The sequence below is a fragment of the Streptomyces sp. NPDC021562 genome (assembly GCF_040640875.1).
Classification (GTDB): Bacteria; Actinomycetota; Actinomycetes; order Streptomycetales; family Streptomycetaceae; genus Streptomyces.
On sequence record NZ_JBFACN010000021.1, the window covers coordinates 114333 to 165318 of the forward strand.

Genomic DNA, 50986 nt, shown 5'->3' on the forward strand with positions numbered 1-50986 from the left:
CCGAGGGCGGTGAAGCCGTCCCCGGACAGCTGCAGGACCACGTGGTGGAGCAGTCCGTCGGCGACCCGGGCGCGGACGGTGACGTCGTCGACCGGCCCGGGGGCGAGGAAGCGCAGGGTGTCGACGACGTGGATGAAGTCGTCGAGGATCATCGTGCGGGGTTCCTCGGGCAGCCCGACCCGGTTCTTCTGCATCAGGATCAGCTCGCGGGGGTGGTCGGCGCACTGCACGTAGCCGGGGGCGTGGCGCCGGTTGAAGCCGACGAACAGCGACACGTCCCGCTCCTCGGCGAGCGTCACCAGCCGCTCGGAGTCGGCGAACCGGTACGCCAGCGGCTTGTCGACGTACGTCGGTACGCCCGCCTCCAGGAGCCGGGTGACGATCTCGGGGTGGGCGCCCGTCGGCGCGTGCACGAAGGCGGCGTCCAGGTCCTGGGCGAGGAGGTCGTCCAGGGTCGCGTGCCGCCGGGCGGCCGGCAGGTGGAGGGTGTCGGCGACCCGGTCGAGGGTGGCGGGGGAGCGGGTCTGGAGGTGCAGTTCGAGCCCCGGGCGCGTGCCCAGCACCGGCAGGTACGCCTTCTGCGCGATGTCACCGAGTCCGATGCAGCCGACCTTCACTGACGCTCCTCCGGCGTGTGCCCGCGCGGATGCCCACGCATGTCTGTGCGGAAGCATACGGGCCGATAATCCGTGGTGGGACCGGGCGGACTCGGAGAGGATGCCGGGATGACGACCGAACGCCGTTTGCCCGAGACCGACGCCGACGAACGCACCATGCTGGAGGGCTGGCTGGAGTTCCACCGGAAGACCCTCGCGGTGAAGTGCGAGGGCCTGACCGACGCCCAGCTCAGGACCGCCTCGGTGGAGCCGTCCCCGCTGTCCCTGATGGGGCTGGTACGGCACATGGCGGACGTGGAGCGGTCCTGGTACCGCAGGGTGCTCGCGGGGGCGGAGGCTCCGCCGTTGTACTGGAGCGACGAGGATCCCGACGGGGAGTTCCACCTCACCGAAGGGGACACCTGGCAGGAGGCGTACGCGGCCTGGCAGGCCGAGATCGAGGCCGCCCGGGCCGTCGCGGCCGACTTCGGCCTCGACGATCTCTCCAAGGGCCGCCACCGCCGTACCGGCAAGTACATCAGCCTGCGCTGGATCCACACCCACATGATCGAGGAGTACGCCCGGCACAACGGTCACGCCGACCTGATCCGGGAGCGGATCGACGGCGCGACCGGCGACTGACGTCAGCCTCGCGGCCACCCGTCCCCCGTACGGGGCACGAGATCACCCGTGCGGGGCACCGGACGCCCGTCGGCGGTGTCAACTCCCGCTCCGAGCCAGCAGAGTTGCCCGCGTGCATCGAACGACGACGACCGCAGCGCTCCTGGTCACCGTGACCGTCTCGGCCCTGTCCGGCTGTGTGACGGTGCAGCGTCCGGCCGCGCCCGGTCCGCCACCGGGTACGGCGCCCTCGCTGCCGTCGGTGCCCCGCCCGGACGGCAGCACCGAGCCGAAGGTGGTGCAGGCCCCGGCCAAGGAGGCGTTGGAGCTGGTCGGCCCGCGCCGGACCCGCGACCGTCCCCCGTCCGCGGCCCCGCACGACGCCCCGTCCCCTCCCGCCGAGCCCCACCACCGGACGCCGCTCCCGCACGCGGCCGCCGAGCATCCTCGCTCCCCCTCGGCGCCGCGTCCGCACCGGACGCGGAGTCCACATGTCGACATCCCGGACGTCACCCGGTCCGCGCCGAAGGCCCCGGACGTGTGCGCCCTCGGCAAGCAGTACGGCGGCTGGCGCGCGGACAGCCCGCAGGCCAGGATCTGCGAACAGACGTACGGGCACTGAGACCCGCCCCGACCGGCCCCCGCGGCGGCCTGCGTCCCTAGCTCGGGCGTTGCCGCGGGGGTGCCCAGGAGGAGTCGGCGTCCGGGCCGTCGTCGCCGAGGCGCAGTTCCAGGCGGCTGATGGCGGCCCGGACGCCGTCGCCGTAACCGTCGTCGGCGAGAGCGGCGGCCGCGCCGCGGGCCCGGCGCAGGTGGGTGCGGGCGGCCTCGGTGCGGCCGAGCTTGACGTAGTCGGCGGCGAGGTTGAGATGCAGGGACGGGTAGAAACCGCGCACCTCGGCTGCTTCGGCCCGCTCCTTCCCGGCGTCCCCCTCGCTCGCTCCCCTCACCTCCCGCGCCTCCCTCGCCTCGTCCGCCGCGGACAGCGCCCGCAGGTCCCAGGCGAGTTCGTCGGCGGGGTCGTCCTGGGTGTCGGCCAGGTAGTGGGCGAGGGTGCAGCGGTGCAGCGGGTCGCCGTGTTCGCCGATCTCCGCCCACAGGTCGAGCAGGCGTCCGCGGGCCTCCTCACGGTCACCGGCGTGGTGCAGCATCACGACCTGCCCGATCCGCGTGAGTACGGCATCCGGTGCCGTCTGCTCCTGTCGGTCCGTCACGGCGCCCTCCGCACTCCTCGACCGTCTCTCCCGACGCTAACCGCCCCCGGCGGCTTCCCCGGGCTCATCGGCACCCGGCCCGCCGTGTCCCCACCGAGTGCCGGACGGTCGCCTCCGGCCCGCCCCGTCAGCCCAGGTTCGGGATCCGCCAGTCGATCGGCTCGTGCCCCTGTGCCGCGACCGCCTCGTTGATCTGGGTGAACGGACGGGAGCCGAAGAACTTCTTCGCGGACAGCGGGGACGGGTGGGCGCCCTGGATCACGACGTGCCGGCTCTCGTCGATCAGCCGGAGCTTCTTCTGGGCGTAGCCTCCCCAGAGGACGAAGACCGCCGGGTCGGGCCGGTCGGCGACCGCGCGGATCACCGCGTCCGTGAACTTCTCCCAGCCCTTGTTCTTGTGCGAGTTGGCCTCACCGGCGCGGACCGTGAGCACCGCGTTGAGCAGCAGCACGCCCTGCCGGGCCCACGGCATCAGGTAGCCGTTGTCCGGGACCTCCAGGCCCAGCTCCTCCTTCATCTCCTTGTAGATGTTCCGCAGCGACGGCGGAGTCCGCACGCCGGGGCGGACGGAGAAGCACAGGCCGTGGCCCTGGCCCTCGCCGTGATACGGGTCCTGGCCGAGGATCAGTACCTTGACCTGGTCGTACGGCGTCGCGTCCAGCGCGGCGAAGACCTCCTCACGGGGCGGGTAGACGGGACCGTTCGCCCGCTCCTCCTCGACGAACTCGGTCAGCTCCTTGAAATAGGGCTGCTGCAGCTCGTCACCCAGAACCCCGCGCCAGGACTCGGGCAGCATGGCGATGTCGGTCACGTCAACGTCCTCACGAATTGCGGTCACTTGCGGTTCCTGCCGATGCCAAAGAACCTACAGCCGACCACTGACAACCCGTGCCGCCGGCCGGTTCACCAGCTGGTCTTGCGGTGCAGCTCCCACATCATCATGATCGTCGACGGGTCGAGCGCCTGTTCACCGCCGGAGATGTCGTCGCTCGCCGCGACGTACTGGCGGCCCTGCCACAGCGGGATCAGCCGGGCGTCGTTGACCAGGATCTGCTGGGCCTGCTGGAAGTCCTTGACGACCGCCGCCCGGTCGCTCTCGCCCCGCGAGTCGGGCAGCAGCCTGCCGGTGATCACCGGTGACGGGTACGGCGTGCCGAGGGCGTTCTGCTCGCCGACGAAGGGCGCGATGAAGTTGTCGGCGTCGGGGAAGTCCGGGAACCAGCCGCGTCCGAACACCGGGTACTCGCCCTTCTCGTAACCGACGACATAGGTCTTCCAGGGCCGGCTCCTGAGGGTGATGGTGAACAGGCCGGAGTCGTCCAGCTGCTGCTTGAGCTCCTGGAACATCCGGGCGGTCTCGGAGCCGTAGCGGTCGGTGGTGTACCAGAGGGTGAGCGGGACCTTCCGGGTGATGCCGGCGTCGGCGAGGATCTTGTGGGCCTTGGAGGTGCTGGGGTCGCCGTAGTCGTCGAAGAAGCCGGTGGTGTGGCCGGTCAGACCGGCCGGGACCATGGAGTACAGCGGGTCGACGGTGTCCTTGTAGACGGTGTGGGCGATCGCGGCGCGGTCCACGAGCTGGGCGACGGCCTTGCGCACGGCCGGGATCTTGGCCCACGGGTCCTTGGGGTTGAAGACCAGGTAGCTGATGTCGGTGCCGGCGCCGTCGACCAGTTGCAGGTCGGTGGAGGTGTGCGCCTCCAGGGCGACGATGTCCGAGGCGGCGAGACCGCGGTAGGTGACGTCGATGTCCCCGGAGCGCAGGGCCTTGACCATGCTGGCGGAGTCCTGGAAGTAGCGGATGGTCACCGCGTCGTTCTGCCGGTCCGCGAAGCCCTGGTAGTTGTCGTTGCGGACCAGCTCGGCCCGCTTCTGGTCCTCGTACGACTTGAGGGTGTACGGCCCGGAACCGTGTACCGAGTCGTCCTTGCGCAGGGAGTGCGCGGGGTAGTCGTCGGGGTCGACGATGGACATGGCGGGGGTGGCGAGCACGAACGGGAAGGTGGCGTCGGGCTTGCCGAGGTGGAAGACCACCTCCCGGTCGCCGACCGTCTGCACCCGGTCGAGGCTGCCGAGCAGTCCGGCCGGACCGCTGGGCGCGTTGATGGACCGGATCCTGTCGATCGAGTACTTGACCGCGGCCGCGTCGAGGCGGTCGCCGTCGGCGAACTTCATGCCCGGGCGCAGTTCACAGCGGTAGGTGCGGTTGCCGGAGTCCGTGAAACCGCAGCTGCGGGCGGCGTCGGGCTGCGGGGTGGTGGCACCGTCGGGGTAGGCGAGCAGCGTCTGGTAGATGTTCCGGAACAGCTCCCAGGAGCCGTCCCACGATCCGGCCGGGTCGAGCGTGCTGGGAGCGCTGGTCGTACCGACGACGATCGGCCCGCTGCCGGCCGCGCTGCTGCCGGCGAAGACGCCGCACCCGGCCACCAGGGACATGGACGCGACCGCGGCGGCTCTTCGCAGGCCTCTGTTCCGGTTGAACACGCGCACGCTCCTCGATCCGCCGTACCAGGGGTCGGCGGCAGACCATACCGCAGCGTTGCGCGCCGTGAACCACCCCGGAAACAAGGGCGTTGATCGAATGTGCTATGACGACGTTGTCAGTTCGCCGTGCGGATGTCGCACAGCCGCCCGGGCGTCGCTTCCGTCGCTCCTGTGGCGAAATGTCTGTGACGAAGACGACGCCCGGGCGGACCGGACGGGCTGAGGCGCGGTCAGGCGACGCCGGCGTTGAGGAAGATGCCGCCGTCGACGACGAGCGTCTGGCCGGTGATCCAGTCGGACTGCTCCGAGGTGAGGAACGCGGCGGCGCCGCCGATGTCGGCGGGCACGCCGAGCCGCCCCAGCGGGTAGCCCGCGGCGGCCTCCGCCTCCCGCCCCTCGTACAGGGCCTGCGCGAACTTGGTCTTGACGACGGCGGGGGCGATCGCGTTGACCCGCACGCCCGGCGCGAACTCGTGCGCCAGCTGCTGGGTCAGGTTGATCATCGCGGCCTTGCTGATGCCGTAGGCCCCGATGAACGGCGAGGCCGAGAGCCCGGCGACGGAGGCGATGTTGACGATGGCGCCGCCGTTGTCCTTCTGCCAGGCGTGCCAGGTCTTCTGGGCGAAGCCGAGGGCCGAGACCACGTTGGTCTCGAACACCTTGCGGGCGACGTCCAGGTCGACGTCGGCGATCGGGCCGAACACCGGGTTGGTGCCGGCGTTGTTGACCAGGTAGTCGACGCGGCCGAAGGCCTCCATGGCGCGCTCGACGACCTCGCTCTGGTGGGCGACGTCGTGGGCCTTGCCCGCGATGCCGATGACCCGCTCGGCACCGAGGCTCTCGACGGCCTCCTTGAGGGCGTCCTCGTTGCGTCCGGTGATGGCGACGCGGTCGCCGCGGGCGAGCAGCGCCTCGGCGATGCCGTAACCGATGCCACGGCTGGCGCCGGTGACGACGGCGACCTTGCCGGACAGCTCGGGCAGTTCAGTCATGTCCGTGATCCTCAGATCCTCAGTAGTCCCGGGTGGCCTCGGTGCGCCGGCCCTAGTCGAGCGGTCCGCCGGCCACGTACAGGACCTGGCCGGAGACGAAGCCGGCCGCCTCGTTCGTGAAGAACGCGATGGCGTTGGCGATGTCCTCGGGCTCGCCGACGCGCTGCACCGGGATCTGGGTGGCGGCGGCGGCCTTGAACTCCTCGAAGCCCATCTTCACGCGGTCGGCGGTGGCCTTGGTCATCTCGGTGGCGATGAAGCCGGGGGCGACGGCGTTGGCGGTGATGCCGAACTTGCCGAGCTCGATGGCGAGGGTCTTGGTGAAGCCCTGCAGACCGGCCTTGGCCGCGGAGTAGTTGGCCTGGCCGCGGTTGCCGAGCGCCGAGGAGGAGGACAGGTTGACGATCCGGCCCCAGCCCGCCTCGACCATGTGCTGCTGGACGGCCTTGGCCATCAGGAAGGAGCCGCGCAGGTGCACGTTCAGGACGGTGTCCCAGTCGGACGCGGACATCTTGAACAGCAGGTTGTCGCGGAGTACGCCGGCGTTGTTGACCAGGATGGTCGGGGCGCCCAGCTCCTCGACGACCCGCGCGATCGCCGCGGCGACCTGGGCCTCGTCGGAGACGTCGGCGCCGACCGCGACCGCCCTGCCGCCGGCCGCGGTGATCTTCTCTACGGTGTCCTTGCAGGCGGCCTCGTCGAGGTCGATCACGGCGACCGCCCGACCCTCGGCGGCCAGTCGTACGGCGGTGGCGGCGCCGATCCCGCGTGCGGCACCGGTGACGACGGCCACCCGCTGCTCAGTGCTGGACATTGCTGTTTCTCCTCGCCCTTGAGAGAACCTGGTCGGTGAGCGACCGCTTAGTACCTTCGACAGACGTGACGCTAGAAGCCCTGGCACGCGGTGTCAACGTCACACCGCGCGGTGTGATCCATTACCTCACCAGGAGGTCCAGCAACCGTTGCGTCTCGGCGGCGGCGTCGAGGGTGAGACCGGTGTGCACCGGTCCGGGCTGCACGACCGTCGACCGGGGGGCGACGAGCCAGCGGAAGCGGCGCCCGGGGTCGTCACCGGCCGCGTGTCCCGCCGCGTCGCCGCCCGCGCAGACCCCTTCCACGGCCCCGAGCGCGGCCCGTACCCCGGCGACGTCCGCCTCGGGGTCCAGGGCCAGCAGCCGGGCCTCGTCGAGGTGGGTGCGGGCACCGACGTAGGCCTTGGCCCGGCAGTACACGATCACGCCCGCGTTGATGCACTCGCCGCGCTCCACCCGGGGCACGACCCGCAGCAGGGCGTACTCGAAGACGTCCCGGTCGCCGCCCTGGCCGGCCCGGGTGATGTGGCGCTCGGCCACATGTCCGGCCATGTGGATGTGGGTCTCGCTCACGTGGTCCCCTCGATGCCGGTGATGCGCTCATGGATGACGGCGGCGCGGGCGAGCAGCGGCCGGGCGTAGGTGCGCCGCAGGTCGTCGGGCGTGTCGAAGCCGGGCTCGCCGGCCAGCCAGACGTCCGGGAGCTCGGCGGTGACCTCGGCGAGCAGGTCCTCGGTGACCAGCCGCGCCAGGTCGGCGGCGGCCGCCCGGACGTCGGGCGCGAAGCCGCTCAGCGCGTGGTCGGCGGCGTCGTACGGGCGGGCTGCGGAGGCCTCCGCGGATTGCCAGTTGTGCTGCCAGATCATGGTGGCGCCGTGGTCGATGAGCCACAGGTCGCCGCGGTGCACCAGCAGGTTGGGGTTGCGCCAGGAGCGGTCGACGTTGTTGACCAGCGCGTCGAACCAGACGATCCGCCCGGCCTCCTCGGCGCTCACGGAGAAGGCGAGCGGGTCGAAGCCGAGGGCGCCGGAGAGGAAGTCCATGCCGAGGTTGCTGCCGCCGCTGGCCCGCAGCAGGTCCTGCACCTGCTGCTCGGGTTCGCCGAGCCCCAGCACCGGGTCGAGTTCGACGGTGACCAGCCGGGGCATCCGGAACCCGAGCCGGCGGGCGAGTTCCCCGCAGACGACCTCGGCGACCAGCGTCTTGCGTCCCTGACCGGCGCCGGTGAACTTCGTGACGTAGGTCCCGAAGTCGTCGCCCTCGACGAGCCCCGGCAGCGAGCCGCCCTCGCGCAGGGGGGTGATGTAGCGGGTCGCGGTGACCGCTTTCAGCATTTTCCCAGGCCACCCGTCTCGTTCACCGTGCGATCCACGACCGGTTCCCGGAAGTGGGTGAGCAGCATAGTAACCAAGGGTGATCGCGCGCGGAAAAGCCGTCAGAGGGTGAGCAGTTCCTCGTGGAACCCGCCGAAGCCCCGCTCCCGGTCGACCAGGTGGATCTCCAGGATCCAGTGGCAGGCACGGCCCGCCCGGTCGGTGCGGCGCAGGGGGGTGTCGTTGCCGGGGGTGATGTACGACTCGACGTCCGCGCCGTCGATCTTCTCGTGCGGGAACTCCCCGACCAGGTGTCCGGCGTGCCAGCCGCCCAGTTCCCAGCCGGCCTCGCGGGCGAGCCGCGCGACCTCGGCGTGCAGCGCGGCACCGGTGATGCGGGGGTCGGCCTCGAAGGAGCGTCGGCCGGCCGCGAACACCTCGGGCAGGGCGGCCCGCAGCCGCCGCTTGACCGGGTCGTCGCCGAGGACGAAGGTACGGCCGAAGTCCGCCTCGTACTCCTCGAAGATCGGCCCGAAGTCGGCGAAGACGATGTCGTCGGCGCCGATCACCCGGTCCGGCGGGTTCTCCTTGTACGGCAGCAGGGTGTTCGGGCCGGAGCGCACGATCCGCTTGTGCCAGTGCCGGGTGGTGCCGAACATCTCGTTCGCCAGATCACGGACCCGGTCGCTCACCGCCCGCTCCCGCTCCCCGGCGGCGACGAGGCCGCGCTCCTCGATCTCCGCGAACAGCAGGGCGGCCTTGGCCTGGGCGTCGAGCAGGCGCGCGGCACGGGTGGGTTCGTCATCAGCCATGGCCCGAACCTAACCAGCCACGACACCTGCGGCAACGGGATTCGGGAGCCGCCGTGGAACCGCTAACTTGTGGAGCCACAGCCGTCACACGTCATGACACATCATCTTTTTCCCCATCTGCGAGGTGGCCCTCCATGAGCCTGAGCATCCGCAACCAGATCCCCGGCACCGTGGTCGCGGTCACCGCCGGTGAGGTGATGGCGACCGTGAAGGTGCGTCTCGACGGCGGTCAGGACCTCACCGCCGCGGTCACCCTGGAGGCGGTCGAGGACCTGCGGCTCACCGCGGGCTCGGCGGTGCGCGCCCTGGTCAAGTCCACCGAGGTCGCGCTGGCCACCGGCCCGGTCGCGGGGGTGTCCATCCGCAACCAGCTGCCCGGCACGGTCCGGGACGTCGCCACCGGCGGGGCGATGGCCACGGTCAAGGTCGCCGTCGACGGCGGCCCCGACCTCACCGCCGCGATCACCAAGGACGCGGTCACCGACCTCGGCCTGACCTCCGGCGCCCGGGTGGTGGCGCTGGTCAAGTCGACCGAGGTGGCCCTGGCGACCGCCTGACAGGGAACCGACAGCGCCCTTTCACCGCAGGCTCATGTCGAGGTGGTCACTATCGGGATGCCGTCTGAACAGGTGGTGCCGGAAGACCGTACCCCTGGACGGATCAACGAGAAGCTCCGCGGAAGGGAACCCCTCACATGACCAGCGCACCGCTCAACCCCTCAGCCGCACCGGGCCGCCGCACCGTCATGGCGGCGGCCGGAGCGGCGGGGCTCGCCGCCGCGCTGACCGCCTGCGGTTCGTCGGACGACAACTCGGGGTCGACCACCACGAACAACACGGGCGCCGGCGCCACCAACCAGAACAGCAACGGCACGGGCGGTTCGACCGGCACGCCCACCGCGGCGGCCGGCGGCACCGCGCTCGCCAAGACCTCGGACATCCCCGAGGGCGGCGGCACGATCTACAAGGACCAGGCCGTGGTCGTCACCCAGCCGACGTCCGGCGCCTACAAGGCGTTCTCCACGAAGTGCCCGCACGCGGGCTGCGCGGTGAGCAGCGTGGCCGACGGCGAGATCATCTGCCCCTGTCACGGCAGCAAGTTCGCCATCGCGGACGGCAGCGTGAAGCACGGTCCGGCGACGACCGGCCTCACCCCGGCGAAGATCACGGTCGCCGGCGACCAGATCTCGCTGGCCTGACGCTCAGGCCCGCCGGCGCGGGCACCTGAGGCAGCCGAGCACCTCGTCCGTGGTCGCGATGGTGGCGACCAGCGCGAGGGTGTTGCGGATCATCGCGCGGGTGTAGTCGGAGGGCACCCCCGCGATGGCGTCGGCCGGTACGACGGCCGTGTAGCCCAGGTTCACCGCGTCGAACACGGCATTGGGCACGGCCACGTTGGCCGAGACACCGGTGACGACCAGGGTGCGGCAGCCGAGGTTGCGCAGCAGCGGGTCGACGCCGGTGCCCTGGATCGGCGACAGGCCGTGCAGCCGTCGTACGACGAGGTCCTCCTCCGAGACCTCGACGGGGGGCGCGACGCGTACCGCCGCCGTGCCGGACAGTTGCTGGACGGGCAGCCGCCCGGCGGCCCGGAACAGCCGCGCGTTGCGGTTCGCTCCCCGGCCGTCGGGGCGGCGTTCGGCGATCGCGTGGATCACCTGGACGCCGGCGTCGCGCGCCGCGGCGACCAGCCGGGCGACGTTGGCCAGTGCCCCCGACGCGCGGGCCTCCTGGGCGAGTTCGGGCAGGGCGCCGTCCGGGCCGACCACGCCCTGCTGGCACTCGACGGTGAGCACCACGGTGCTCGTGGGCTCGAGGAGTTCCGCGAGACGTTCGTACGACGACGGCATGACGCCCCCTTCCGCCTTGGTGCGGGGCGGGTGACACTAACCGCCATCGCGCGGGAACGGAAGAAGAGAAGAGGGGCCGCATGACCGTCACTCAGCGCCGGGGCCGCAAGATCATGATGACGCCCGGAGAGCTGGACGAATTCCTCACCACGCAGCGCACCTGCCGGGTCGCGACCGTCTCGGCGTCCGGCGCGCCGCACGTGAGCGCGCTGTGGTTCGCGTGGGACGGCACGTCGCTGTGGCTGTACTCGGTGGTGCGCAGCCAGCGCTGGAAGGACCTGACGCGCGACCCGCGGGTGGCCGTCGTGGTCGACTCTGGTGAGGAGTACGACAGTCTGCGCGGTGTCGAGCTGAGAGGGTCCGTCGAGTTCGTGGGCGAGGTCCCGCGCACCGGCGAGCTGGTCGCCGAACTCGACTACGTGGAGACCCTGTTCGCCCGCAAGAACTTCGGTCTTGACGAGATGCCGCACGACGGCAGGCACGCCTGGGCCCGGCTGACCCCGACGAAGACCGCCTCCTGGGACTTCCGCAAGCTCGGCTCCGCGTAGGCTCCGCGCAGGGCGGCCGGGAGAGCGCGGCCGGTTCAGGAGATCGTCTCGGCCGCGCCCCTCAGGGCCTGTACCGCCGCCCGGATCGACGGGCGGCGGTCGGCGTCCGCCCGCCAGACGACGTACACATGGCGGCGCACCCGCTGCTTGAGCGGCACCGTCACGATGCCCTCGGGCACCGGGTGCCGGCCGAGCAGCGGGGCGATGCAGACTCCCAGCCCGGCGGCCACCAGGTTGAGTTGGGTGTGCGTCTCGGCGGCGCGGTGTCCGACGATCGGTTCGACTCCGCGCGAGCGCAGCGTGAACATCAGCCACTCGTGGCAGAACTCGCCCTCGCCCCAGGTGATCCACTCGTCCTCGGCGAACTCCCCCAGGTCCACCTCGTCCCGGCCGGCGAGCCGGTGGCCGACCGGGAGGGCCACGTCGGCGGGGTCGTCGAGCAGGGGCGCCTTGACCAGGCCGTCGGGCAGCGGCATCGGCTTGTTGTACCAGTCCAGCACGACGGCCAGGTCGAGGTCGCCGCGGACCACCCCGGCGATACCGCTCTCCGGTTCCAGTTCGCTGGAGCGGACGCGCAGCGCCGGGTGCCGGGTGCGCAGGGCCGCCAGCGCGGCCGGGAAGAGCCCCCGGGCGGCCGTCGGGAACGCCGACAGCCTGAGTTCGCCGACGACCTGGCCGCGGTGCGCCTCCAGGTCGGACTGGGCGAGCTCCACCTGGGAGAGGATGCGGCCCGCGTGCTCGGCGAGCAGCCGGCCGGCGTCGGTGAGCCGGACGCCCCGGCCGTTCCTGGCGAGGAGCTGCTGGTCCACCTCGCGCTCCAGCTTGCCCAGCTGCTGCGAGACCGCCGACGTCGTGACGTGCAGGGCCTCGGCGGCGCCGCTGACCGAGCCGTGCCGGGCGAGGGCGTCGAGGGTGCGCAGGCGCTCCAGGTTCAACATGTAAGCGATTCTAAGAGATACCGAGCTCGAAATCTCGATTGTGCTACGACGTCGACTCCAGCATGGTGGACGTATGACCACCGTGACGACCACCACCGCTGCCGCCGGGCCGACGCTCTCCGGCGACCGTTCCCGCCCCCGTCCGGACTGGCGCCTGCGGTTTGGCGCCCTCTCGCTGATCTGGGGTTTCAGCTTCCTGCTGATCAAGGTGGGGACGCAGGGCTACGCCCCGTTCCAGGTCACCCTGGGCAGGCTGGTGTTCGGTACGGCGGTGCTGGCGGCGGCGATGGCGTGGAAGCGGGAGCGGCTGCCGCGCGGGGCCCGCACCTGGGGCCATCTGACGGTCGCCGCGTTCCTGCTGAACGCGCTGCCCTTCTCGCTCTTCGCCTACTCCGAGCTGACCATCCCGTCCACCCTGGCCGGCATCTGCAACGCCACCTCACCGCTGTGGGGCATGGCCCTGTCGCTGGTGGCCCTGTCGGAGGACCGGCCGACCCGGATCCGCTTCGCCGGGCTCGGCCTGGGCTTCCTCGGGGTGCTGACGGTGCTGGGTGCCTGGCAGGGGTTCCACGGCCTGGACGTCACGGGCACGGCGATGGCGCTGCTGGCCTCGCTGAGCTATCCGATCGGCTGGATCTACGTCCGGCGGACGCTGGCGGGCACCGGGAACTCGCATCTGTCCATGACCGGAGCGCAGTTGCTGCTCGCGTCAGTGCAACTGGCCGTGGTGACACCGGTGTTCACCTCCTTCCCCCGGCACGTCTCATGGCTGCCCCTGCTGGCGATCGCCGCGCTGGGCGCCTTGGGCACCGGTCTCGCGGTGCTGGTCCAGTACGGCCTGGTCGCCGAGGTGGGCCCGACCACGGCCCAGATGGTCACGTACTTCATCCCGGTTATCGCCACGGCGGCGGGCGTCGCGGTACTGGGCGAGTCGCTGCGGTGGAGCACACCGGTGGGAGCGGTGGTGGTACTGGCCGGGGCCGCGCTCACCCAGATGCGGCCCAAGGAGAGGGTTCCTGAGAAGGGCGGCCGCTAGCCCAGCACCCGTCCCCTCCCCGGTCCCGTCGCCGCCGCCACCGCCGCCGCCAGGCGTCCGGTCTCCTCGGGGGTCAGCGTGGAGACGGTGATGCGGATGCCCGGCGGGGTCGCCATCCGGTAGCGCGCCCCCGGGGACACCCCCCACCCCTCGTGCAGCAGCCGGGCCACCGCCCCCGTCTCGTCCGGGACCGGGACCCAGACGTTCATGCCGCTGCGGCCGTGGGCCTCGATGCCGTGGTCCGCGAGAGCGTCGACGAGCAGTTCCCGGCGGGCCCGGTAGGCCGCCGCCACCGCCGGCCCGTCCATCGCACCGTCGGCCCACATCCGGACCACCGTGCGCTGCAGCAGGTGGCTCACCCAGCCCGGCCCCAGGCGCTGGCGGCCCCGCACCCGGTCGACCGTGACCTCGTCGCCGGTCATGACGGCCAGGCGCAGGTCGGGGCCGTAGGCCTTGGCGACCGAGCGGAGGAAGGCCCAGTGGTGGGTGCCGCCCACCAGGGGGTGCGGGGGGAGGTCGACGATGCCGTGCCCGTGGTCGTCCTCGATCAGCACGGTGCCCGGGTGTTCGCGCAGGAGGGCACGGAGGGCACGCGCGCGGGGCGCGCTCACCGCGGCGCCGGTCGGATTGTGCGCCCGCGCCGTGACGATCAGGGCACGGGCCCCCGAATCCAGCGCCTGGCGCAGTCCGTCGGGACGCGGTCCCTCGTCGTCCACCGCCACCGGGACGGCCCGCAGGCCCAGCGCGGGAACGAGATCGAGGATGCGGGCCCAGCCGGGGTCCTCGACGGCGACCGCGTCACCCGGCTTGAGGTGGGCCAGCAGCACGCGCTCGACGGCGTCGAGGGAGCCCGAGGTGACGGTGACCGGGCCGCCGGGCACGCCGTCGGCGGCGAACGCGGCGCGCGAGATCCGCTCCAGCTCCGGCTCGACCGGGTCGGCGCCGTAGAGGACCGGCGCGCGGTCGGCCTCCGCCGCCACGGCCGCCAGGGCGGGCGCGAGCGCGGGCAGCAGCGCGGGGTCGGGGTTGCCGGAGGACAGGTCACGCACCCCGGCCGGCAGGTCCACGCCGATCTGGTCGCGGCCGGTGGTGGCCGGCTTGGGCCGGACCCGGCTGCCGCGCCGGCCGGAGGTCTCGATGACCCCGCGCTCGCGCAGGGTGCGGTACGCGGCCGCCACCGTATTGGGATTCACCCCGAGGCGGGATGCCAACTCCCGCATCGGCGGGAGCAGTTGCCCGGGTTCCAGCGCCCCGGAACCCACCGCGCGCTCGACGCTGGCCGCAATCTCCGCTGCGCCACGCCCTTCGATCGTATATTCTCCTAGCACAAAGCAGATTATGCACTAGTGCAATGGAGGAGCGCAATGGAGACCGCCGCCCAGGCGACCGTGCCGCACCAGCCCGCCGCCTACCCCAGGACCGACCGCACGGTTCCCACCCGCTCCGCGGACCGGGCGTCGTACGACAAGGAGCTCGTGCACTCGATCCTCGACGAGGGCTACCTCTGCCACCTCGGCTTCGTGCGCGACGGCGCGCCGGTGGTGCTGCCGACGCTCTACGGCCGGGTCGGCGAGGTGCTGTACCTGCACGGCTCCACGGGCTCGCGCCCGCTGCGCATGGCCGGGGAGACCGACCCCGGGCTCCCGGTGTGCGTGACGGTCACCCACGTCGACGGTCTGGTGCTGGCCCGTTCGGCCTTCCACCACTCGATCAACTACCGCTCGGTGGTGGTGCACGGCATCGCCCACCAGGTGACCGACCCCGAGGAGCGGCGCCTCGCCCTGGACGCCCTGGTCGACCACGTCGTCACGGGGCGCTCCGCCGACTCCCGCCCGGCGAACAAGAAGGAACTGGCCGCGACCGCGGTGATCCGCCTGGACCTGACCGAGGTGTCCGCGAAGACCCGGACGGGCGGCGCCAACGACGACCCCGAGGACCTGGGCCTGCCGTACTGGGCGGGCGTGGTGCCGCTGCGCAAGGGCTACGACGCGCCGATCGCCAACGACGACCTGCCGGCGGACGTCGCGGTCCCGTCGTACCTGAAGAACGCCTGATCCGGGCAGCAGTGGGTCGACGCGCCCCTTCAGGGGCGCGGGACCGTGTCGGACCTGCGGTCACCGCCGCGTGGGCGCGACAAGCCCCCACGCGCCCGCACCTCCCCACCGGCCGCGGCCCGGCCCACCACCGGTTCGGGTACGGGAGTCGAGGACTGCGCGATGAAGGCCCCGGCCAGCACGACCAGCCCTCCCAGCACCTGCGGCACCGCCAGCCGCTCCCCCAGCAGCACCCAGGCCAGCACGGTCGCCACCACCGCCTCCAGACAGGCGACCACCCCCGCCACCTGCGGGGACAGCCGCCGTACCGACAGCACACCGGTGGCATACGCGACGACCGTCGCGACCAGCACGATCCATGCCAGCAGGGCCACCGCGGGCACGGAGACCCCGTTCATGCGCGCGACGCCGCCCAGCACCGACCAGTCCATCTCCCAGGGCCGGGCCACCACGGTGAGCAGCCCGGCGCCGACCAGCAGGCCGTACGCGATCACGCCCAGCGGGTCCACCCCGTCGCCCCCGCCGTGGTCGGCGAGCACGAAGTACCCCACCTGGCAGCAGGCCGCGCCCAGCGCCAGCGCCAGTCCCAGCGCGTCGAAGCGCAGTCCGGACCACGCTTCCACGACGCACGCCAGGCCGCCCGCCGCGAGGACCACGCCGAGCGCGGCGGCGCGGGTGACCGGCCGCCGCTGCACGAACCGGACCCAGCCGAGCACCAGCGCGGGAGCGAGGTACTCCACGAGCAGCGCCACCCCCACGGGTATCCGGGAGATCGCGGCGAAGTAGCAGGCCTGGACGCCCGCGACGGCGAGCAGGCCGAACCCGGCGAGCAGCGCGGGCCGGCGGCGCGGCAGGTCTCGGTGACGGACGGCGAGCGGCAGCATCACCACAGCGGCACCGGCCACCCGGAGCCACACCACGTGCAGCGGGGCCAGCCCGGCCTCGATCAGCGGCTTGGCCGCGACGCCCGAGCCGCCGAAGGCGAGCGCCGAACCGAGGGCGAGGAAGAGCCCGAGGCTCTTTCCGTGGTGGCTGCTGTCAGTGGTGCGCACCGGCACATGATGCCAGGGGGCGACATGAGCGTCACCCCTTGTGGCACCTGTCTCAACGGCTGGACGTGCGGTTCTCCAGCCCGGGCTCCCGCAGCCCGTCGTCCCCGTCGATCCGGACGGCCAGCTCCCGGGCGGCCACACCGGCCCGCTCCAGGACCTCGACGGCCCGCGACTGCGGGTCGCCCACCAGGCCCGCGAGGAGGTCGACGCCGTGGGCGCGGGCGGCGCCCCGGCGCCGGGCGCGGCTGCGGGCGTACTCCACAGCGGCCGCCGCCACCGGGGACCAGCCGCCGTCCCCCTTGCCTTCGGGGGACGTGAGAGCCGGCAGCGCGCCGGAGTCCTCGATGCCGCTCTGCCAGCGCAGGCCGTAGCCGATGCTGCGCTGGACCAGGTAGCCGAGCAGCCGGGCGAGTTGCGCGTCGCCGATGACGCCGCGGACCTCGGGGTCGTTCTCGATCAGGGAGTGCAGCAGGTGGGCGGTGTCGACCTGGCGGTCCCCGTCCCGTACGGCCCGGCGTCGCGCACCGGCGACCACCGCTGCCAGCTCGGCACCGAGTCCGGCGTCGTCGTCCGCGTGGATGCCGCCCTGGTCCTGTCCGGGCTGGCGGGGAATACGGGGTTGCACTCCTCCACCTCATCAATCCCGGGCGTCCGAGTCATCCACGGGGGGAAGCATTTTCGCGTCCCACGCAGAGTGGACGGCGGGGGTCGGAATCTCCTCCTCAGGGAGGAGATCAGGCCGGTTCGGACCCGACCGCGCCCACGCCCGCGCCATTTTCTGACGGTTCATCAGTATTGAATGTTCGACGTCCTGCGGCTACGTTCCGCGCACCGTAGCCCGACACGAAGGGGTGGCCCCATGGCCGAAGTCAGCGCGGAGGCACGCATCCAGGCACCGGCCGAGAAGGTGTGGGCCCAGCTCACCGACTGGTCGGCGTACGGAGAGTGGAACGCGACCCACACGAATTTCCCCAAGGGCGGCCCCGAGACCCTGGCGGTGGGCGGCACCTTCCAGGAGAACATGAAGCTGATGGGCTTCCCGGCGGAGGTCGAGTGGACCATCGAGGAACTGGAGCCGGCCCGGGTGCTGGCGATCCGCGGCAAGGGCCCGATGGCGGTGACCGTCGCGACGCGCTACACGCTGACCCCGGACGGGGCGGCCACGGGGGTGCGGATCGACGGCGAGTTCACGGGCGCGGCCGTGTCGCTGATGGCGGGCAAGCTCAAGGACTCGGCGACGGCGGCGCTGAACGAGTCGCTGCGCAGGCTGGGCGCCCTGGTGGCCTGAGCCGGGCCCCGCACACGCGGGGCGCCCCCGCGGAGGGGTCCGCGGGGCGCCCGGTGCGCTGTCGGTCAGTCCTCGTCGGCGAGGATGAGGTACAGCTTCTTGCGGGTCTCGTTGATGACGGCCAGCGCCTTCTCGCGCTGCTCCTTGGTACCGGTCTTCCAGACCTGCCCGAAGGCCTCCATCAGGCCGAAGCCGGCCTGGCGGATCTCGCCGAGCGCCTCGAAGTCGACCCCGCGGGAAGCCTCTTCCCAGGGTGCGTCCGGGCCCTCGCCGGCGGCGGTACGGCCGCTGTCGGTGAGGGAGAACAGCTTCTTGCCGCCCTCACTCTCACTGGCGATCAGACCCTCGTCCTCCAGCAGCTGGAGGGTGGGGTAGACCGAGCCGGGGCTGGGCTTCCAGGCACCGCCACTGCGCTCGGCGATCTCCTGGATCATCTCGTAGCCGTGCATCGGGCGGTCCTTCAGCAGGGCCAGGATCGAGGCCCGTACGTCACCGCGCCGCGCCCTCCCCCTGGGTCCGCCGCGCCCTCGCGGCCCCCAGTGGCCCGGCCCGAAACCGGGACCGCCGGGACCGAAGCCGGGACCGCCGGGGCCGAAGGGCCCGAACGCCGCACGGCGGTCGTCACGTCCATGTCCACGCTCGAATCCGTGGGAACGCATGGGAATCACTCCATTCCATCGTTGATCTGTCGCGTATCGTTCGCGATGCCTCAACGATATATCGCAACCGCTCGCCTGACAACCCCCTTCCGATGGACGGCAGCGGCCCCAGCGGGTTGCATGATCATGCGGTCTCATGCATAATCTTCCTATGTCCAAGGTCCTCACCTCCCTTCCCGCCGGCGAGCGCGTCGGCATCGCCTTCTCCGGCGGGCTCGACACCTCGGTCGCGGTCGCGTGGATGCGTGACAAGGGCGCCGTCCCGTGCACCTACACCGCCGACATCGGCCAGTACGACGAGCCCGACATCGCCTCGGTGCCCGGCCGTGCGCACACCTACGGTGCCGAGATCGCGCGCCTGGTCGACTGCCGGGCCGCACTGGTCGAGGAGGGCCTGGCCGCGCTGACCTGCGGTGCGTTCCACATCCGCTCGGGCGGGCGGGCGTACTTCAACACCACCCCGCTGGGCCGGGCGGTCACCGGCACCCTGCTGGTGCGGGCGATGCTGGAGGACGACGTCCAGATCTGGGGCGACGGCTCGACCTTCAAGGGCAACGACATCGAGCGGTTCTACCGGTACGGGCTGCTCGCCAACCCGCACCTGCGGATCTACAAGCCCTGGCTGGACGCGGACTTCGTGACCGAGCTCGGCGGCCGCAAGGAGATGTCCGAGTGGCTGCTCGCGCACGGGCTGCCGTACCGGGACAGCACGGAGAAGGCGTACTCCACGGACGCCAACATCTGGGGCGCCACGCACGAGGCGAAGACCCTGGAGCACCTGGACAACGGCATCGAGACCGTCGACCCCATCATGGGCGTGCGGTTCTGGGACCCCGAGGTCGAGATCCTGCCCGAGGACGTGACCGTCGGCTTCGACCAGGGCCGGCCGGTGACGATCAACGGCAAGGAGTTCGGGACCGCCGTCGAGCTGGTCATGGAGGCGAACGCGATCGGCGGCCGGCACGGGCTCGGCATGTCGGACCAGATCGAGAACCGGATCATCGAGGCGAAGAGCCGCGGGATCTACGAGGCGCCGGGCATGGCGCTGCTGCACGCCGCCTACGAGCGGCTGGTCAACGCGATCCACAACGAGGACACGCTCGCGCAGTACCACAACGAGGGCCGGCGGCTCGGACGCCTCATGTACGAGGGCCGGTGGCTGGACCCGCAGGCGCTGATGATCCGGGAATCGCTCCAGCGGTGGGTCGGCGCGGCCGTCACCGGTGAGGTGACGCTGCGGCTGCGGCGCGGCGAGGACTACTCGATCCTCGACACGACGGGGCCGGCCTTCAGCTACCACCCCGACAAGCTCTCGATGGAGCGCACCGAGGACGCCGCGTTCGGTCCGGTGGACCGGATCGGCCAGCTCACGATGCGCAACCTCGACATCGCCGACTCCCGCGCGAAGCTGGAGCAGTACGCGGGGCTCGGTCTGATCGGCTCCGCCAACCCGGCGATCGGGGCTGCGCAGGCCGCGGCGACCGGTCTCATCGGCACCATGCCGGAGGGGGGCGCCGAGGCGATCGCGTCCCGTGGGGAGGCGGCGCCGGACGCCGACGAGCTGCTGGACCGGGCCGCCATGGAGCTGGGCACGGACTGAGCGACACATCCGAAAAGGGCCGACTCCTCAGGGGTCGGCCCTTTTCGCAGCTCCGGCGGCACAGGCGACACGGCAGGGACTGCGGGAGGAGGGCCGCCCGCGACACCGTCGTGCGCATGCGCGCAGCTCCCCGCGCCCCCATCGAGCGCCGAGGTCATCGCCGACCGGCTGGCCGGTGCGGCGCCGTGGGGGCTGGTCGCGCAGTTCCCCGCGCCCCCACGAAGCGCCGCCGTGCCCGGCGACCGGCTGGCCGGTGCGGCACCGTCGGGGCTGGGCGCGCAGTTCCCCGCGCCCCCACGAAGCGCCGTCGTGCCCGGCGGCCCGCTGGCCAGCGCGGCACCGTCGGGGCTGGGCGCGCAGTTCCCCGCGCCCCCAAAGCGCCGTCGTGGCCGGCGGCCGGGTGCTCGCTGCGGCGCCGTCGTGGGGCGCGCGGTGCCCCGGTCGAAGCCTGCCGGAGGAACCACGAAACAAGCCCCGCCCCGACAGCCCCGCACCGGCCCTGGCGGGTGAACTGGTTCGGCCTCCTGGGGGGAAACGGGCCAGGAGGCGTGAATTGGCCTTGGGCGGGCGTGGGTCGGCGGGCCTAGCGTCTGGGGCATGCGGATTCGAATCGTCGATGCCTTTGCCGAGCGGGTCTTCGCCGGGAACCCGGCCGGGGTCGTCCTGCTGGACGCCTTCCCCGACGACGGCTGGATGCAGAACGTCGCCATGGAGGTGAACCACGCCGAGACCGCCTTCGCGCACCCGTTGCCCGAGGGCGCGGAGGCCGACTGGGCGCTGCGCTGGTTCACCCCCGTCACGGAGGTCGCGATGTGCGGTCACGCCACGCTCGCCACCGCCCATGTGCTGAGCACGACGGGGGCGCACCCGGGACCCGTGCGCTTCGCCACCCGAAGCGGCGTGCTGACCGCGACCCCCGGCGCGGACGGGTCGATCACCCTGGACTTCCCCACCGCACCGCTCACCCGAGTCGACGCACCCGACGGGGTCGCCGAGGCGCTCGGCTCCGAGCCGGTCGCCGTGTTCGACACCGGCCCGAACTTGGGGGACCTGCTCGTGGAACTCGCCGACGAGAAGACGGTGCTGGGGCTCTCCCCCGATCACCGGACCCTCGGCGCCCACTCCGAGCGCGGGATCATCGCCACCGCACGGGCCGAGGACCCGGCCAGGGGCTACGACTACGTCTCCCGCTGCTTCTTCCCCAACGTCGGCATCGACGAGGACCCGGTGACCGGGAGCGCGCACACCGCCCTCGCGCCGCACTGGTCGGGCCGGCTCGGCAGCGACGACCTGACCGGGCTGCAGGCCTCCCGCCGTACCGGACTCGTCCGCACCGGCCTGCGCGGTGACCGCGTCCTGCTCACCGGGCGCGCGGTCACCGTCATCGACGGGGAACTGCTCACGCCGTAGGCAGCCAGCCCACCTTGCCGGCGAGCAGCGCGTAACCCACGAACGCGCCGATGTCGAGCAGCGAGTGCGCCACCACCAGGGGGCCGACCCGCCCCCACCGCCGGTACAGGTAGACGAAGACGACGCCCATCACCATGTTGGCGACGAAGCCGCCGATCCCCTGGTAGAGGTGGTACGACCCGCGCAGTACGGCGCTGGCCACCAGCGCCGTACCGGCGGTCCACCCCAACTGGTCCAGGCGGCGCAGCAGATAGCCGACGACGATGACCTCTTCGAGGATGGCGTTCTGCATCGCGGACAGGATCAGTACGGGGTACTTCCACCACACGCCGGGCAGCGCCTCGGGCACCACCGTGAGGTTGAACCCGAGCCCGCGTGCGGCCAGGTAGAAGGCGATCCCGGTGCTGCCGATCACCGCCGCGACGCCCGCGCCACGCCCGAGGTCGGGCCAGGGACGGGTCCGGTCGAAGCCGAGGGTGCGCAGGCTCGCGCCCTCACGGAGCAGCAGGTGCGCCACCAGCAGGACGGGGACCAGCGCGCTGGCGATGCCGAACAGCTGCCAGGCGAGGTCCAGCCAGGGGCGGCCGGGCGCGGCGGACGCGTTGAGGGTCGCCGCCTGGTCCTTGAGCCCGCCCGGTTTGGTGACCGACCCGATGAAGCTGATCAGCGCCGACACGCCGCTCGCCCCGAGCGACAGCCCCAGAACCAGCAGCGTCTCGTCCCTGAACATGCGCTGCGAGGGCCGTTCCACGGGGTAAGAACCGGCCACCGAACCCGCCTCCACCTGCACACCTGCCTCCAGTCGAGCAAACCCCACGCCGTGGGTCGTCACAGCTTGCCCGATGGAGACCGAGGAGGCACGGGCGGCCCCCTGCAGGGAGCGGGCCCATCGCGGAACGCGGGCCCGTCACCGCGCCCGCGTTCCGCTCACCCCGTCAGCGCCGGTTCGAATAACCCCACCGGCCACGTGTGCACGGGCTCCCCCGCGTTCATCAGCTCGGCATAGCGCCGCGTCACCCCGGCCAGCGCCACATCCCTCGGCAGTCCCCGCTCCAGCGCCCGGTGGAAGGTCGCCGCCTGCCAGGAGGCCCCGTTGACCCGCCGCCGGCAACGTTCCTCGATCACGCCCAGGTAGAAGTCCCGGTCGGCCGGCTCCACCCCCCACCCGTCGAGCCCGGACGCCGCCAGCGGCAGCAACTCGTCGCGGACCAGGGTGACCGCGTCCACCTCCGCCGTACCGCCGCCGTACCGCGCCCTCCTCGGCCAGACCAGCCGGGCGTCGATCCCGTCCCGGCACGCCGCGTCGAAGTTCGCCTCGGCGACGGAGAACGGCATCCGCGTCCACACCGGGCGGGACTCCTCGGCGAGCGCGCGGACCAGACCGTAGTAGAACGCCGCGTTGGCGACGACGTCGGTGATGGTGGGGCCGGCGGGCAGGACCCGGTTCTCGACCCGGAGGTGGGGTACGCCGTCGGCGATGCCGTAGACGGGCCGGTTCCAGCGGTACACCGTGCCGTTGTGCAGGACGAGTTCGGCGAGCTTGGGCACCCCGCCCGCGTCGAGCACGGCCAGCGGGTCCTCCTCGTCGCAGATCGGCAGGAGCGCCGGGAAGAAGCGCAGGTTCTCCTCGAACAGTTCGTACGCGGAGCTGATCCAGCGTTCACCGAACCAGGTGCGCGGCCGTACGCCCTGGGCCTGGAGTTCGGGCGGGCGGGTGTCGGTGGCCTGGAGGAACAGCGGGGGCCGGGACTCCCGCCACAGTTCGCGGCCGAAGAGGAAGGGGGAGTTGGCGCCCACGGCGATCTGCGGGGCGACGGCCGCCTGCGCCGCGTTCCACACGTCCGCGAAGCGGCCCGGGGTGACCTGGAGGTGCAGCTGCACCGACGTGCACGCGGCCTCCGGGACGATCGACTTGGACGTGCACACGAGATGCTCGACGCCCTCGATGTCGAGCCGGAAGTCCTCGCCGCGGGCGGCCACGATCTGGTCGTTGAGGAGGGTGTAGCGGTCGACCTCGGAGAGGTTCGCGGAGACCAGGTCGTCCCGCTCCAGCGTCGGCAGGATGCCGATCATCACGATGCCGGCGTCCACCTCGCGCGCCTTGCGGTCCGCGTACGCGAGGGAGGTGCGCAGCTCCTCCGCGAGCCGGTCGAATACCCGGCCGCCGAGCCGGTGCGGAGCGATGTTGACTTCCAGATTGAACATGGCGAGTTCTGTTTGGAAATCACGGCTCGCGATGCGTTCGAGCACCTGGCCGTTCAGCATTCTCGGCATACCGTCCGCACCGGCGAGATTCAATTCGATCTCGACACCCATGAGGTTCTTGGGGCGGTCGAACCGCTTCTCCACCAGCAGCCGCTCCAGCCCCGACAGACAGTCCTGGAGCTTTTCGCGGTAGCGCTGGCGATCGGACAGGTCGAACCGGCCCGCCACGACCTTCTCCCCCATCGAAGTGTCCCTCCTCGAATGGGCGGACCGAGTTCCGGCCGCCGGTGTCCCGGGTCCAGGTGGGATGATGCCCAGCCCGGGCGATCGATAACGTCGCGCGCAGGACGGACACCCGCTACTCTGTTGGAATGTGTCCTGCGGCACATTCACGCGGCATGGGGCATCACGCAACTGCGGGTTCCCCGTTCTCCTCGTGAAAAACGCCGACGACATTCGGCCGACCGCGAGAGCCTCGTATTCCGAGGTCAGCGGGGTCGCGGCAGCCGGTAAATCGGGAGGATTCCCCACGAATCAATGACCGAATTGCCCCTTGTTCTGTTCTGTGTAACGGCCCGGTGAAACACCACCTGAACACGTGTCGTATAAACTCCGCGAACAAGGCAGAAGGCTGGCGCCCACGGTCCTGGTTCCTGCCGTCCGAGCGCATGCGGCCGGCATCGTCCGCACCTCTTTTCACCGAACCTGGCCGCCGCCTCTCTGACCCCCTGTGAGCTGACAGCGCCGTCCGCCCCCGCCCTCGCGCCACCGCGCCTGTCGAATGAGAGGCGACCCACCATGCCGTTGCTAGTCCCTCCTGCCCCCGCGCCCGCACTGCGTTCCGTCCTCACCGCCCTCGGTTCCCCCACCGCGGTCGACGAGGCCCGTACCCCTTCCCTGCGCACCGCCCAGGGACCCGTGACCCCCGAACTGCCGCTGCCCGTGCACGTACTGGACCGGATCACCCCGGAGGGCATGTCCGCCACCCGGCTGGCCGGCTGGCGCTTCCTGATCCGCTGCGGCGACCGGGCGGTGGCCGCGGCCGAGACGATGCTCACCCCTGACGGCTGGGCCTTCTCGCACTTCTTCGAGGGGCCCTACATCACCTCCACCGAGCGGGCCCTGCACCAGGCGGAGGCCCTGCCGGGGACCTACCAGCCGCGCCTGCTGTCCCTGCCCGGCCTGTACATGCTCACCCTGTGGCTGCACGGTGACTGCGCGGCGGACGGCGCCGAAGGCCACCCGGCCGACACCGACCTGCTCGTCCCGCTGGCACCCGCCCCGCCCGGCATCGCGGCCCACCGGCCCCACCTGGTGGCCGAACTGCTGCCGGTGCTCACCGACCGCGTCACCCCGGCACCCCTGCTCATCACACCGGCCTGAGAGACCGCTTCTCTTGCGAGCGGTGAATTGCTCGTACGAGCAATTCACCGCTCGCAAGAGAAGAACTAGCCCCATCCGGCCATGGAAAACCACCCGAATTGACAAGCCGGTGGAGATGAACCGTCCGGCCGGGTGACGCGTCTGAAACCTGTGAGAAGCGGTGCCGCGAAATCCCTGCGGAACAGCGCCCGGAGGGCAACACTGGTTCACGACCGACTCGTCACCACGGGGGACCGACATGACCACGACAAAGCGAGAGACCCCACCCATGTGCCAGCACCAACCGCCGTGTCCGACCGCCGAATCCGCCGACCGGGAGTCCGCCCGCCTCACGGCGCACCACCCGGAGCAGGGCTGGAGCCTGCTGTGCAACGGCGTTCTCCTCTTCGAGGACACCGGTGAGCTCCTGCCCGACGGCCAGATCATCGCCCCGCACCGCCCGCTCGGTGCCGGCAGCGTGATGACCGCGGCCTGAACAACACCGCACCACCCCCGGGCGGCCCCGCCGCTCCGCCCGGTGACAATGAAGGGGCCGGACGCACACTTGGTGCGCACCGGCCCCGACGTGCGTCCGGGGTCCGTCACTCCCGGTGGCCGAGCGCTGCGCGCAGCGCGAAGTAGGCGGGCTTGGGGGCGAGTTGGTCGTCCCAGGGCAGGGCCGCGCCCTCTCCCGGGAAGACGGCCGGGATCCACGAGTACTTGTCCGTCCAGTCCCAGATCGTGATCCCCACACACCGCCGCACCGCCAGGCACGCCGTGGTCAGGTCCGCGTACCAGGTCGCCTGCTCGGCCAGCTTCTCGTCGGTCGCGGGCAGCTGCATCCGCACGTCCACCTCGGTGAGCGCGGTGTCCAGGCGGAGCCGGGAGAAGCGGCGGAGGTTCTCCTCCAGGGTGCCGGGATAGCCGTACTGCAGGGCGAGGTGGGCCTGGAAGCCGATGCCGTCCAACGGCACGTGCGCGGCCTTCAGTTCGCGGGCGAGCGTGTAGTAGGCGTCGCTCTTCGGGCCGACGGCCTCGATGTTGTAGTCGTTGAGGTACAGCTTGGCGCCCGGGTCGGCCTGGTGGGCCCAGCGCAGCGCGTCGGCGATGTAGCCGGGGCCGAGGGTCTTGTACCAGATGGTCTCGCGGTAGCTGCCGTCCTCGTTGAACGCCTCGTTGACGACGTCCCAGGAGTAGACCTTGCCCCGGTAGTGCCGTACCTCGGTCTGGATGTGCTTCTTCAGCACCGCCCGCAGTTCGGGGGCGGTCCAGGTGCGGGAGGTGAGCCAGTCGGGCAGCTGGCTGTGCCAGACCAGGGTGTGGGCGCGGACCCGCTGGTGGTGCTCGCGGGCGAGATGCACGATCTGGTCGCCCTCGGTCCAGTCGAAGACACCCTGCTGGGGCTCGGTGGCGTACCACTTCATGCCGTTGCCGGGTGTGATCGTGTCGAACTCGGAGCCGAGCAGCCTCGTGTAGGCGGGGTCGGTGAGTTCGGGGTTGTCGGTGGCGCTGCCGAAGTAACGGCCGTGCCGCTGGGCCAGCTCGGCGAGGGTGGGCTGCCGGTCGTGGGCCTGGGCGGCGGGTCCGGTGGCGATCCCGGCCGCCACGAGCACGGCCGCGAGGGCAGCGGCGACTCTGAGACGTGTGCGTGACATCGTGCGACTCCTCGGAATGGAAGGGATGTTCAGCCCTTGGTGGCGCCGGCGCTTAGGCCGCCGACCAGCTGGCGTTCGGCGACCGAGTAGAAGGCCAGGGCGGGAACCATGGCGAGGACCAGGTAGGCGAACACACGGGCGTAGTCCGTGGCGTACTGGCCCTGGAACTGCTGCACGCCGACGGGGACGGTCCACCACGTGGAGTCGTTGAAGACCAGCAGTGGCAGGAAGAAGTTGTTCCAGCTGGTGACGACCGCGAGCACGGAGACCGTGCCCAGGGCCGGCCGGGCCATCGGCAGCAGGATCCGCCAGAAGAAGGCGAACGGCCCACAGCCGTCGAGGGTGGCCGCCTCCTCCAGCTCCCCGGGGATCTCCCGGAAGAAGCCGCGCAGGATGATGATGGTCATCGGCAGCCCGAACGCGGCCTGCGGCAGGATCACGCCCAGCGGATTGTCCAGCAGGCCCATCGAGCGCAGCAGCAGGAAGAGCGGCAGGGCGGCCACCGCGAACGGGAACATCAGCCCCATCGTGAACACGGTGAACAGGACCTCACGCCCGCGGAAGGCGAACCGCGCGAAGGAGAACGCCGCCGGCGCCGACACGGCGACCACCAGCACCGTCGAGGCCACCGCGATCAGCGCGCTGTTGCCGATCAGCCGCCAGAAGGACCCGGATCCCAGGATGTCGGTGTAGTGGGAGACGACCCAGGAGTGGGGCAGCCCCACCGGGTTGGCGGACAGCTCCTTGGTGGACTTGAACCCGGACAGCGCCGCGTACACCACCGGTACGGCCATCAGCGCGCCGACCACGACCAGCACCAGGTGCAGCGGCAGGCCGCGCACGGATGCGCTGGAGGTGCTGGGGGTGGCAGATGCCCTACGGTCGCTCATGCGCCGTCTCCCCTCATGTTCGTGGTGGCGCCCGCCAGGTCACGGCGGAGCACGAACCGCTGGTAGGCGAGGCCGAAGACGAGACTGATGGCGAACATGACCACGCTGATGGCACTGGCGTAGCCGACCTGGTAGCGCTTGAACCCGTACTGGAACATGGTCACGGCCATGGTCTCCGAGTGGTGGTCGGGGCCGCCCGCGGTGACCACCCACACCAGGTCGAAGAGCTGGATGGAGCCGATGACCGACAGGAAGACGCTGATGCGCAGGGTGGGGGCGAGCAGCGGCAGGGTGATGTGGCGGAAGCGCTGCCAGGGGCCCGCGCCGTCGACGATGGCCGCCTCCGTCAGCTCGGCGGGGATCGACTGGAGTCCGGCCAGGTAGAGCATCATGTGGAAGCCGAAGTACTTCCACGACATGACGAGGAAGAGGGTGGCCATGACGGTGGAGGGGTCGGAGAACCACTCCCCGCCGAGTCCGTCCAGTCCGATGGCGCCCAGCACGTGGTCGGCGAGCCCCTGGTCCGGGGCGAAGATCATGCCGAACAGGACACCGGTGATGGCCTCGGAGAGCACGTAGGGCGCGAAGAACAGCATCCGGTAGACGGCGCGGCCGCGGATCTTCTGGTTGAGCAGGACCGCCATGGCGAGCGCGAACGGCAGTTGCAGCGCCAGCGAGAGCAGGACCAGCAGCAGGCAGCGCCAGAGGTCGCCGAGGAAGACGTCGTCCTGGAAGAGCCGGGTGAAGTTGTCGGTGCCCGTGTAGTCGGAGGGCATCCCGAAGCCGCCCCAGCGGAAGAACGAGGCGTACAGCGCGAAGAGGATCGGCAGCAGGACGAGGACGCCGAACAGCGCCAGGGCGGGCAGTTGGAAGCCCATCGCCGTGAGCCAGTGCAGCAGCCGCCGCCGGGAACGCGCCCGGCCCGGTGTCACCGGGAGCTGCGGCGCGGCGTCCGGCCCGGACCTCATGTCCGGCAGGTAGGTCGAGGTCATCGGGTGGCCTACTGCTCTTCCTTCGCGGCCTTGGTGATCGCCTGGGTGACGTCCTCGGGCGACTTGGAGCCGGCGATCAGGCCGGCCACGCTGTCGTTGACCTGCTGGCCCACGGCGGGTGGGTAGGCCTGGTCGAGGTAGAGCTGGAAGCCGGTGGCGGCTTTCAACTGGGCCTGTACGAGCTTGAGGTTGCGGTCGGTCAGCGCGCTCTCGGCGGCCGGTACGACGGGTATGACGCCGGTCTTCTTGACCAGTTCCACGTCCGTGGCCTCGGAGGCGAAGAACTTCAGGAAGTCGACGGCGGCCTGCGGGGCGCCGGCCCGCAGCGCGTGTGCGCCGCCGCCTCCGAAGACCTCGGTGATGCTGCCCTTGCCGCCCTCGACGGCCGGGAACGGGAAGAACCCGAGGTTCGCGCCGATGCCCTTGCCCGCGTCGGCCTCCACGACCGGCGCCCACTGGCCCATCAGCTCCATCGCGGCCTTGCCGTTGCCGACGGTGGCGGCCTGGCCGGTCGGGCTGGAGTACGCGGCGCCGAGGAACCCCTTCTGGAACGGCTGGAGTTGGACCAGGTCCTTCAGGTGCTGTCCGGCCTGCACGAGCCCGGCGCCGGTGAAGTCCTTGTCGTCGTCGGCCTTTTTGAGGGCGTCGATCCCCGCGGTCCGCATGGCGAGGTACGCCCAGTAGTACATGCCGGTCCAGCTCTCCTTGCCGGCCAGGGCGAGCGGGGTGACCCCGGCGGCCTTCAGCTTCTTCACGGCGTCCAGGAAGGCGCTCCAGGTGGTGGGAGGTGCGCTGATCCCGGCCTGCTTGAAGAGCGCCTTGTTGTACCAGAAGCCGATCATGCCGATGTCGAACGGGATGCCGTAGGTCTTGCCGTCCATGAGGTACGGCTCCTTGGCAACCGGGAGCAGGCCGCCGGCCCAGGGCTTGGTTGCGTCGGTGAGGTCCTCGACGAGTCCCGCGGCGACCTGCTGCTGGAGGACCCCGCCGCCCCAGGTGTGGAAGATGTCGGGAAGCTTGCCCGAGGCGGTCAGCGCGGTCATCTTCGACTTGTAGGCGTCGTTCTCCAGCTGGACGATCTTTACCTTGACCTTGGGGTTCTGCGCCTCGAACTTCTTGGCGAGGGCCGCCCACACGCCTTTCGTCGGGCTGGTCGTGGAGATGTTCCACCACTCGATGGTGGTGGTCCCCGACGACCCTCCGTCCGAGCCTGAGCCACAGCCGCTGAGGGCGGTCACACCCAGGCCGGCGGCCGCGGTGGCCGCCAGGAAACCGCGACGGGACAGTGCCGGGTCGCCCATGATGCGCTCCTCGGGGTACGGGACGGCCGACGCCGTCCAGCTTCGAAACATTCGACGTTTTCCTCGAACGTTCCGAACGGCGACTCTAGAAAGGGGGATCAGGAGCGTCAAGGTGTCGCGCAACAGCTGATGGGCATGCGAACCAGTGACCGCGCGTGGCCGACTGGGGCCGCCGAACTCTCGTTCCGAAAGTTTCGGCAAGATCGACGAACATTACGAAAGAGGCTTCAGTCCTCCGGTGTTCACCCCGAACACGCCGAACACACCGGACGCGCCCAACGCGGCGAACGCGGTGCCCTCCACGGGGATCTGACGGGGCGTGTGGCGGATCACGGGCCGGGGTACCCGGCCTATCGCTGGGAGAAGCCCGGGACAGCTGTGGAGGAACGGTGGAGTCCATGCCCCGTGACCACGCCCATGGGCCCGGTCGGGTGGTGGTCGGAGTGAGCGGTTCGCTGGGCAGCGTCACAGCCCTGTGCCGGGCGGCGACGGAGGCCCGGCGCCGTGGCGCGGAGCTGTGGCCTGTACTGGCCTGGGAGCCGCCGGGCGGCGAACTGGCGGCGCGCCGGTCCGCGGCCTCGACACTGCTGGTCGACGAGTGGGACCGGCTGGCCAGGCACCGGCTGCGCGCACTGCTGTCGGAGGTCTTCGGCGACGCCGGGCCCGGCGTACCGCTGAACGGCCTCGTCGTACGCGGCGCCCCGGGGCCGGCCCTGGTGGAGCTGGCCGGCCGGGACGAGGACGTACTGGTCGTCGGCACCGGCAGGCGCGGCTGGCGCCGGGCCTTCTCGGGCCGGGTGGCCGCCTACTGCCTGCGCCACGCGCGCTGCCCCGTCCTGGCCGTCCCGCCCTCCCCCCTGGAGCGGGCGTTGGCGGCCGCACACCGGCGCAACAGCTGGCACCTCCCGCTGACTTCGAAGCAGTTGTCGTAGCGGTACGGATGACGCTCGGTGTCCGGCCCCGCGCACCCGGCCGCCGCCCCCCGTACAGCCGAACGTGCCGCTCCGGTCCCCGGGCACCCTCTTCCTGCTGCCCACCCCCGCCCGCCAGGCCATTCTTAACGCAAGCTTGACGCCTCAGGCACCGCTGATCCGTGGGCCCACACGTCACTCTCTGCATACGCTGGTGCCGCCGTCCGCGTGATGGCCGGAAATCGAACCACCCCCGCACCACACCGCGCCGGACACCAGGAGCCCGCCCGATGGCCACGACCGAGCACCCCTCCCCCAGCCGCCTGCGCGCCTGGATGCTGGAGGGGCTGTCCGACATGGGCAAGGGCGGCGGCCACACGGGCCCCCACGCGCAGCCCGAACCGCCGCACCAGGGCCAGCGCTGGTGGCGGGTGATGTGCCTGACCGGCGTCGACTACTTCTCGACCCTCGGCTATCAGCCGGGCATCGCCGCCCTGGCGGCCGGCCTGCTCTCGCCGATCGCGACCATCGTGCTCGTGATCGTCACCCTGGCCGGCGCCCTGCCGGTCTACCGCCGCGTCGCCGAGGAGAGTCCGCACGGCGAGGGCTCCATCGCCATGCTGGAGCGGCTGCTCTCCTTCTGGCAGGGCAAGCTGTTCGTGCTGACCCTGCTCGGCTTCGCCGCCACCGACTTCCTGATCACGATCACGCTCTCGGCCGCCGACGCCTCCACCCACCTGGTGGAGAACCCCCATCTGGCCGACGCCCTGCACGGCAAGCAGATGATCATCACGCTGTTCCTGGTGGCCCTGCTCGGCGCGGTCTTCCTCAAGGGCTTCCTGGAAGCCATCGGCGTCGCGGTCGCCCTGGTCGGGGTCTACCTCGCCCTCAACGTCGTCGTGGTGATCGTCGGCTTCTGGCACGTCATCACCGCCGAGCACGTCGTCACCGACTGGACCAGCGCCCTCACCGCGGAACACGGCAACGTCTTCGTCATGGTCGGCGTCGCCCTGATCGTCTTCCCGAAGCTCGCCCTCGGCCTGTCCGGGTTCGAGACCGGTGTCGCCGTCATGCCGCACGTCAAGGGCGACCCGGGCGACACCGAGCAGCAGCCCACCGGCCGGATCCGGGACACCAAGAAGCTGCTCACCACGGCCGCCCTGATCATGAGCGTCTTCCTGATCGCGACCAGCTTCATCACCACGCTGCTGATCCCGGAGAACGAGTTCAAGCCGGGCGGCGCCGCCAACGGCCGTGCCCTCGCCTACCTAGCGCACCAGTACCTGGGCGGCGCCTTCGGCACGGTCTACGACATCTCCACGATCTGCATCCTGTGGTTCGCCGGCGCCTCCGCCATGGCCGGGCTGCTCAACCTCATGCCCCGCTACCTGCCCCGCTACGGCATGGCCCCGCACTGGGCCCGCGCCGTGCGTCCGATGGTCATCGTCTTCACCCTGATCGCCTTCCTGGTCACCTGGATCTTCGACGCCAGCGTGGACGCGCAGGGCGGCGCCTACGCCACCGGCGTGCTGGTCCTGATCAGCTCCGCGGCCATCGCGGTGACCATCGCCGCCCGCAAGGCCGGACAGCACAAGTGGTCCGTCGCCTTCGCGGTGATCTCGGCGGTGTTCCTGTACACGACGGTCGTGAACGTCATCGAGCGCCCGGACGGCGTGAAGATCGGCGCCTGCTTCATCGTCGGCATCATCCTGGTGTCGCTGCTGTCGCGGCTGGCCCGGGCCTTCGAGCTGCGCGTGACGAGCGTGACCCTCGACGACATGGCGGAGCGGTTCATCAGGGACATGGCCAGCCGCAGGATCCGGTTCATCGCCAACGAGCCGGACGCCCGTGACAAGGCCGAGTACCGCGACAAGATCGACCAGATCCGGGCCGACAACGACATGCCCGAACAGGAGGACTTCGTCTTCGTCGAGGTCACCGTCACCGACCCTTCCGAGTTCGAGGCAAGCCTCACCGTCCGCGGCGAGGTCCTGCACGGCCGCTACCGCGTGCTGACCCTGGAGTCGGCCTCCATCCCCAACGCCCTGGCCGCCCTGCTGCTGCACGTCCGCGACACGACCGGCGTCATCCCGCACATCTACTTCGAGTGGACCGAGGGCGGCCCGTTCGCTAACTTCCTGCGCTTCTTCCTCTTCGGCCAGGGCGAGGTCGCCCCGGTCACCCGGGAGGTGCTGCGCGAGGCCGAGCCGGACCGCGCCCGGCGCCCGCGCGTCCACACGGGCTGACCCGCTCCCCCGGCACTCCGGCTCCCCCCCGGCCCGGGTCGTAAGAATCCCGTCAAGAACCGGTCAGTCCGCATAAGAACCCCGTCAGCGGGCGCTCCGCCACGCCCACCGGCCCCTACCGTCGGCCTCATGGAGGACAAAGGACCCGGTGGCCGGGCGACCGGTGACCGCACCTGGCGCGGCAGCGCACGCCTGGCCGTCTGCTGCGCCTTGGGCTTCGGCGGCCTCACCGTCGGGGTGGACTGGGACGCCGGCAGCCTCACTCCGGCCCGCGCGCTGCTCTGGGTGACCCTCTCGGCCACCATCCTCGGCATGCTGCTGCCGGCCCGTGTCACCGCGGGGCCCGGCTGGCTCGCGGTCCGCGGCCCGCTGCGCCGCCGTACGGTCCGCACCGACTCCCTCGTCTCCGTCGGCCAGTACGGCGACGTCGCCGCGCATCTGGTCCTGCGCGACACCCTGGGCCACCGGCTGGAACTCGACCCGGCTGTCCTGCACGCCAACCCCCTGCTCTGGCACGAACTGGACACCGGAGTCCGGCGCTCCCTGGAGCGCGGCACCCTGCGCCGGGGCACCGAGGTGCTGGCCCGGCTCGGACACGAGATCGACGACACGAACGCCCGCGCAGTCCTGGAGGCGTCCGGGCTCGGCTGACCCCCGCCCCTCGTCCGCGCACCCCGCCACCCGGCCCTATGGTGAGCGCATGCCTTCCTACACGATCGGCCAGGCGGCACGGCTGCTCGGCGTCAGCCCGGACACCGCCCGCCGCTGGGCCGACGCGGGCCGGATGGTCACCCATCGCGACGAGGGCGGCCGGCGGCTCATCGACGGCGCGGACCTCGCGGCGTTCTCCGTGGAGCTGGCCAAGGCGGGCGCCGGCGAGGAGGAGGCCTCCCACACCTCGGTGCGCAACGCGTTCCCCGGCATCGTCACGGCGATCAAGCTCGGCGACGTCGCCGCCCAGGTGGAGATCCAGGCCGGCCCGCACCGGCTGGTGTCCCTGCTCACCCGGGAGGCCGTGGAGGAACTCGGCCTGGAGGTCGGCATGGCGGCCACCGCCCGGGTGAAGTCGACGAACGTGCACATCGACCGCGCCTGAGCGGTCCCCCGCACGGTCCGGGTGACCGCGCCGGGCGCCACACCCCCGTACGAACGCACATGCCAGGCGCAGGGCAGAGATGCGCAGCTCATGCGATGTGACAGGGGACTTACGCCTGGCACATGCGGCAGTATCATCATCACGCGGCCTCGGCCGGTCGCAGCAGGGCGCGACAGTTCTCTCACACGACGCAGAGGAGTTCACTCGTGATGACCCGTTCCGCGCGACTGACCCGGCGGACCCTCCGGGTGGCCGGTGTCTCGATCGCGGCCCTGCTGGCCCTGAGCGCCTGCTCGTCCTCCGACGACTCGTCCGCGACGACCACGTCCAACACCTCGTCCTCGGCGTCGCCCAAGCTGTCGGGTTCGATCACCGTGTTCGCGGCGGCCTCCCTCAAGGAGAGCTTCACGACGCTGAAGGCCGACTTCGAGAAGGCCCACCCCGGCACCAGGGTCGACTTCAGCTTCGGCGGCAGCGACACCCTCGCCGCACAGATCACCAGCGGCGCGCCCGCCGACGTCTTCGCCGCCGCGAGCGCCAGGACCATGGCGGTCGTGACGGACAAGAAGGACACCGCCACCCCGCCGGCCACCTTCGTCCGCAACCAGCTGGAGATCGCCACCCTGCCGGGCAACCCCGACAAGGTCTCCTCCCTCAAGGACCTCACGAGGTCCGGTCTCAAGGTCGTGCTCTGCGACCGGACGGTGCCCTGCGGAGCTGCCGCCCAGAAGGCCCTGGCCGCGAGCAAGCTCAAGCTCACCCCGGTCTCCTACGAGGAGGACGTCAAGTCCGCCCTCAACAAGGTGGTGCTCAAGGAGGCCGACGCGGCCGTCGTCTACAAGACCGACGTGCGGGCCGCGGGCAGCAAGGTGCAGGGCGTGGAGTTCCCCGAGTCCTCGAGCGCGATCAACGACTATCCGATCGCCCTGCTGAAGAACGCCCCGAACCCGTCGGTGGCCAAGGCGTTCATCGCCCTGGTGCGATCCGCCGAAGGCCGGCAGGTCCTCGACCAGGCCGGGTTCCTCAAGCCGTGACGAGGGCCGACGAGTCCGGCGCCGCGGCCGGCCCCCGCACCGGCCGCCCGTGGCGCCGACGCGTCCGCACCGCCGTACCGCTACCGCTCCTCCTCCCCGGAGCGGTAGCCCTGGCGTTCCTCCTGCTGCCCCTGGTCGCGCTCCTGCTCCGCGCCCCCTGGAGCAGCCTCCCCGCCCTGCTGACCAGCCCCGACGTCTGGAAGGCCCTCCAGCTCTCGCTGTTCAGCGCGACGGCGGCGACGGCGGTGAGCCTGGTCCTCGGCGTGCCGCTGGCCTGGCTGCTGGCCCGTACCCGGTTCCCCGGCCGGGGTCTCGTCCGCGCGCTGGTCACCCTCCCCCTGGTGCTCCCCCCGGTCGTCGGCGGTGTGGCCCTCCTCCTGGCACTCGGCCGCAACGGCGTCGCCGGCCAGTGGCTGGACGCCTGGTTCGGCATCACGCTCCCGTTCACGACGACCGCGGTGGTGATCGCCGAGTCCTTCGTGGCCATGCCGTTCCTGGTGATCAGCGTGGAGGGCACGCTCCGCGCCGCCGACCCGCGCTACGAGGAGGCGGCGACCACCCTGGGCGCGTCCCGCTTCACCGCGTTCCGCCGGGTCACGCTCCCGCTGATCGCACCCGGCATCGCGGCGGGCGCGGTCCTGGCCTGGGCCCGCGCGCTGGGCGAGTTCGGAGCGACGATCACCTTCGCGGGCAACTTCCCGGGCCGCACCCAGACCATGCCCCTGGCGGTCTACCTGGCCCTCCAGAACGACCCCGACGCGGCGATCGCCCTCAGCCTGGTCCTGCTGGCGGTGTCGATCGCGGTACTGGCGGGCCTGCGCGACCGTTGGATGAAAGCACCATGACCCCTCCGCCCCGGCCCGCGGCCGACACCGGTCTCGACGCCCACCTCGTCGTCGCCCGCCCCGCCTTCCACCTGGACATCACCCTCACCGCCGCCCCCGGCGAGGTCGTCGCCCTCCTCGGCCCCAACGGAGCGGGCAAGACCACCGCCCTGCGCGCCCTTGCCGGTCTCACCGACCTCACCGCCGGCCATCTCCGTCTGGACGGCGAGCGACTGGACCGCACGCCCCCCGAGTCCCGTCCGGTGGGCGTCGTCTTCCAGGACTACCTCCTCTTCCCCCACCTCACAGCCCTGGACAACGTGGCCTTCGGCCCACGCTGCCAGGGTGCGACGAAGGCCGAGTCCCGCGCGCTGGCAGCCGCCTGGCTGGACCGGATGGGGCTCGCCGGCCACGCCGGGACCAAACCCCGCCGTCTCTCCGGCGGCCAGGCCCAGCGCGTCGCCCTGGCCCGCGCGCTGGCCACCCGCCCCCGGCTGCTCCTCCTCGACGAACCCCTCGCCGCCCTCGACGCCCGCACCCGCCTGGACGTACGCTCCCAGCTCCGCCGGCACCTCGCCGATTTCGAGGCCGTGGCGGTGCTGGTGACGCACGACCCGCTGGACGCCATGGTGCTGGCCGACCGCCTGATCGTGATCGAGGACGGCAGAGTCGTCCAGCAGGGCAGCCCGGCCGACATCGCCCGCCGCCCGCGCACCGACTACATCGCCCACCTGGTCGGCCTCAACCTCTACCGGGGCCGGGCCGAGGGCTACACGGTGAAGACCGCGAGCGGCCCCGCGATCACCATCGCCGAGGAGCTGACCGGTGACGTCTTCGTCGCGTTCCCGCCGAGCGCGGTGACCCTCTTCCGGGACCGCCCCACGGGCACCAGCGCCCGCAACCTCTGGCGCTGCGAGGTCACCGGCCTGGAGACGCACGGCGACCAGATCCGCGCCGCACTGACCGGCGGACTCCCCCTCGCCGCCGACCTCACCACGGTCTCGGCGGCCGAACTCGACCTGCATCCGGGAGCCGCGGTCTGGGCCACGGTCAAGGCGAGCCAGACGCACGCGTACCCGGCGTGAACGCGGAAGGCCCCGCCGAAGCGGGGCCTTCCTCACACCCTGTGCGTCAGTCCTCGTACGCGTCCAGCGGCGGGCACGAGCACACCAGGTTCCGGTCGCCGAAGGCCTGGTCGATGCGGCGCACCGGCGGCCAGTACTTGTCGGCGGCCGACACCCCGGCCGGGAACACCGCCTCGGCACGGGAGTAGGCGTGCTCCCACTCCCCGCCGAGCGCGGCGGCCGTGTGCGGGGCGCCCCGCAGCGGGTTGTCGTCGGCGGGCCACTGTCCCGCCCCGACCTTGTCGATCTCCGCGCGGATGGCGATCATCGCGTCGCAGAACCGGTCCAGCTCGCCGAGGTCCTCGGACTCGGTCGGCTCGATCATCAGGGTGCCCGCGACGGGGAACGACATGGTGGGCGCGTGGAACCCGTAGTCGATCAGCCGCTTGGCGACGTCGTCGACGCTCACCCCGGTCGCCTTGGTCAGCGGCCGCAAGTCGATGATGCACTCGTGCGCGACCAGTCCGCCGGGGCCGGTGTAGAGCACGGGGAAGTGCGGCTCGAGGCGCTTGGCGACGTAGTTGGCGCTGAGCACGGCCACCTGGGTGGCCCGCTTCAGTCCCTCGCCGCCCATGAGCCGGACGTACGCCCACGAGATCGGCAGGATCCCCGCGGAGCCCCAGGGCGCGGCCGAGATCGGCCCGACCCCGGTCGCGGGCCCGGCGGCCGGCTGGAGCGGGTGGTTCGGCAGGTACGCCGCCAGGTGGGCCCGTACCGCCACCGGACCGACGCCCGGGCCGCCGCCGCCGTGCGGGATGCAGAAGGTCTTGTGCAGGTTCAGGTGGGACACGTCGCCGCCGAAGTGCCCCGGCTTGGCGAGCCCGACCAGGGCGTTCAGGTTGGCGCCGTCGACGTAGACCTGGCCGCCGGCCTCGTGGACCTGCCCGCAGATGTCGGCGACGTGCTCCTCGAACACACCGTGGGTGGACGGGTAGGTGATCATCAGCACCGCGAGCTCGTCCCGGTACTGCTCGATCTTCGCCCGCAGGTCCTCGACGTCGATCTCGCCGTCCCCGGCGGTCTTCACGACGACGACCTTCATCCCGGCCATCACGGCGCTGGCGGCGTTGGTGCCGTGCGCGGACGACGGGATCAGGCAGACGGTCCGCTGCGCGTCGCCGTTGGCCCGGTGGTAGGCGCGTACGGCGAGCAGCCCGGCGAGCTCGCCCTGCGACCCGGCGTTGGGCTGCAGGGACACCTTGTCGTACCCGGTGACCTCGGCGAGCCGCTCCTCCAGTTCCCGGATGAGCGTCAGGTAGCCCTGTGCCTGCTCGGCGGGGGCGAAGGGGTGCAGATGGCCGAACTCGGGCCAGGTGACCGGCTCCATCTCGGTGGTCGCGTTGAGCTTCATGGTGCAGGAGCCCAACGGGATCATGCCCCGGTCCAGCGCGTAGTCCCGGTCGGCGAGCCTGCGCAGGTAGCGGAGCATCGCGGTCTCGGAACGGTGGTCGTGGAAGACGGGATGGGTGAGGTAGCCGTCGGTGCGCAGCAGTGCCTCGGGCAGCGTGTCCTGGGCGACCGCGTCGAGCGCCTCGACGTCGCCCTCGACTCCGAAGGCGGTCCAGACGGCGGCCAGCTGGGCGCGCGTCGTGGTCTCGTCGCAGGCCATGGAGACGTGGTCGGCGTCGACGAGCCGCAGGTTGACACCGTTCTCGCGGGCAGCGGCGACGATCTCGGCCGCCTTGCCGGGCACCCGGGCGGTGAGGGTGTCGAAGTAGGCGCCGTGCACGATCTCGACACCGCCTGCCGTGAGCCCGGCGGCGAGGACGGTGGCGTACCGGTGGGTGCGCCGGGCGATGGCCCTGAGCCCCTCGGGGCCGTGGTAGACCGCGTACATGCCGGCCATCACGGCGAGCAGCACCTGGGCGGTGCAGATGTTGCTGGTGGCCTTCTCCCGGCGGATGTGCTGCTCACGGGTCTGCAGCGCGAGCCGGTAGGCCTTGTTCCCGTCGGCGTCCACGGACACGCCCACGAGGCGGCCGGGCAGGCTGCGCGCGAACTTCTCGCGGACGGCCATGTAGCCGGCGTGCGGCCCGCCGAAGCCCATCGGCACGCCGAACCGCTGGGTGGTGCCGACGGCGATGTCGGCGCCCAGCTCGCCCGGCGAGGTCAGCAGGGTCAGCGCGAGCAGGTCGGCGGCGACGGTGACGAGCGCGCCGAGCTCGTGCGCCTGCTCGATGACGGGCTTGATGTCGCGTACGGCACCGGAGGCGCCGGGGTACTGGATGAGCACGCCGTTGATCTCACGCGCGGCGAGGTCCGCCGGGATGCCGTCGGCGAGGTCGGCGACCACGACCTCCAGGCCCGTCGGCTCGGCCCGGGTCCGGATCACGGCGATGGTCTGCGGCAGCGCGTCCGCGTCGACGACGTAGACGCCCTTCTTGTTCTTGCCCATGCGCAGCGACAGGGCCACGGCCTCGGCGGCGGCCGTGCCCTCGTCGAGCAGCGAGGCGCCGGAGGTGGGCAGCCCGGTGAGGTCGGCGACCGCGGTCTGGAAGTTCAGCAGCGCTTCCAGCCGGCCCTGGGAGATCTCCGGCTGGTACGGCGTGTAGGCCGTGTACCAGGCGGGGTTCTCCATCACGTTGCGCAGGATCACGGGCGGGGTGAAGGTGCCGTAGTAGCCCAGGCCGATCATCGAGCCGAGCACCTGGTTGCGGTCGGCGAGCGAGCGCAGCTCGGCCAGCACCTCGGCCTCGGTGCGGGCGCCGGGCAGTTCCAGGCTGTCGGCGTTCTTGATCACGTCGGGCACGGCGGCTGCCGTCAGCTCGTCCAGCGAGCCGTAGCCGACCTGCGCGAGCATCTTGGCCCGCGCCTCCTGGTCGGGCCCGATGTGACGCTGCTCGAAGGGAATTCCCTGTTCGAGCTCGGAGAGCGTGGGGCGGTGGGCGGTCATTGCGGAGGCCTCCTGGTCTGACGCGACCTTCGAGGGGCACCCCGGCACGGGTACCCCGACGGCCTCCCCCTCTGTCATCTCAACCTGAGAGCTTCGCCGGACGCCCGAGGGCTCCGGCTTGCACCGTCGGTGAGAGCGGACACCGTCGACATCCGCCCTGCTTTCCAGAGTGACCTCGTCCGTGCGGTACGTGGGCCTGAGAGATTCCGGGGAGGATTTGCTCCTTCGGCGCCTCCGGTTTGCCCGAAGGACTCTCCCGCACGGGGTCAGCAGCCGCTTGCCAGCCTACCAGCGGGGGCGGCGCACGGGTCTTCGAGTGGCCGCTGCGTTGAATGTGCTCTTTTGTAGTGCTTACGGATGAGGTGCGAGCAAGTGGAGGGCCCGTGCAGACGGACATCGATCCGCGCAACCTGATCGGCCGCAAGGCGTTCGACCGCAACGGTACGAAGATCGGCACGATCGACGAGGTGTACCTCGACGACGCGACGGGCGTGCCGGAGTGGGCGGCCATACGCACCGGCCTGTTCTCCCGGGACGCTTTCGTGCCCCTGGAGCCCAGCGAACTGGTCGAGGGCACCCTGCACGTCCCCTTCGACCGCGCGTTGATCAAGGACGCCCCGGACTTCGGCGTGGGCCGCCACCTGTCGCCCGAGCAGGAGCTGCAGCTCTACCACCACTACGGCCTGGACACCCCCGTCCCGCCGCGCCCGCACCCGGATCACGACTTCGGCAAGCTGGCGGGCACGGAGGACGCGGGGGCGTGACGTCCGACCGGGGGCGCCGCCGACCCGGTGGCGCCGAACCGACCCCGTGGCGCCGCCCGGCGACCTCGCCCCGCCCTCACCCCGGTCTCCCGCCGGCCCCGTGCAGCCGCACTCCCCGTCCTCCCTCCACCAGCGGCAGCGGATCCGCCGGCTCCAGCTCGGGGTCGTCGACCCGGAAGGTCCGCACCCGTCCCGCCGCCACCGCCCCCGGCGTCTCGAACCGCACCGTCACCCGCCCGAGCCCGCTGCCCTGCACCCATCCGTGCCCGTACTCCGCATGCCGCACGTCGTGTCCCGCCGGCCACCGCCGCTCGGTGACCGCCTCCTGCGGCGCCGCCGGCGCCGCGACGTCGTCCTCGGCCGGGACCGCCTCCGCCGCCTCGCCCGCCGCCTGCGCGAACAGGTCCTCCTGGGTGTAGTCGGCCAGCCCGGTCACCCCCACACCCAGCAGCCGCACTCCCCCTGTCGTGTCCACCGAGTCCAGCAGCCGTGCGGCGGCCTCCCGCACGACCGCCGGGTCGTCGGTCGGCCCCCTGAGCGTCTCCGAGCGGGTCAGCGTCGAGAAGTCGTACCGCCGCACCTTCAGCACGATCGTCCGCCCGGACAGTCCGGCCTCCCGCAGCCGCCGCACGCACCGGTCCGCCAGCCGCCGCACCTCGGTCCCCACTCGCACCCGGTCGTGGATGTCCACGTCGTAGGTGTCCTCGACCGACACCGACTTGGTCTCGCGCTCGGCCACCACGGGCCGCTCGTCGTGGGCGAGCGCCATCGCGTACAGCGCGTGCCCATGGGCCTTGCCGAGCAGCCGCACCAGTTCGTCCTCACCGGCCTCGGCGATCTCGTCGACCGTGGTGATCCCGGCCCGCCGCAGATGGTCCCCCGTCGCCGGCCCCACTCCCGGCAGGGTGCGCACCGGCATCGGCCCGAGCAGCGCCCGCTCCGTGCCGGGCTCGATCAGCACCAGCCCGTCCGGCTTCGCCTGCTCGGAGGCGATCTTCGCGAGCATCTTGGACGCGGCGAGCCCGACGGACCCGCAGAGCCCCGTGGCGGCCCGTATGTCCGCGCGCAGCCGCTCCCCGGCCAACTGTGCCGACGCCGCGTCCCAGGCCGTCCCACCGGCCTCCAGGTCCACGAACGCCTCGTCCAGGCTGAGCGGCTCCACCAACGGCGACAGCTCGTGCAGCAGGGCCATGACCTGCTCGCTGATCGACCGGTACAGCGTGAACCGCGGCACCAGGTACGCGGCGTTGGGCGCCAGCCTGCGCGCCTGCGCCATCGGCATCGCGGAGTGCACCCCGAACACCCGCGCCTCGTAGGACGCGGTGGCCACCACACCCCGTGGTCCGAGCCCGCCCACGACCACGGCCTTGCCACGCAGACTCGGCTTGGACGCCTGCTCCACCGAGGCGTAGAAGGCATCCATGTCGAGATGCAGGATCGTGGGCGCGTTTCTCACATCTCCGATGCTGCACCACGGCACTGACAACGCGCCGGGAGGTCAGACCGCCTTGTTGCGCCGCCTGGCCAGCTCGTCGGCGGGATTGTGCCCGACGAGGGTCTCGCCGGTGTCGACGCGCTCACCGTGCAGCTGGGAGAGCGCGCTTTCCACGTCCCGCCAGACCACGCCGACCGCGATCCCGAAGATGCCCTGACCGCCCTGGAGCAGCGCGTGCACCTCGTCCGACGAGGTGCACTCGTAGACCGTGGCGCCGTCGCTCATGAGGGTCATGCGCTCCAGATCGCGGAAACCGCGTTCCCTGAGGTGCTGGACCGCGCTGCGGATGTTCTGGAGGGAGACGCCCGTGTCCAGGAACCGCTTGACGATCTTCAGGACGACGACGTCCCGGAAGCTGTACAGCCGCTGCGTGCCCGACCCGTAGGCGGGCCGGACACTCGGCTCGACCAGACCGGTGCGGGCCCAGTAGTCGAGTTGCCGGTAGGTGATGCCGGCCGCCGCGCAGGCCGTGGGCCCGCGGTAGCCGATCTCCTCGGTGGCCATGGACGCCGCCCCTCCGCCGCTCGGCACTGCCGTCGGCCGCTGCGGGGTGTGACCGGCTGCGCTGCTGTGAAGCGGGTATGGACCGCTCTCCCCGAAACCGTGTCCGGGGGCACCCCCAGCCGTACCGTCGCCGCTGCTTCTCACGCCGACCTCCGTCCTTGACCTGCCTTCTCGACGGTAGGCAGTCACCAGGGGTGCGTCAACGATCGCCACACTCGGCACGCCGAGTGATAATCACCCTAGGAGTGGTTTCCCGTGCCCCACCGCGGGGAAAGGCTAGCCGAATGCTCTGGCGCAAGGCCGTAGGACGCTCTCAGTGGCCGCTGGCAATTGCCCGTGCGTCGGCCGCGCCGGGCCGGGAACCGGCCCGCCACCGGCCTTCCGGCAGATGCCTTCCGGCAGATGACGGGCCGACCTGTTCTCACTGACTGCTGGTGCCGAAGTCCTCGGGGGAGATCTGGTCGAGGAACTCGCGGAACTTCTCCACCTCGTCCTCCTGCTCGTCCGGGATCGCGATCCCCGCGTCGTCCAGCACCGTGTCACTGCCGAAGATCGGCGTCCCGGTGCGCAGCGCCAGCGCTATGGCGTCGGACGGACGGGCGCTCACCTCGACGCCGCTGGCGAAGACCAGCTCCGCGTAGAAGACGCCCTCACGCAGGTCCGTGATGCGTACTTCGGTGAGCTCCTGGCCGACAGCCTCCAGCACGTCCTTGAAAAGGTCGTGGGTCAGCGGTCGCGCGGGGGCCATGCCCTGCTGGGCGAAGGCGATCGCCGTCGCTTCCCCCGGCCCGATCCAGATGGGGAGGTAACGGTCGCCTCCCACTTCGCGCAGGAGCACGATCGGTTGGTTGGAGGGCATTTCCACCCGGACACCTACGACATCGAGCTCGTTCACACAGCAACCCTAGGCCGTGCCCGGGATGTTTGGGTAGTCGGGCCGGTAACGCGCGCCCGATCCGGCCTCCGCCCGGGTCCTGTCACTTCGGTCACGGCAGCCGCACCCCGAGTGCGATCTGCACCAGCGCGGCGTGCAGCTTCACCGTCAGCGCCGCCAGCTCCTTCGTCCGGGCCTCGGCATGGACCCTGGTCTGCGGATTGCGGTGGCGCCTGAGCGGGGCCACCACCTGGTCCACCAGGCCCGCCTCACGCTCGGCCGCCGCCTTCATCACCCGCAGGTGGCGCGGTTCGATCCCGAACCGCCCCAGCTCGGCCACGAGCGAGGCCACCGTGACCGTCTCCGCGTCGTAGACACCGTCCTCCAGTGGAGCGATCAGCCCGTACGACTCCCACTCCGCGAGGCAGTCCTCGTCGATCCCGGTGGCCGCCAGGAGCTCCTCGCGGCCGATCCGCGCCACCGTGGGCGCCTCAGGCACCGTCGGCACCGCCTCGCCGTCACGCTGCCGCCCCAGCACGGGAAGGTGCACGGCCTCCCCGCGCTCCATGGCGTCCAGGTGCTCCCGGATGACCTTGAGCGGCAGATAGTGGTCCCGCTGCATCCGCAGGACGTGTCCGAGGCGCTCCACGTCCCCGGCACTGAACTTGCGGTACCCGGAGGGAGTCCGTCGCGGCTCGATGAGCCCCTCCGACTCCAGGAAGCGGATCTTGGAGATGGTGACTTCGGGGAACTCGTCGCGCAGCACGTTCAGCACCGTGCCGATGCTCATCAGCCCGGTTTCCGTGGCGGCGGCGCCCTGTCCGGCACCGCCGCTCGGTGTGTGCAGCATGGACCTTCTTCCCTGGGGTCCCCCAGCCGAGGTCCGGCGGGTCAGATGGCCTGCCGGCTCGCGTAGAAGACCAGCCGGTACTTGCCGATCTGGACCTCGTCGCCGTTGGCGAGGGCGACCTGGTCGATCCGCTCCCGGTTGACGTACGTGCCGTTGAGGCTGCCCACGTCGGCCACCGTGAACGAACCGTCCTGGTGACGCCGGAACTCCACATGGCGGCGCGAGACCGTCACGTCGTCCAGGAAGATGTCGCTCTGCGGGTGCCGGCCCGCCGTGGTCAGGTCGCTGTCCAGCAGGAACCGGCTGCCGGAGTTGGGGCCCCGGCGCACCACCAGCAGCGCGGAACCGAGCGGCAGCGCGTCGACGGCCGCCTGCGCCTCGGGAGAGAGCGCCGGCACCTGGGTCTGACCGGTGACCTCGGCGTCGTAGGCCTCCAGACCGGAGATCGAGATCGTGGACGTCGTCTCCGACGCACGCTCGGGAACGGCACCCGCGCGCAGCGGGGCACCACAGTTGGAACAGAACCGCGCGTTCTCCGCGTTGCGGTTACCGCACCTCGTACAAACCAGGGCCGACATGGACGGATCCTCCTGCCGCGGCTGCCCCGCCGGGGCGTTGGACGCGTACGGACCGGAGGAGAACCCTCCACCCGCACCTGAGGTTGACGGTTGCCCGAAACCTATGCCGCCGGACTGGGACGGGTCAACTGACGGCGCGCCCTGACCTCCCGAAATGTCACCCCCCGGACCAGCCACCTGGTCCCGGAACAGAGGACGCTGGCCCTCCGCGTCGGGCTGTGCGCGATGGCGGGCGGTCGCGTTCTCGCCGCCCTCTCGCGCGCTCTTGCCGAACAACTTCGCAAACAACTTCACGGGCGATTCCCCTTGACCGAAACAGACCCGCCCGTGGGGCAGGACGAACCCTGACTGAACGAACCGGCCGACCCGGACAACCTCACAACGTCCGTATCCACCAAACAGTTTCCACCACGCACCGGCTCCCCGGTGCGCCGACCCCCCGCATCCTCATGCCCTCGCCGGACGCCCCCCATGCACCACTGGTTCACTGTGAGGACGACCGAGCGTAGTCAGGCTGCTTCGCCGGTCGCAAGGCGTCCACGACGATCCCGGCCGACCGCTCGACGCCGACAGTCGCCTGTTCCTTCTCCAGGGTCTGCACCACGCCTCCGGGGATGTTGAGAGCCGGTTCGAGGTCCTGCGGTTTGCCGATCACCTTGAAAACGAAGGGCTGGGTGATCTTGTTCCCGTCGACGCTGACACTCTTGCCGGAGTCCGTGAGGTAGGTGCCCGCGATCACCCGGACCCCGTTGACCTGGATCGCCTCCGCGCCGGCCGCGCGCAGCTCCTGTATCGCGTCGAGCAGCATGTCCGCCTGTACCGTCCCCTTCGGGTCGTGGACCGTCATCGTGATGCCAGGACCCTGCGCCGCCACGGTCCCCGCCAGAATGCCGAGTTGCTTCTCCTTCTCGGCGGTCTGCCGACGGGCCTCCGCGGCCTGGTCGGAGCTGCTCTGCAACTCCTGCCGCTGCTTTTCGAGTCCTGTCTTCTCGTCCTCAAGACGCTGCGTGCGGTCATCCAGTTCATCGAGGATCCGGACAAGATCTTCCTGTCGGGCCCCACGCAGCGCGCTGTCGCTGTCGCTGTTCGACGCCACCTGCACGGCGAGCCCGAATCCGAGCCCGAACAGCAGCAGCGCGACGATCAGTTGGGCCCGGCTGACCCGCGGCGGCCACAACCCCTGGACCAGCCGCTGCCGGCCGGTCAGCCCGGTCTCCGGCTTCGGCTCGGCGGCCGGTCCGGCCACCGGCTCCGCCGGGGGCACCTCCGCGGGAAGTTCCCTGCGCAGCCGGTGCTCCGGCCGCTCCTCGTGTTCACCCATGCCGCTCACGCCCGGAAGACATGCCGCCGGATCGCCGCGGCGTTGGAGAAGATGCGGATGCCGAGCACCACCACGACACCCGTGGACAGCTGCGAGCCGACGCCCAGCTTGTCGCCCAGGAAGACGATCAGCGCGGCCACCACCACGTTGGACAGGAACGACACCACGAAGACCTTGTCGTCGAAGATCCCGTCGAGCATGGCCCGCAGACCACCGAAGACGGCGTCGAGCGCCGCGACGACGGCGATCGGCAGATACGGCTCGACGACCGCCGGAACCTCAGGACGGACCAGCAGTCCGGCCACGATGCCCACGACGAGGCCAAGTACGGCGATCACGATGTGCCCTTCTCAGTCTTCTCGGTGTACGGCTGTGCAGTACGTACGATCACGCTCGGTGCGGCCGGAAGCCGGACGTCGCTCTCCGTGGCGATGGTCGCCCGGATGTCGAAGTTGTCCTCCAGGGCATGCAGATACAGCCCGTCCGGGCTGTCCTGGAACCTGGAGCCGAGCCTTTTCCCGTCCCCCACCGCCAGCACCGTGTACGGCGGCACCAGCGGCCTGTTGTCGACCAGTATCGCGTCCCCGGCGGCCCTGATCGCGGACAGGGCGGTCAATCGCTGACCGTTGACGGCGATCGCCTCGGCACCGGAGGCCCACAGTCCGTTCACGACCCGCTGCAGGTCGTGGTCGCGCACCCGACCGGTGTCGGAGAACCCGGAGGTCTCCCGGGGGTTGCCGGCGTCGCCCCCCGACGAGGCCTCCTTGGCGTCGTTCACGACCAGCTTCACACCGGGGCCGTGCACGGCGGTGGCACCCGACAGGACGCCCACCAGGTCCGCCTGCCCGCTGCCACCGCTCGCCCTCAGCGCCGACCGCTGCCGGTCGCTGACGTCGTCCCGCAACGCGTCGACGTCGCTCTCCAGCTTGTCCGCGGCCGTCGTCTCACGGTCGATGCGGTCGATGAGCTCCTGGCGCTCCTTGGCCACGACGGGCGCCGTCACCCGCGCCTGCGCCGCTCCCACGGTCACCACGAGCGCCGCCAGCACCAGACCGCCCGCGAGCCCCAGCCGGGCCCGGAGGGTCCTGGGCATGCCGGCACCCTCCCCGCGGGCCCGCTTGCGGGCCGCCGCCTCGGCGTAACCGTCGTCGAGGCTGTGATCCATGACGTTGGTGATCAACGACATGGAGGCGTCCGGGCGCTGCGGCCGGGGGACGCTGCTCCGAACGGGGGGTTGCTGCGGCATGCCGCACATCGTCGCATGTCGCGACCAGTACCTCCGAACGGCCCCACCGACGTGCCGGACAGGCCCCCTTGGGGACACTTGTCCGGCACGCGCGCGTGCGGCCGCTCTCTACCGTCCGGCGCTGTCCACGATCGCCGCCCACTCGTCCAACAGGGCCTGCGCGGAGGCGTCGTCGGGCCCCTCCGCCCACAGGTGGGTGACCGCCTCGGCCGGGTCGGGCAGCACCATCACCCAGCGCCCGTCGGTCTCGACGACCCGCACGCCGTCCGTGGTGTCCACGAACCGGTCACCGGCCGCCTCCACGACACGCCGCATGACCAGGCCCTTGACAGCCCACGGCGTGGCCAGGTCCCGCTTGAGGACGTGCGCCCGCGGGATCCGCGCGTCGATCTGGCTGAGCGTGAGCTGTGTCCGCGCCACCAGACCGATGAGGCGTACGAAGGCCGCCGTGCCGTCATAGACACTGCTGAACTCGGGGACGATGAACCCGCCCTTGCCGTCACCACCGAAGATGGTGCCTTCCTCACCGCCCACGCGCGTGAGGTCGTCGGGAGAGGTCGTCGTCCACTCGACCTGGGTGCCGTGGTAGGCGGCCACCTGCTCGGCGATGCGGGTCGTGGTGACCGGGAGCGCCACCCGGCCGCTGCGCCGCTCGGCGGCGACCAGGTCCAGCATCACCAGCAGTGCCCGGTCGTCCTCGATGATGCGGCCCTTCTCGTCCACCAGGGACAGCCGCTCGCCGACCGGGTCGAACCGCACCCCGAACGCGGCTCCGGAGGACGCCACGATCTCACCGAGGCGCACCATGCCGGCCCGCCGCTGTTCGGCCGTCTCGGTGGGCCTGGCCTCGTTGAGACCGGGGTTGATGGTCAGCGAGTCGACCCCGAGCTTGCCGAGCAGGCTGGGCAGGACGAGCCCCGCGCTGCCGTTGGAGGCGTCCACGACGACCTTGAGGCCCGATTCCAGGATCCCGGTCGTGTCGACGTTCCGCAGCAGCGCGCCCGTGTACGAGTCGAAGACGCTGGCCGGGAAGTACAGGTCGCCGATCTCCCCGGGGAACGCGCGCCGGTACTCCTGCCGCGCGAAGATCCGGTCCAGTTTGCGCTGGCTGGCCTGCGACAGGTCCGCGCCCGCTCCGTCGAAGAACATGATGTCGACGGAGTCCGGTACCCCGGGCGAGGTCCGGATCATGATGCCGCCCGCACTGCCCCTGGCGGTCTGCTGCCGCGCCACGGGCAGTGGCACGTTCTCCAGGTCCCGGACGTCGATGGCACTGGCCTGGAGCGCCGAGATGACCGCCCGCTTGAGCGCGCGGGCGCCACGGGAGTGGTCACGGGCCGTCGTGACGGTGGAGCCCTTCTTCAGGGTCGTCGCGTACGCGCCGGCCAGCCGCACGGCCAGTTCCGGCGTGATCTCGACGTTCAGGATCCCGGAGACACCGCGGGCCCCGAACAGATGCGCCTGCCCGCGCGACTCCCAGATCACCGACGTGTTGACGAACGCGCCGGCTTCGATGGTCTTGAACGGATACACCCGGACGTTGCCCTGAACGATCGATTCTTCGCCGATCAGGCACTCGTCACCGATGACCGCCCCGTCCTCGATCCGGGCGGCCCGCATGATGTCGGTGTTCTTGCCGACGACGCAGCCCCGCAGGTTGCTGTGCTGCCCGACGTACACGTTGTCGTGGACAACGGCACGGTGCAGGAAGGCACCGCTCTTGACGACGACGTTGGATCCGACGACGGTGTGTTCCCGGATCTCCGCGCCGGCCTCCACCTTGGCGTAGTCGCCGATGTAGAGCGGCCCGCGCAGTTCGGCGTCGGCGTGCACCTCGGCACCTTCGGCGACCCAGACGCCGGGCGATATCTCGAAGCCGTCGATGTCGACGTCGACCTTGCCCTCCAGGACGTCGGCCTGCGCCTTCACATACGACTCGTGCGTGCCGACGTCCTCCCAGTAGCCCTCGGCGACGTAGCCGTAGATGGGCTTGCCTTCCTTCATCAGCTGCGGGAAGACGTCGCCGGACCAGTCGACGGGAACGTCGGCCTCGACGTAGTCGAACACCTCGGGTTCCATCACGTAGATGCCCGTGTTCACCGTGTCGGAGAAGACCTGGCCCCAGGTCGGCTTCTCCAGGAAGCGCTCGACCTTGCCTTCCTCGTCGACGATGGTGATGCCGAATTCCAGTGGATTGGGCACACGCGTCAGGCACACCGTGACGAGCGCGCCCTTCGCCTTGTGGAAGTTGATCAGTTCGGTGAGGTCGAAGTCGGTCAGTGCATCGCCGGAGATGACAAGGAAAGCATCGTCCTTCAACGCCTCTTCGGCGTTCTTGACACTTCCGGCGGTACCGAGTGGCTTCTCCTCGTTGGCATAGGTGAGCTCCATGCCGAGCTCTTCGCCGTCACCGAAGTAGTTCTTGACCAACGATGCCAGGAACTGCACGGTGACCACGGTCTCGGTGAGCCCATGCCTTTTGAGCAGCCGCAGCACGTGCTCCATGATCGGCCGGTTGACGACCGGAAGGAGCGGCTTGGGCATGCTGGAGGTCATGGGGCGAAGGCGTGTGCCTTCACCACCGGCCATCACGACGGCCTTCATGTCGGAAGCGTCCTCCTCTAAGAGATGACGGTCTAGCCGACTTCACCCGTCAAGATTGTCCCGCACTTTTGCGCTGCGGGCCATCGAGAGGAATCGAGAGCCACTACGTCCGGACAATCGCCGAGCTCAATCGGCTGTGGCGTCCGCACGAACCAGACGGCGGACCTGCACCACGTAAAGCACTCCTGCCCACCAATAGAGGGTTGTACCCCATCCGGCGAACGCCCATCCGAAAACTGCAGCGAGTGACGAGATCCAGCCGGTTCCGTCACTGAGCAGCAGGAGCGGGAACGCGTACATGAGATTGAAGGTGGCGGCCTTGCCCAGGAAGTTCACCTGAGGCGGCGGGTAGCCGTGCCGCCTAAGGATGCCCACCATCACCAGCAGCATCAGTTCGCGCAGCAGGAGCGCGGCCGTCAGCCAGAGCGGCAGGATCTCGCGCCAGGTGAGGCCCAGCAGCGTCGACAGGACGTAGAGCCGGTCCGCGGCGGGGTCGAGGAGCCGGCCGAGGCTGCTGATCTGGTTCCAGCGCCGGGCCAGCTTGCCGTCCAGGTAGTCGCTGACGCCGCTGAAGAGGAGCACCAGCAGGGCCCAGCCGTCGCTCTTGGGCCCGCCGAACTCGGGCCGCAGGATCAGCCACAGGAAGACGGGTACGCCGACGAGACGCGCCATGCTGAGGATGTTCGGGATGGTGAGTACCCGATCCGTCTGGACGCGGGTCTCCTGGACCTCCACCCGGGGGCCTCCTGTGGTGGGAAACGAGCCAACTCTGCCCCCTGACCTTACCTCAACGCAAAAAAGCTCTGGCTCTTGGGCGTGCAGCCCAAGAGCCAGAGCTCTAAAAGGAGTTCGGCGGCGTCCTACTCTCCCACAGGGTCCCCCCTGCAGTACCATCGGCGCTGTGAGGCTTAGCTTCCGGGTTCGGAATGTAACCGGGCGTTT

The 50986-nt window shown here is 71.1% G+C and carries 52 protein-coding genes, 1 rRNA gene and 1 riboswitch (1 of these 54 running past the window's edge); of the genes, 20 read left to right on the forward strand and 33 right to left on the reverse strand.

Going from position 1 to position 50986, the window contains the following annotated elements; genetic code table 11:
- Window positions 1-617, reverse strand: partial view of a Gfo/Idh/MocA family oxidoreductase gene (locus AB0G52_RS29350; RefSeq protein ID WP_361340238.1) — the 5' portion only. The gene continues 295 nt to the left of window position 1, outside the view; 617 of the gene's 912 nt are visible here — the first part of the coding sequence; the start codon lies at window positions 615-617; the stop codon falls past the left edge of the window.
- 108 nt (window positions 618-725) lie between these two features.
- Between AB0G52_RS29350 and AB0G52_RS29355 the strand changes: the two genes are divergently transcribed.
- Both AB0G52_RS29355 and AB0G52_RS29360 read left to right on the forward strand, forming a co-directional pair.
- Entirely contained in the window at window positions 726-1238 is a 513-nt protein-coding gene (locus AB0G52_RS29355; RefSeq protein WP_361340241.1) for a DinB family protein, read from the forward strand.
- Between the two features lie 112 nt (window positions 1239-1350).
- Window positions 1351-1839, forward strand: a complete 489-nt coding sequence (locus AB0G52_RS29360) for a hypothetical protein (RefSeq protein WP_132887757.1) — start codon at window positions 1351-1353, stop codon at window positions 1837-1839.
- 37 nt (window positions 1840-1876) lie between these two features.
- Here AB0G52_RS29360 and AB0G52_RS29365 read toward each other — a convergent pair whose 3' ends face one another.
- The 8 genes from AB0G52_RS29365 to AB0G52_RS29400 all read right to left on the reverse strand — a co-directional run bounded on the left by AB0G52_RS29365 (window position 1877) and on the right by AB0G52_RS29400 (window position 8841).
- Complete coding sequence (locus tag AB0G52_RS29365; protein WP_132887756.1) at window positions 1877-2431, reverse strand: hypothetical protein; 555 nt, start codon at window positions 2429-2431, stop codon at window positions 1877-1879.
- A 127-nt stretch (window positions 2432-2558) separates the two neighbouring features.
- Complete coding sequence (ung, locus tag AB0G52_RS29370) at window positions 2559-3242, reverse strand: uracil-DNA glycosylase (protein WP_132887755.1); 684 nt, start codon at window positions 3240-3242, stop codon at window positions 2559-2561.
- A 92-nt stretch (window positions 3243-3334) separates the two neighbouring features.
- Window positions 3335-4912, reverse strand: coding sequence for an ABC transporter substrate-binding protein (locus tag AB0G52_RS29375; RefSeq protein ID WP_132887754.1), 1578 nt, complete (start codon window positions 4910-4912; stop codon window positions 3335-3337).
- A gap of 230 nt (window positions 4913-5142) precedes the next feature.
- Window positions 5143-5904 carry an SDR family oxidoreductase gene (locus AB0G52_RS29380; RefSeq protein ID WP_361340245.1) on the reverse strand — a complete coding sequence of 254 codons (762 nt, stop codon included), beginning with the start codon at window positions 5902-5904 and terminating at the stop codon, window positions 5143-5145.
- 52 nt (window positions 5905-5956) lie between these two features.
- A complete protein-coding gene (gene fabG / locus AB0G52_RS29385; protein WP_361340248.1) occupies window positions 5957-6718 on the reverse strand; it encodes a 3-oxoacyl-ACP reductase FabG in 762 nt (253 codons plus the stop codon).
- A 121-nt stretch (window positions 6719-6839) separates the two neighbouring features.
- Window positions 6840-7268 (reverse strand): DUF3037 domain-containing protein, encoded by a 429-nt coding sequence (locus AB0G52_RS29390; RefSeq protein WP_361340322.1) that lies wholly within the window; start codon window positions 7266-7268, stop codon window positions 6840-6842.
- A 17-nt stretch (window positions 7269-7285) separates the two neighbouring features.
- On the reverse strand, window positions 7286-8050 hold the full coding sequence (locus AB0G52_RS29395) for a HipA family kinase (protein ID WP_361340251.1): 765 nt from the start codon (window positions 8048-8050) through the stop codon (window positions 7286-7288).
- Between the two features lie 101 nt (window positions 8051-8151).
- On the reverse strand, window positions 8152-8841 hold the full coding sequence (locus AB0G52_RS29400; protein WP_361340254.1) for a M24 family metallopeptidase: 690 nt from the start codon (window positions 8839-8841) through the stop codon (window positions 8152-8154).
- Window positions 8842-8975: 134 nt separating this feature from the next.
- Between AB0G52_RS29400 and AB0G52_RS29405 the strand changes: the two genes are divergently transcribed.
- Together AB0G52_RS29405 and AB0G52_RS29410 are read left to right on the forward strand one after the other, a co-directional pair.
- Window positions 8976-9398, forward strand: a complete 423-nt coding sequence (locus tag AB0G52_RS29405; RefSeq protein ID WP_361340257.1) for a TOBE domain-containing protein — start codon at window positions 8976-8978, stop codon at window positions 9396-9398.
- A 137-nt stretch (window positions 9399-9535) separates the two neighbouring features.
- A complete protein-coding gene (locus tag AB0G52_RS29410) occupies window positions 9536-10039 on the forward strand; it encodes a Rieske (2Fe-2S) protein (RefSeq protein ID WP_132887748.1) in 504 nt (167 codons plus the stop codon).
- 3 nt (window positions 10040-10042) lie between these two features.
- Here AB0G52_RS29410 and AB0G52_RS29415 read toward each other — a convergent pair whose 3' ends face one another.
- Window positions 10043-10690, reverse strand: coding sequence for a cysteine hydrolase (locus AB0G52_RS29415; protein WP_361340261.1), 648 nt, complete (start codon window positions 10688-10690; stop codon window positions 10043-10045).
- Between the two features lie 80 nt (window positions 10691-10770).
- On the opposite strand from AB0G52_RS29415, the gene AB0G52_RS29420 reads away from it, so the two are divergent.
- The gene (locus tag AB0G52_RS29420; RefSeq protein WP_132887746.1) at window positions 10771-11238 is read left to right on the forward strand and encodes a pyridoxamine 5'-phosphate oxidase family protein; all 468 of its coding nucleotides are present in this window, start codon (window positions 10771-10773) and stop codon (window positions 11236-11238) included.
- Window positions 11239-11273: 35 nt separating this feature from the next.
- Here AB0G52_RS29420 and AB0G52_RS29425 read toward each other — a convergent pair whose 3' ends face one another.
- Window positions 11274-12176: a LysR family transcriptional regulator gene (locus tag AB0G52_RS29425; protein WP_132887745.1), complete on the reverse strand. Its 903-nt coding sequence runs from the start codon at window positions 12174-12176 to the stop codon at window positions 11274-11276.
- A gap of 73 nt (window positions 12177-12249) precedes the next feature.
- Here AB0G52_RS29425 and AB0G52_RS29430 point away from each other — a divergent pair, with 73 nt between their 5' ends.
- Window positions 12250-13212, forward strand: coding sequence for a DMT family transporter (locus AB0G52_RS29430; protein WP_132887744.1), 963 nt, complete (start codon window positions 12250-12252; stop codon window positions 13210-13212).
- Here AB0G52_RS29430 and AB0G52_RS29435 read toward each other — a convergent pair.
- The gene (locus AB0G52_RS29435) at window positions 13209-14540 is read right to left on the reverse strand and encodes an aminotransferase class I/II-fold pyridoxal phosphate-dependent enzyme (protein WP_361340266.1); all 1332 of its coding nucleotides are present in this window, start codon (window positions 14538-14540) and stop codon (window positions 13209-13211) included. The two genes, AB0G52_RS29430 and AB0G52_RS29435, sit on opposite strands and share 4 nt — an antisense overlap.
- A gap of 36 nt (window positions 14541-14576) precedes the next feature.
- Between AB0G52_RS29435 and AB0G52_RS29440 the strand changes: the two genes are divergently transcribed.
- Complete coding sequence (locus tag AB0G52_RS29440) at window positions 14577-15266, forward strand: pyridoxamine 5'-phosphate oxidase family protein (protein WP_132887742.1); 690 nt, start codon at window positions 14577-14579, stop codon at window positions 15264-15266.
- A gap of 29 nt (window positions 15267-15295) precedes the next feature.
- On the opposite strand, the gene AB0G52_RS29445 is transcribed toward AB0G52_RS29440, so the two are convergent.
- Window positions 15296-16324: an EamA family transporter gene (locus AB0G52_RS29445; RefSeq protein ID WP_132887741.1), complete on the reverse strand. Its 1029-nt coding sequence runs from the start codon at window positions 16322-16324 to the stop codon at window positions 15296-15298.
- A gap of 46 nt (window positions 16325-16370) precedes the next feature.
- Window positions 16371-16943, reverse strand: coding sequence for a Clp protease N-terminal domain-containing protein (locus tag AB0G52_RS29450; protein WP_132887740.1), 573 nt, complete (start codon window positions 16941-16943; stop codon window positions 16371-16373).
- 234 nt (window positions 16944-17177) lie between these two features.
- On the opposite strand from AB0G52_RS29450, the gene AB0G52_RS29455 reads away from it, so the two are divergent.
- Window positions 17178-17606, forward strand: a complete 429-nt coding sequence (locus tag AB0G52_RS29455) for an SRPBCC family protein (protein WP_132887739.1) — start codon at window positions 17178-17180, stop codon at window positions 17604-17606.
- A gap of 65 nt (window positions 17607-17671) precedes the next feature.
- Here the strand turns inward: AB0G52_RS29455 and AB0G52_RS29460 are convergent, their stop codons facing one another.
- A complete protein-coding gene (locus AB0G52_RS29460) occupies window positions 17672-18265 on the reverse strand; it encodes a PadR family transcriptional regulator (RefSeq protein WP_132887738.1) in 594 nt (197 codons plus the stop codon).
- A gap of 151 nt (window positions 18266-18416) precedes the next feature.
- On the opposite strand from AB0G52_RS29460, the gene argG reads away from it, so the two are divergent.
- Complete coding sequence (argG, locus tag AB0G52_RS29465; RefSeq protein ID WP_132887737.1) at window positions 18417-19865, forward strand: argininosuccinate synthase; 1449 nt, start codon at window positions 18417-18419, stop codon at window positions 19863-19865.
- Between the two features lie 597 nt (window positions 19866-20462).
- Complete coding sequence (locus AB0G52_RS29470) at window positions 20463-21275, forward strand: PhzF family phenazine biosynthesis protein (RefSeq protein ID WP_132887736.1); 813 nt, start codon at window positions 20463-20465, stop codon at window positions 21273-21275.
- Here AB0G52_RS29470 and AB0G52_RS29475 read toward each other — a convergent pair.
- Both AB0G52_RS29475 and AB0G52_RS29480 read right to left on the reverse strand, forming a co-directional pair.
- Window positions 21265-22065, reverse strand: coding sequence for a type II CAAX endopeptidase family protein (locus AB0G52_RS29475; protein ID WP_361340272.1), 801 nt, complete (start codon window positions 22063-22065; stop codon window positions 21265-21267). The genes AB0G52_RS29470 and AB0G52_RS29475 overlap by 11 nt on opposite strands.
- 137 nt (window positions 22066-22202) lie before the next feature.
- Window positions 22203-23723, reverse strand: a complete 1521-nt coding sequence (locus AB0G52_RS29480) for a glutamate--cysteine ligase (RefSeq protein ID WP_361340275.1) — start codon at window positions 23721-23723, stop codon at window positions 22203-22205.
- Window positions 23724-24278: 555 nt separating this feature from the next.
- Between AB0G52_RS29480 and AB0G52_RS29485 the strand changes: the two genes are divergently transcribed.
- Both AB0G52_RS29485 and AB0G52_RS29490 read left to right on the forward strand, forming a co-directional pair.
- Complete coding sequence (locus AB0G52_RS29485; protein ID WP_132887733.1) at window positions 24279-24863, forward strand: hypothetical protein; 585 nt, start codon at window positions 24279-24281, stop codon at window positions 24861-24863.
- A gap of 268 nt (window positions 24864-25131) precedes the next feature.
- Complete coding sequence (locus tag AB0G52_RS29490; protein WP_046727224.1) at window positions 25132-25338, forward strand: DUF5999 family protein; 207 nt, start codon at window positions 25132-25134, stop codon at window positions 25336-25338.
- A gap of 106 nt (window positions 25339-25444) precedes the next feature.
- Here AB0G52_RS29490 and AB0G52_RS29495 read toward each other — a convergent pair whose 3' ends face one another.
- The 4 genes from AB0G52_RS29495 to AB0G52_RS29510 are packed head-to-tail and all read right to left on the reverse strand — an operon-like array spanning window position 25445 to window position 29680.
- On the reverse strand, window positions 25445-26497 hold the full coding sequence (locus AB0G52_RS29495) for an endo-1,4-beta-xylanase (RefSeq protein WP_361340279.1): 1053 nt from the start codon (window positions 26495-26497) through the stop codon (window positions 25445-25447).
- Between the two features lie 29 nt (window positions 26498-26526).
- Window positions 26527-27387, reverse strand: a complete 861-nt coding sequence (locus AB0G52_RS29500; RefSeq protein ID WP_132887731.1) for a carbohydrate ABC transporter permease — start codon at window positions 27385-27387, stop codon at window positions 26527-26529.
- On the reverse strand, window positions 27384-28379 hold the full coding sequence (locus AB0G52_RS29505; protein ID WP_361340283.1) for a sugar ABC transporter permease: 996 nt from the start codon (window positions 28377-28379) through the stop codon (window positions 27384-27386). Before AB0G52_RS29505 ends, AB0G52_RS29500 begins: the two co-directional genes overlap by 4 nt.
- A gap of 8 nt (window positions 28380-28387) precedes the next feature.
- Entirely contained in the window at window positions 28388-29680 is a 1293-nt protein-coding gene (locus AB0G52_RS29510; RefSeq protein WP_132887729.1) for an extracellular solute-binding protein, read from the reverse strand.
- A gap of 398 nt (window positions 29681-30078) precedes the next feature.
- Here AB0G52_RS29510 and AB0G52_RS29515 point away from each other — a divergent pair, with 398 nt between their 5' ends.
- The 7 genes from AB0G52_RS29515 to AB0G52_RS29545 all read left to right on the forward strand — a co-directional run bounded on the left by AB0G52_RS29515 (window position 30079) and on the right by AB0G52_RS29545 (window position 36876).
- A complete protein-coding gene (locus AB0G52_RS29515; RefSeq protein WP_361340286.1) occupies window positions 30079-30612 on the forward strand; it encodes a universal stress protein in 534 nt (177 codons plus the stop codon).
- A 269-nt stretch (window positions 30613-30881) separates the two neighbouring features.
- Window positions 30882-32837 carry an APC family permease gene (locus tag AB0G52_RS29520; RefSeq protein WP_132887727.1) on the forward strand — a complete coding sequence of 652 codons (1956 nt, stop codon included), beginning with the start codon at window positions 30882-30884 and terminating at the stop codon, window positions 32835-32837.
- 129 nt (window positions 32838-32966) lie between these two features.
- Window positions 32967-33488 (forward strand): hypothetical protein, encoded by a 522-nt coding sequence (locus AB0G52_RS29525; RefSeq protein WP_361340290.1) that lies wholly within the window; start codon window positions 32967-32969, stop codon window positions 33486-33488.
- 49 nt (window positions 33489-33537) lie between these two features.
- On the forward strand, window positions 33538-33933 hold the full coding sequence (locus AB0G52_RS29530) for a helix-turn-helix transcriptional regulator (RefSeq protein WP_132887725.1): 396 nt from the start codon (window positions 33538-33540) through the stop codon (window positions 33931-33933).
- A gap of 209 nt (window positions 33934-34142) precedes the next feature.
- Window positions 34143-34967 (forward strand): molybdate ABC transporter substrate-binding protein, encoded by an 825-nt coding sequence (gene modA / locus AB0G52_RS29535; protein ID WP_361340293.1) that lies wholly within the window; start codon window positions 34143-34145, stop codon window positions 34965-34967.
- Window positions 34964-35812: an ABC transporter permease gene (locus tag AB0G52_RS29540; RefSeq protein WP_361340296.1), complete on the forward strand. Its 849-nt coding sequence runs from the start codon at window positions 34964-34966 to the stop codon at window positions 35810-35812. The genes modA and AB0G52_RS29540 overlap by 4 nt, the downstream gene beginning before the upstream one ends.
- Window positions 35809-36876: an ABC transporter ATP-binding protein gene (locus AB0G52_RS29545; protein ID WP_361340299.1), complete on the forward strand. Its 1068-nt coding sequence runs from the start codon at window positions 35809-35811 to the stop codon at window positions 36874-36876. The genes AB0G52_RS29540 and AB0G52_RS29545 overlap by 4 nt, the downstream gene beginning before the upstream one ends.
- 46 nt (window positions 36877-36922) lie before the next feature.
- Here AB0G52_RS29545 and gcvP read toward each other — a convergent pair whose 3' ends face one another.
- The gene (gcvP, locus tag AB0G52_RS29550; protein WP_361340302.1) at window positions 36923-39808 is read right to left on the reverse strand and encodes an aminomethyl-transferring glycine dehydrogenase; all 2886 of its coding nucleotides are present in this window, start codon (window positions 39806-39808) and stop codon (window positions 36923-36925) included.
- A gap of 174 nt (window positions 39809-39982) precedes the next feature.
- Window positions 39983-40077, reverse strand: a riboswitch (glycine riboswitch).
- A gap of 114 nt (window positions 40078-40191) precedes the next feature.
- On the opposite strand from gcvP, the gene AB0G52_RS29555 reads away from it, so the two are divergent.
- Window positions 40192-40572 (forward strand): PRC-barrel domain-containing protein, encoded by a 381-nt coding sequence (locus AB0G52_RS29555; RefSeq protein WP_207921654.1) that lies wholly within the window; start codon window positions 40192-40194, stop codon window positions 40570-40572.
- 76 nt (window positions 40573-40648) lie between these two features.
- On the opposite strand, the gene AB0G52_RS29560 is transcribed toward AB0G52_RS29555, so the two are convergent.
- From AB0G52_RS29560 to rrf, 11 genes are all read right to left on the reverse strand, one after another.
- On the reverse strand, window positions 40649-42028 hold the full coding sequence (locus AB0G52_RS29560) for a DNA polymerase IV (RefSeq protein WP_132887719.1): 1380 nt from the start codon (window positions 42026-42028) through the stop codon (window positions 40649-40651).
- Window positions 42029-42070: 42 nt separating this feature from the next.
- A complete protein-coding gene (locus AB0G52_RS29565) occupies window positions 42071-42715 on the reverse strand; it encodes a MerR family transcriptional regulator (protein WP_132887718.1) in 645 nt (214 codons plus the stop codon).
- 277 nt (window positions 42716-42992) lie between these two features.
- Entirely contained in the window at window positions 42993-43466 is a 474-nt protein-coding gene (locus tag AB0G52_RS29570; RefSeq protein WP_037684412.1) for a bifunctional nuclease family protein, read from the reverse strand.
- 91 nt (window positions 43467-43557) lie between these two features.
- A complete protein-coding gene (locus AB0G52_RS29575; RefSeq protein ID WP_132887717.1) occupies window positions 43558-44295 on the reverse strand; it encodes a MerR family transcriptional regulator in 738 nt (245 codons plus the stop codon).
- A gap of 41 nt (window positions 44296-44336) precedes the next feature.
- Window positions 44337-45167 carry an FHA domain-containing protein gene (locus tag AB0G52_RS29580; protein WP_207921653.1) on the reverse strand — a complete coding sequence of 277 codons (831 nt, stop codon included), beginning with the start codon at window positions 45165-45167 and terminating at the stop codon, window positions 44337-44339.
- 190 nt (window positions 45168-45357) lie between these two features.
- Entirely contained in the window at window positions 45358-46194 is an 837-nt protein-coding gene (locus AB0G52_RS29585) for a DUF881 domain-containing protein (protein WP_132888138.1), read from the reverse strand.
- A 5-nt stretch (window positions 46195-46199) separates the two neighbouring features.
- The gene (locus tag AB0G52_RS29590; protein WP_132887715.1) at window positions 46200-46532 is read right to left on the reverse strand and encodes a small basic family protein; all 333 of its coding nucleotides are present in this window, start codon (window positions 46530-46532) and stop codon (window positions 46200-46202) included.
- Window positions 46529-47440 carry a DUF881 domain-containing protein gene (locus tag AB0G52_RS29595; protein WP_361340310.1) on the reverse strand — a complete coding sequence of 304 codons (912 nt, stop codon included), beginning with the start codon at window positions 47438-47440 and terminating at the stop codon, window positions 46529-46531. The genes AB0G52_RS29590 and AB0G52_RS29595 overlap by 4 nt, the downstream gene beginning before the upstream one ends.
- A gap of 108 nt (window positions 47441-47548) precedes the next feature.
- Window positions 47549-50044 carry a mannose-1-phosphate guanyltransferase gene (locus tag AB0G52_RS29600; protein WP_132887713.1) on the reverse strand — a complete coding sequence of 832 codons (2496 nt, stop codon included), beginning with the start codon at window positions 50042-50044 and terminating at the stop codon, window positions 47549-47551.
- 126 nt (window positions 50045-50170) lie between these two features.
- Window positions 50171-50779, reverse strand: coding sequence for a CDP-alcohol phosphatidyltransferase family protein (locus AB0G52_RS29605; protein WP_132887712.1), 609 nt, complete (start codon window positions 50777-50779; stop codon window positions 50171-50173).
- Window positions 50780-50891: 112 nt separating this feature from the next.
- Window positions 50892-50986, reverse strand: a 5S ribosomal RNA gene (gene rrf / locus AB0G52_RS29610); the annotation flags it as partial.

Excerpts from the sequence above, each read along its gene's own strand:
- AB0G52_RS29355 (WP_361340241.1), top strand. The coding sequence starts at position 726 with ATGACGACCGAACGCCGTTTGCCCGAGACCGACGCCGACGAACGCACC.
- AB0G52_RS29380 (WP_361340245.1), bottom strand. The coding sequence starts at position 5,904 with ATGACTGAACTGCCCGAGCTGTCCGGCAAGGTCGCCGTCGTCACCGGC.
- fabG (WP_361340248.1), bottom strand. The coding sequence starts at position 6,718 with ATGTCCAGCACTGAGCAGCGGGTGGCCGTCGTCACCGGTGCCGCACGC.
- AB0G52_RS29390 (WP_361340322.1), bottom strand. The coding sequence starts at position 7,268 with ATGGCCGGACATGTGGCCGAGCGCCACATCACCCGGGCCGGCCAGGGC.
- AB0G52_RS29395 (WP_361340251.1), bottom strand. The coding sequence starts at position 8,050 with ATGCTGAAAGCGGTCACCGCGACCCGCTACATCACCCCCCTGCGCGAG.
- AB0G52_RS29400 (WP_361340254.1), bottom strand. The coding sequence starts at position 8,841 with ATGGCTGATGACGAACCCACCCGTGCCGCGCGCCTGCTCGACGCCCAG.
- AB0G52_RS29405 (WP_361340257.1), top strand. The coding sequence starts at position 8,976 with ATGAGCCTGAGCATCCGCAACCAGATCCCCGGCACCGTGGTCGCGGTC.
- AB0G52_RS29410 (WP_132887748.1), top strand. The coding sequence starts at position 9,536 with ATGACCAGCGCACCGCTCAACCCCTCAGCCGCACCGGGCCGCCGCACC.
- AB0G52_RS29415 (WP_361340261.1), bottom strand. The coding sequence starts at position 10,690 with ATGCCGTCGTCGTACGAACGTCTCGCGGAACTCCTCGAGCCCACGAGC.
- AB0G52_RS29420 (WP_132887746.1), top strand. The coding sequence starts at position 10,771 with ATGACCGTCACTCAGCGCCGGGGCCGCAAGATCATGATGACGCCCGGA.
- AB0G52_RS29425 (WP_132887745.1), bottom strand. The coding sequence starts at position 12,176 with ATGTTGAACCTGGAGCGCCTGCGCACCCTCGACGCCCTCGCCCGGCAC.
- AB0G52_RS29430 (WP_132887744.1), top strand. The coding sequence starts at position 12,250 with ATGACCACCGTGACGACCACCACCGCTGCCGCCGGGCCGACGCTCTCC.
- AB0G52_RS29440 (WP_132887742.1), top strand. The coding sequence starts at position 14,577 with ATGGAGACCGCCGCCCAGGCGACCGTGCCGCACCAGCCCGCCGCCTAC.
- AB0G52_RS29455 (WP_132887739.1), top strand. The coding sequence starts at position 17,178 with ATGGCCGAAGTCAGCGCGGAGGCACGCATCCAGGCACCGGCCGAGAAG.
- AB0G52_RS29460 (WP_132887738.1), bottom strand. The coding sequence starts at position 18,265 with ATGCGTTCCCACGGATTCGAGCGTGGACATGGACGTGACGACCGCCGT.
- argG (WP_132887737.1), top strand. The coding sequence starts at position 18,417 with ATGTCCAAGGTCCTCACCTCCCTTCCCGCCGGCGAGCGCGTCGGCATC.
- AB0G52_RS29470 (WP_132887736.1), top strand. The coding sequence starts at position 20,463 with ATGCGGATTCGAATCGTCGATGCCTTTGCCGAGCGGGTCTTCGCCGGG.
- AB0G52_RS29480 (WP_361340275.1), bottom strand. The coding sequence starts at position 23,723 with ATGGGGGAGAAGGTCGTGGCGGGCCGGTTCGACCTGTCCGATCGCCAG.
- AB0G52_RS29485 (WP_132887733.1), top strand. The coding sequence starts at position 24,279 with ATGCCGTTGCTAGTCCCTCCTGCCCCCGCGCCCGCACTGCGTTCCGTC.
- AB0G52_RS29490 (WP_046727224.1), top strand. The coding sequence starts at position 25,132 with ATGTGCCAGCACCAACCGCCGTGTCCGACCGCCGAATCCGCCGACCGG.
- AB0G52_RS29495 (WP_361340279.1), bottom strand. The coding sequence starts at position 26,497 with ATGTCACGCACACGTCTCAGAGTCGCCGCTGCCCTCGCGGCCGTGCTC.
- AB0G52_RS29500 (WP_132887731.1), bottom strand. The coding sequence starts at position 27,387 with ATGAGCGACCGTAGGGCATCTGCCACCCCCAGCACCTCCAGCGCATCC.
- AB0G52_RS29505 (WP_361340283.1), bottom strand. The coding sequence starts at position 28,379 with ATGACCTCGACCTACCTGCCGGACATGAGGTCCGGGCCGGACGCCGCG.
- AB0G52_RS29510 (WP_132887729.1), bottom strand. The coding sequence starts at position 29,680 with ATGGGCGACCCGGCACTGTCCCGTCGCGGTTTCCTGGCGGCCACCGCG.
- AB0G52_RS29515 (WP_361340286.1), top strand. The coding sequence starts at position 30,079 with ATGCCCCGTGACCACGCCCATGGGCCCGGTCGGGTGGTGGTCGGAGTG.
- AB0G52_RS29520 (WP_132887727.1), top strand. The coding sequence starts at position 30,882 with ATGGCCACGACCGAGCACCCCTCCCCCAGCCGCCTGCGCGCCTGGATG.
- AB0G52_RS29525 (WP_361340290.1), top strand. The coding sequence starts at position 32,967 with ATGGAGGACAAAGGACCCGGTGGCCGGGCGACCGGTGACCGCACCTGG.
- AB0G52_RS29530 (WP_132887725.1), top strand. The coding sequence starts at position 33,538 with ATGCCTTCCTACACGATCGGCCAGGCGGCACGGCTGCTCGGCGTCAGC.
- modA (WP_361340293.1), top strand. The coding sequence starts at position 34,143 with ATGACCCGTTCCGCGCGACTGACCCGGCGGACCCTCCGGGTGGCCGGT.
- AB0G52_RS29545 (WP_361340299.1), top strand. The coding sequence starts at position 35,809 with ATGACCCCTCCGCCCCGGCCCGCGGCCGACACCGGTCTCGACGCCCAC.
- gcvP (WP_361340302.1), bottom strand. The coding sequence starts at position 39,808 with ATGACCGCCCACCGCCCCACGCTCTCCGAGCTCGAACAGGGAATTCCC.
- AB0G52_RS29575 (WP_132887717.1), bottom strand. The coding sequence starts at position 44,295 with ATGCTGCACACACCGAGCGGCGGTGCCGGACAGGGCGCCGCCGCCACG.
- AB0G52_RS29585 (WP_132888138.1), bottom strand. The coding sequence starts at position 46,194 with ATGGGTGAACACGAGGAGCGGCCGGAGCACCGGCTGCGCAGGGAACTT.
- AB0G52_RS29595 (WP_361340310.1), bottom strand. The coding sequence starts at position 47,440 with ATGCCGCAGCAACCCCCCGTTCGGAGCAGCGTCCCCCGGCCGCAGCGC.
- AB0G52_RS29600 (WP_132887713.1), bottom strand. The coding sequence starts at position 50,044 with ATGAAGGCCGTCGTGATGGCCGGTGGTGAAGGCACACGCCTTCGCCCC.